At 56.5% G+C, this 55,089-nt stretch carries 59 protein-coding genes and 1 other RNA gene (2 of these 60 running past the window's edge); 27 read left to right on the top strand and 33 right to left on the bottom strand.

Annotation, left to right across the window (positions count from 1 at the left end; translation table 11 throughout):
• The 3 genes from ACRBB0_RS12255 to ftsY form a co-directional block, all read right to left on the bottom strand.
• On the bottom strand, positions 1–273 hold the 5' end (the start) of the coding sequence (locus tag ACRBB0_RS12255; RefSeq protein ID WP_431374720.1) for an inner membrane-spanning protein YciB. It extends 348 nt beyond the left edge of the window; the window shows 273 of its 621 coding nt (coding positions 1–273); the start codon lies at positions 271–273; the stop codon falls past the left edge of the window.
• Between the two features lie 36 nt (positions 274–309).
• Complete coding sequence (locus tag ACRBB0_RS12250; RefSeq protein ID WP_431374719.1) at positions 310–1,212, bottom strand: EamA family transporter; 903 nt, start codon at positions 1,210–1,212, stop codon at positions 310–312.
• 88 nt (positions 1,213–1,300) lie between these two features.
• A complete protein-coding gene (ftsY, locus tag ACRBB0_RS12245; RefSeq protein WP_431374718.1) occupies positions 1,301–2,548 on the bottom strand; it encodes a signal recognition particle-docking protein FtsY in 1,248 nt (415 codons plus the stop codon).
• 100 nt (positions 2,549–2,648) lie between these two features.
• Between ftsY and ACRBB0_RS12240 the strand changes: the two genes are divergently transcribed.
• Complete coding sequence (locus ACRBB0_RS12240; RefSeq protein WP_431374717.1) at positions 2,649–3,560, top strand: lytic transglycosylase domain-containing protein; 912 nt, start codon at positions 2,649–2,651, stop codon at positions 3,558–3,560.
• Here the strand turns inward: ACRBB0_RS12240 and ACRBB0_RS12235 are convergent.
• Both ACRBB0_RS12235 and ACRBB0_RS12230 read right to left on the bottom strand, forming a co-directional pair.
• A complete protein-coding gene (locus ACRBB0_RS12235; RefSeq protein WP_431374716.1) occupies positions 3,557–4,219 on the bottom strand; it encodes a lysoplasmalogenase family protein in 663 nt (220 codons plus the stop codon). The genes ACRBB0_RS12240 and ACRBB0_RS12235 overlap by 4 nt on opposite strands.
• The gene (locus ACRBB0_RS12230) at positions 4,219–5,904 is read right to left on the bottom strand and encodes an NAD(P)H-dependent oxidoreductase subunit E (protein WP_431374715.1); all 1,686 of its coding nucleotides are present in this window, start codon (positions 5,902–5,904) and stop codon (positions 4,219–4,221) included. The genes ACRBB0_RS12235 and ACRBB0_RS12230 overlap by 1 nt, the downstream gene beginning before the upstream one ends.
• A gap of 179 nt (positions 5,905–6,083) precedes the next feature.
• Here ACRBB0_RS12230 and ACRBB0_RS12225 point away from each other — a divergent pair, with 179 nt between their 5' ends.
• Positions 6,084–7,106 (top strand): alkane 1-monooxygenase, encoded by a 1,023-nt coding sequence (locus ACRBB0_RS12225; protein WP_431374714.1) that lies wholly within the window; start codon positions 6,084–6,086, stop codon positions 7,104–7,106.
• Positions 7,107–7,164: 58 nt separating this feature from the next.
• Complete coding sequence (locus tag ACRBB0_RS12220; protein WP_431374713.1) at positions 7,165–7,575, top strand: hypothetical protein; 411 nt, start codon at positions 7,165–7,167, stop codon at positions 7,573–7,575.
• A 31-nt stretch (positions 7,576–7,606) separates the two neighbouring features.
• On the opposite strand, the gene ACRBB0_RS12215 is transcribed toward ACRBB0_RS12220, so the two are convergent.
• Positions 7,607–8,455 carry a LysR family transcriptional regulator gene (locus ACRBB0_RS12215; protein WP_431374712.1) on the bottom strand — a complete coding sequence of 283 codons (849 nt, stop codon included), beginning with the start codon at positions 8,453–8,455 and terminating at the stop codon, positions 7,607–7,609.
• Between the two features lie 125 nt (positions 8,456–8,580).
• Here ACRBB0_RS12215 and ACRBB0_RS12210 point away from each other — a divergent pair, with 125 nt between their 5' ends.
• Together ACRBB0_RS12210 and ACRBB0_RS12205 are read left to right on the top strand one after the other, a co-directional pair.
• Positions 8,581–8,790 carry a DUF1127 domain-containing protein gene (locus ACRBB0_RS12210; RefSeq protein ID WP_431374711.1) on the top strand — a complete coding sequence of 70 codons (210 nt, stop codon included), beginning with the start codon at positions 8,581–8,583 and terminating at the stop codon, positions 8,788–8,790.
• Between the two features lie 111 nt (positions 8,791–8,901).
• Positions 8,902–9,684, top strand: a complete 783-nt coding sequence (locus ACRBB0_RS12205; RefSeq protein ID WP_431374710.1) for a Bax inhibitor-1/YccA family protein — start codon at positions 8,902–8,904, stop codon at positions 9,682–9,684.
• A 158-nt stretch (positions 9,685–9,842) separates the two neighbouring features.
• On the opposite strand, the gene ACRBB0_RS12200 is transcribed toward ACRBB0_RS12205, so the two are convergent.
• Together ACRBB0_RS12200 and rpmG are read right to left on the bottom strand one after the other, a co-directional pair.
• On the bottom strand, positions 9,843–10,316 hold the full coding sequence (locus tag ACRBB0_RS12200; protein WP_431374709.1) for a GNAT family N-acetyltransferase: 474 nt from the start codon (positions 10,314–10,316) through the stop codon (positions 9,843–9,845).
• Between the two features lie 138 nt (positions 10,317–10,454).
• Positions 10,455–10,622 (bottom strand): 50S ribosomal protein L33, encoded by a 168-nt coding sequence (gene rpmG, locus ACRBB0_RS12195; RefSeq protein WP_008233681.1) that lies wholly within the window; start codon positions 10,620–10,622, stop codon positions 10,455–10,457.
• Positions 10,623–10,807: 185 nt separating this feature from the next.
• On the opposite strand from rpmG, the gene ACRBB0_RS12190 reads away from it, so the two are divergent.
• The gene (locus ACRBB0_RS12190) at positions 10,808–11,164 is read left to right on the top strand and encodes a hypothetical protein (RefSeq protein ID WP_431374708.1); all 357 of its coding nucleotides are present in this window, start codon (positions 10,808–10,810) and stop codon (positions 11,162–11,164) included.
• 18 nt (positions 11,165–11,182) lie between these two features.
• Here the strand turns inward: ACRBB0_RS12190 and rnpB are convergent.
• The 13 genes from rnpB to ACRBB0_RS12125 form a co-directional block, all read right to left on the bottom strand.
• An RNA gene (rnpB, locus tag ACRBB0_RS12185) (RNase P RNA component class A) lies at positions 11,183–11,581 on the bottom strand.
• A 158-nt stretch (positions 11,582–11,739) separates the two neighbouring features.
• Complete coding sequence (locus tag ACRBB0_RS12180) at positions 11,740–12,450, bottom strand: alpha/beta fold hydrolase (RefSeq protein WP_431374707.1); 711 nt, start codon at positions 12,448–12,450, stop codon at positions 11,740–11,742.
• A gap of 180 nt (positions 12,451–12,630) precedes the next feature.
• A complete protein-coding gene (locus ACRBB0_RS12175) occupies positions 12,631–13,653 on the bottom strand; it encodes a LysM peptidoglycan-binding domain-containing protein (protein ID WP_431374706.1) in 1,023 nt (340 codons plus the stop codon).
• 16 nt (positions 13,654–13,669) lie between these two features.
• A complete protein-coding gene (locus ACRBB0_RS12170; protein ID WP_431374705.1) occupies positions 13,670–14,764 on the bottom strand; it encodes a LysM peptidoglycan-binding domain-containing protein in 1,095 nt (364 codons plus the stop codon).
• Positions 14,765–15,024: 260 nt separating this feature from the next.
• Complete coding sequence (locus ACRBB0_RS12165; protein WP_431374704.1) at positions 15,025–16,140, bottom strand: peptidoglycan-binding protein LysM; 1,116 nt, start codon at positions 16,138–16,140, stop codon at positions 15,025–15,027.
• 201 nt (positions 16,141–16,341) lie between these two features.
• Positions 16,342–16,989, bottom strand: a complete 648-nt coding sequence (locus tag ACRBB0_RS12160) for a class I SAM-dependent DNA methyltransferase (protein ID WP_431374703.1) — start codon at positions 16,987–16,989, stop codon at positions 16,342–16,344.
• Positions 16,959–17,912: an ester cyclase gene (locus ACRBB0_RS12155; protein ID WP_431374702.1), complete on the bottom strand. Its 954-nt coding sequence runs from the start codon at positions 17,910–17,912 to the stop codon at positions 16,959–16,961. Before ACRBB0_RS12155 ends, ACRBB0_RS12160 begins: the two co-directional genes overlap by 31 nt.
• A 69-nt stretch (positions 17,913–17,981) precedes the next feature.
• The gene (locus ACRBB0_RS12150; protein WP_431374815.1) at positions 17,982–18,593 is read right to left on the bottom strand and encodes a hypothetical protein; all 612 of its coding nucleotides are present in this window, start codon (positions 18,591–18,593) and stop codon (positions 17,982–17,984) included.
• 38 nt (positions 18,594–18,631) lie between these two features.
• Positions 18,632–19,060, bottom strand: coding sequence for a VOC family protein (locus tag ACRBB0_RS12145; RefSeq protein ID WP_431374814.1), 429 nt, complete (start codon positions 19,058–19,060; stop codon positions 18,632–18,634).
• Positions 19,060–20,028 carry an alpha/beta hydrolase gene (locus tag ACRBB0_RS12140; protein WP_431374701.1) on the bottom strand — a complete coding sequence of 323 codons (969 nt, stop codon included), beginning with the start codon at positions 20,026–20,028 and terminating at the stop codon, positions 19,060–19,062. Before ACRBB0_RS12140 ends, ACRBB0_RS12145 begins: the two co-directional genes overlap by 1 nt.
• Positions 20,029–20,165: 137 nt before the next feature.
• Positions 20,166–20,900 carry an alpha/beta hydrolase gene (locus tag ACRBB0_RS12135; RefSeq protein WP_431374700.1) on the bottom strand — a complete coding sequence of 245 codons (735 nt, stop codon included), beginning with the start codon at positions 20,898–20,900 and terminating at the stop codon, positions 20,166–20,168.
• A 122-nt stretch (positions 20,901–21,022) separates the two neighbouring features.
• The gene (locus tag ACRBB0_RS12130) at positions 21,023–21,691 is read right to left on the bottom strand and encodes a DNA-3-methyladenine glycosylase I (RefSeq protein ID WP_431374699.1); all 669 of its coding nucleotides are present in this window, start codon (positions 21,689–21,691) and stop codon (positions 21,023–21,025) included.
• The gene (locus ACRBB0_RS12125) at positions 21,666–22,073 is read right to left on the bottom strand and encodes a hypothetical protein (protein WP_431374698.1); all 408 of its coding nucleotides are present in this window, start codon (positions 22,071–22,073) and stop codon (positions 21,666–21,668) included. Before ACRBB0_RS12125 ends, ACRBB0_RS12130 begins: the two co-directional genes overlap by 26 nt.
• 204 nt (positions 22,074–22,277) lie before the next feature.
• Here ACRBB0_RS12125 and thrS point away from each other — a divergent pair, with 204 nt between their 5' ends.
• The 5 genes from thrS (at position 22,278) to ACRBB0_RS12100 (ending at position 27,200) form a co-directional block, all read left to right on the top strand.
• The gene (gene thrS / locus ACRBB0_RS12120; RefSeq protein WP_431374697.1) at positions 22,278–24,224 is read left to right on the top strand and encodes a threonine--tRNA ligase; all 1,947 of its coding nucleotides are present in this window, start codon (positions 22,278–22,280) and stop codon (positions 24,222–24,224) included.
• A 236-nt stretch (positions 24,225–24,460) separates the two neighbouring features.
• Positions 24,461–24,769 (top strand): BufA1 family periplasmic bufferin-type metallophore, encoded by a 309-nt coding sequence (locus ACRBB0_RS12115; protein WP_431374696.1) that lies wholly within the window; start codon positions 24,461–24,463, stop codon positions 24,767–24,769.
• 120 nt (positions 24,770–24,889) lie between these two features.
• Positions 24,890–25,738 (top strand): MNIO family bufferin maturase, encoded by an 849-nt coding sequence (bufB, locus tag ACRBB0_RS12110; RefSeq protein WP_431374695.1) that lies wholly within the window; start codon positions 24,890–24,892, stop codon positions 25,736–25,738.
• A gap of 136 nt (positions 25,739–25,874) precedes the next feature.
• Positions 25,875–26,615, top strand: a complete 741-nt coding sequence (locus ACRBB0_RS12105; RefSeq protein WP_431374694.1) for an HvfC/BufC family peptide modification chaperone — start codon at positions 25,875–25,877, stop codon at positions 26,613–26,615.
• A 12-nt stretch (positions 26,616–26,627) separates the two neighbouring features.
• Positions 26,628–27,200, top strand: coding sequence for a DoxX family protein (locus ACRBB0_RS12100; protein WP_431374693.1), 573 nt, complete (start codon positions 26,628–26,630; stop codon positions 27,198–27,200).
• A 17-nt stretch (positions 27,201–27,217) separates the two neighbouring features.
• On the opposite strand, the gene ACRBB0_RS12095 is transcribed toward ACRBB0_RS12100, so the two are convergent.
• Entirely contained in the window at positions 27,218–27,586 is a 369-nt protein-coding gene (locus ACRBB0_RS12095) for a hypothetical protein (protein ID WP_431374692.1), read from the bottom strand.
• The gene (locus ACRBB0_RS12090) at positions 27,579–27,896 is read right to left on the bottom strand and encodes an ArsC/Spx/MgsR family protein (RefSeq protein ID WP_431374691.1); all 318 of its coding nucleotides are present in this window, start codon (positions 27,894–27,896) and stop codon (positions 27,579–27,581) included. The genes ACRBB0_RS12095 and ACRBB0_RS12090 overlap by 8 nt, the downstream gene beginning before the upstream one ends.
• A 221-nt stretch (positions 27,897–28,117) precedes the next feature.
• Between ACRBB0_RS12090 and ACRBB0_RS12085 the strand changes: the two genes are divergently transcribed.
• The gene (locus tag ACRBB0_RS12085; RefSeq protein ID WP_431374690.1) at positions 28,118–28,324 is read left to right on the top strand and encodes a cold-shock protein; all 207 of its coding nucleotides are present in this window, start codon (positions 28,118–28,120) and stop codon (positions 28,322–28,324) included.
• Positions 28,325–28,505: 181 nt separating this feature from the next.
• Positions 28,506–28,811, top strand: a complete 306-nt coding sequence (locus ACRBB0_RS12080) for a hypothetical protein (RefSeq protein ID WP_431374689.1) — start codon at positions 28,506–28,508, stop codon at positions 28,809–28,811.
• Between the two features lie 24 nt (positions 28,812–28,835).
• Here the strand turns inward: ACRBB0_RS12080 and ACRBB0_RS12075 are convergent, their stop codons facing one another.
• Positions 28,836–29,741, bottom strand: coding sequence for a LysR family transcriptional regulator (locus ACRBB0_RS12075; RefSeq protein WP_431374688.1), 906 nt, complete (start codon positions 29,739–29,741; stop codon positions 28,836–28,838).
• Positions 29,742–29,867: 126 nt separating this feature from the next.
• Between ACRBB0_RS12075 and metF the strand changes: the two genes are divergently transcribed.
• Positions 29,868–30,731 (top strand): methylenetetrahydrofolate reductase [NAD(P)H], encoded by an 864-nt coding sequence (gene metF, locus ACRBB0_RS12070; RefSeq protein ID WP_431374687.1) that lies wholly within the window; start codon positions 29,868–29,870, stop codon positions 30,729–30,731.
• Positions 30,732–30,814: 83 nt separating this feature from the next.
• Here metF and ACRBB0_RS12065 read toward each other — a convergent pair whose 3' ends face one another.
• The 4 genes from ACRBB0_RS12065 to ACRBB0_RS12050 form a co-directional block, all read right to left on the bottom strand.
• Positions 30,815–31,726, bottom strand: a complete 912-nt coding sequence (locus ACRBB0_RS12065) for a 3-keto-5-aminohexanoate cleavage protein (protein ID WP_431374686.1) — start codon at positions 31,724–31,726, stop codon at positions 30,815–30,817.
• An 82-nt stretch (positions 31,727–31,808) separates the two neighbouring features.
• Positions 31,809–32,591, bottom strand: coding sequence for a carnitinyl-CoA dehydratase (locus ACRBB0_RS12060; RefSeq protein WP_431374685.1), 783 nt, complete (start codon positions 32,589–32,591; stop codon positions 31,809–31,811).
• On the bottom strand, positions 32,584–34,698 hold the full coding sequence (locus ACRBB0_RS12055; protein WP_431374684.1) for an acetate--CoA ligase family protein: 2,115 nt from the start codon (positions 34,696–34,698) through the stop codon (positions 32,584–32,586). The genes ACRBB0_RS12060 and ACRBB0_RS12055 overlap by 8 nt, the downstream gene beginning before the upstream one ends.
• Before the next feature lie 37 nt (positions 34,699–34,735).
• Positions 34,736–35,896 (bottom strand): acyl-CoA dehydrogenase family protein, encoded by a 1,161-nt coding sequence (locus ACRBB0_RS12050; RefSeq protein ID WP_431374683.1) that lies wholly within the window; start codon positions 35,894–35,896, stop codon positions 34,736–34,738.
• 12 nt (positions 35,897–35,908) lie between these two features.
• Between ACRBB0_RS12050 and ACRBB0_RS12045 the strand changes: the two genes are divergently transcribed.
• A complete protein-coding gene (locus ACRBB0_RS12045; RefSeq protein WP_431374682.1) occupies positions 35,909–36,922 on the top strand; it encodes a GlxA family transcriptional regulator in 1,014 nt (337 codons plus the stop codon).
• On the opposite strand, the gene ACRBB0_RS12040 is transcribed toward ACRBB0_RS12045, so the two are convergent.
• A complete protein-coding gene (locus ACRBB0_RS12040) occupies positions 36,919–37,578 on the bottom strand; it encodes a GntR family transcriptional regulator (RefSeq protein WP_431374681.1) in 660 nt (219 codons plus the stop codon). The two genes, ACRBB0_RS12045 and ACRBB0_RS12040, sit on opposite strands and share 4 nt — an antisense overlap.
• Positions 37,579–37,887: 309 nt before the next feature.
• Between ACRBB0_RS12040 and ACRBB0_RS12035 the strand changes: the two genes are divergently transcribed.
• The 7 genes from ACRBB0_RS12035 (at position 37,888) to ACRBB0_RS12005 (ending at position 45,801) form a co-directional block, all read left to right on the top strand.
• Positions 37,888–38,910 (top strand): TRAP transporter substrate-binding protein, encoded by a 1,023-nt coding sequence (locus tag ACRBB0_RS12035; protein WP_431374680.1) that lies wholly within the window; start codon positions 37,888–37,890, stop codon positions 38,908–38,910.
• A gap of 82 nt (positions 38,911–38,992) precedes the next feature.
• Complete coding sequence (locus ACRBB0_RS12030; RefSeq protein ID WP_431374679.1) at positions 38,993–39,814, top strand: TRAP transporter small permease subunit; 822 nt, start codon at positions 38,993–38,995, stop codon at positions 39,812–39,814.
• Positions 39,814–41,409: a TRAP transporter large permease gene (locus tag ACRBB0_RS12025; protein ID WP_431374678.1), complete on the top strand. Its 1,596-nt coding sequence runs from the start codon at positions 39,814–39,816 to the stop codon at positions 41,407–41,409. The genes ACRBB0_RS12030 and ACRBB0_RS12025 overlap by 1 nt, the downstream gene beginning before the upstream one ends.
• 65 nt (positions 41,410–41,474) lie before the next feature.
• Positions 41,475–42,965, top strand: a complete 1,491-nt coding sequence (locus tag ACRBB0_RS12020; protein WP_431374677.1) for a UxaA family hydrolase — start codon at positions 41,475–41,477, stop codon at positions 42,963–42,965.
• Positions 42,965–44,026, top strand: a complete 1,062-nt coding sequence (locus ACRBB0_RS12015; RefSeq protein WP_431374676.1) for a Gfo/Idh/MocA family protein — start codon at positions 42,965–42,967, stop codon at positions 44,024–44,026. Before ACRBB0_RS12020 ends, ACRBB0_RS12015 begins: the two co-directional genes overlap by 1 nt.
• Before the next feature lies 1 nt (position 44,027).
• Positions 44,028–44,915 (top strand): NAD(P)-dependent oxidoreductase, encoded by an 888-nt coding sequence (locus ACRBB0_RS12010; RefSeq protein WP_431374675.1) that lies wholly within the window; start codon positions 44,028–44,030, stop codon positions 44,913–44,915.
• A gap of 4 nt (positions 44,916–44,919) precedes the next feature.
• Entirely contained in the window at positions 44,920–45,801 is an 882-nt protein-coding gene (locus ACRBB0_RS12005; RefSeq protein WP_431374674.1) for a DMT family transporter, read from the top strand.
• Positions 45,802–45,856: 55 nt separating this feature from the next.
• Here ACRBB0_RS12005 and ACRBB0_RS12000 read toward each other — a convergent pair whose 3' ends face one another.
• Complete coding sequence (locus ACRBB0_RS12000; RefSeq protein ID WP_431374673.1) at positions 45,857–46,597, bottom strand: SDR family oxidoreductase; 741 nt, start codon at positions 46,595–46,597, stop codon at positions 45,857–45,859.
• 149 nt (positions 46,598–46,746) lie between these two features.
• Positions 46,747–48,528 carry an IlvD/Edd family dehydratase gene (locus tag ACRBB0_RS11995; RefSeq protein WP_431374672.1) on the bottom strand — a complete coding sequence of 594 codons (1,782 nt, stop codon included), beginning with the start codon at positions 48,526–48,528 and terminating at the stop codon, positions 46,747–46,749.
• Positions 48,529–48,700: 172 nt separating this feature from the next.
• Between ACRBB0_RS11995 and ACRBB0_RS11990 the strand changes: the two genes are divergently transcribed.
• From ACRBB0_RS11990 to ACRBB0_RS11970, 5 genes are all read left to right on the top strand, one after another.
• The gene (locus ACRBB0_RS11990; RefSeq protein ID WP_431374671.1) at positions 48,701–49,192 is read left to right on the top strand and encodes a hypothetical protein; all 492 of its coding nucleotides are present in this window, start codon (positions 48,701–48,703) and stop codon (positions 49,190–49,192) included.
• Positions 49,193–49,373: 181 nt separating this feature from the next.
• Positions 49,374–50,753 carry an FAD-binding oxidoreductase gene (locus ACRBB0_RS11985; protein ID WP_431374670.1) on the top strand — a complete coding sequence of 460 codons (1,380 nt, stop codon included), beginning with the start codon at positions 49,374–49,376 and terminating at the stop codon, positions 50,751–50,753.
• A gap of 21 nt (positions 50,754–50,774) precedes the next feature.
• A complete protein-coding gene (locus tag ACRBB0_RS11980; protein ID WP_431374669.1) occupies positions 50,775–51,695 on the top strand; it encodes a sugar kinase in 921 nt (306 codons plus the stop codon).
• Positions 51,692–52,657, top strand: a complete 966-nt coding sequence (denD, locus tag ACRBB0_RS11975; RefSeq protein ID WP_431374668.1) for a D-erythronate dehydrogenase — start codon at positions 51,692–51,694, stop codon at positions 52,655–52,657. The genes ACRBB0_RS11980 and denD overlap by 4 nt, the downstream gene beginning before the upstream one ends.
• Positions 52,658–52,668: 11 nt before the next feature.
• Positions 52,669–53,424 carry an SDR family NAD(P)-dependent oxidoreductase gene (locus ACRBB0_RS11970; RefSeq protein WP_431374667.1) on the top strand — a complete coding sequence of 252 codons (756 nt, stop codon included), beginning with the start codon at positions 52,669–52,671 and terminating at the stop codon, positions 53,422–53,424.
• 111 nt (positions 53,425–53,535) lie between these two features.
• Here the strand turns inward: ACRBB0_RS11970 and ACRBB0_RS11965 are convergent, their stop codons facing one another.
• Positions 53,536–54,771, bottom strand: coding sequence for an aromatic amino acid transaminase (locus ACRBB0_RS11965; RefSeq protein WP_431374666.1), 1,236 nt, complete (start codon positions 54,769–54,771; stop codon positions 53,536–53,538).
• Positions 54,713–55,089 carry the 3' portion of a hypothetical protein gene (locus ACRBB0_RS11960; protein ID WP_431374665.1) on the bottom strand. The gene runs 340 nt beyond the window's last position, so 377 of the gene's 717 nt are visible here — the last part of the coding sequence; its start codon lies beyond the right edge, outside the window — the gene reads right to left on this strand; its stop codon occupies positions 54,713–54,715. The genes ACRBB0_RS11965 and ACRBB0_RS11960 overlap by 59 nt, the downstream gene beginning before the upstream one ends.

The following is a 55,089-nucleotide window of genomic DNA, read 5'->3' as shown; positions in this document are numbered from 1 at the left end:
ATCATTGAACCAAACACTGAGACCGCCAAACACCACGATCAACACCGCCGTCACCACCTGCATCCGGCTCAGATGCCCGGTCAGTTTCCACAACAGCCCGGTAGAGATCAAAAACAGCGGGATAAACCCGGCTGTGACCACGATAAACCCTTGATATTCCGTGCCCCCAAAGGTGAAAATCTCATCCTTTAGTTTGAGATAGGCGATGAAAAACGCCACCAGCGGCCCGTATTCGAGGGCGGCTTTCAACATCGGATTCGGCTCTTTGGTCATAAATGGCGCTCCTTTACGCTTCTTCAGATAGGCGCTCTACCCGCCAAGCTCAACAACCACAGCGCCCAAAGCGATCAACGCCATCAAAGCGATGCGCCGTGGCCCCACTGTTTCGCGCAGCACCAACCAGCCGATCAATGCGGCAAAAACGGTGGAGGTCTCGCGCAAAACCGCCGCTTCTCCGACTTTGTCGAGCCGGGTCGCCATCATCACACAGCCAAAGCTCGCCATCGCGATCCCGGCGCCGACCACGCCGCGCAACATCAGAGGTGGCAAAGCCGGTCGCAGCGCCAAACGCCGCCAGTGGCGCACCGCGATCAGCGGCATCAAAACCCCATCAATAAAAAAGAACCACGCCAAAAACGTAAACGGATCCGCCGTGGCGCGAATGCCATAGGCATCAAATGTTGTGTAAATCGCCACAAACAGCCCGGTCGCCAAGGCCAACAACAACGCCGGGATCAGCGTGTCACGCTCGGTCTCCAAATACAGGTAATTATAGACCGCCAGCCCAAAAATCCCGACCAGCAGGATCGCAACACCAAACCATTGCAGCGGCGCAAAGCTTTCGCCAAAAACGATCGAGGCCCCAATAACCGTAAAAAGCGGCCCCATGCCACGCATCACCGGATAGACAACCGTAAAGGCTCCCCGCGCATATGACGCCACTTGAAGCAGTTTATAAATGCCATGGATGATAAAGACCCCGAGGAAAATCAGCCACATATGGGGTTCGGGCCAGGGCACGACAAACAGCGCAAAGGGCATGGCAATCAGCCCATACATCCCGTCAATCGCCCCGCGCGACAGCCACGGGTCGTGTCTCCCTTTTTGCAAGGCTCCGAAACAGGCATGCAAAAACGCGGCTGAAATTGCCAGAACAAGCGCCAATTGGTGCCCGGCCTCGGTGCCTTCAAGGGACAACAACCAAGCGCTCATGACGACAGCTCCCCAGCAAACAGATGCGACAAGCTCCGCGCTTCCTCGCGCCGCAGGCGCATCCAGAGTTTCGCAAGAGTGAGAAAAATCAGGATTGGTCGAGCCCGGTCAGGGCGGCGGCAAATTCCTCGGGATCAAACGGCGCGAGGTCGTCGATTTGTTCTCCCACGCCGATGGCGTGAATAGGCAAACCGAATTTATCGGCCAAAGACACAAGGACCCCCCCGCGCGCCGTCCCGTCGAGTTTGGTCATCACAAGGCCAGATACGTCAGAAATTTTGCGGAACACATCAACCTGTGTCACAGCGTTTTGCCCCGTTGTCGCATCCAGCACCAACAACGTGTTATGTGGCGCATCGGGGTCTTTCTTGCGGATAACGCGGACGATCTTTGCCAGCTCTTCCATCAAATCCTGACGGTTTTGCAATCGGCCCGCCGTGTCGATCATCAACAAATCGGCCCCATCTTCCTGTGCCTTGGTCATGGCATCAAAGGCTAGGCTGGCCGGGTCTGTGCCCTCGGGGGCGGTCAAGACGGGCACACCTGCGCGCTCGCCCCAGACCTGCAATTGTTCCACGGCGGCAGCGCGGAATGTGTCGCCCGCCGCGATCACCACTTTTTTGCCGGCCGCTCGGAATTGTGAGGCCAGTTTGCCAATGGTCGTTGTTTTGCCCGACCCGTTGACACCAACAACCAAAACCACCTGTGGTTTCGTGGGATACAAAGGCAAAGGTTTTGCCACCGGCTCCATAATCCGGGCCACTTCGCCCGCCAAAAGCCCTTTGATTTCAGTGACCGACAGGCGCTTACCCATACGGCCTTCGGCAATATTAGCAGAGACGCGCAGCGCTGTATCAACACCCATATCCGATTGGATCAACAGCTCTTCCAGGCTTTCGAGCATGTCGTCATCCAACACGCGGCGCACCTCGGTGTCCTCAGCGCCACGGCCCAGCAACCGGCCCAAAATACCGGGCCTAGAGACCTCTCCAGGGGCTGCGGCCACCACGTCTTCAAGAGGATCCGAGGAGCGGACGAGTTCCGGCGCCTCGTCAGAGCCGGCCTTGTCCTCCACCTCGGGCGTCAGGTCCGGCTGAACCTCTGGTTCACTTTCAGGCTGAACCTCTGGTTCAATCTCAGGCTGAACCTCACTCTCAGGCTCAGGCAAAACCTCTGGCTCAGGCACAGTCTCAACCGCCTGCGCGGCCACAGCCTCTTGAACATCAACCTCAGGGGCTGCCTCTTCGCCACCCTCTTGCACAATCGCATCGAGCCCCTCATCCAATTTGGACGAGGATTTGAACAACTTGTTTTTGAGCTTGCCGAAAAAGGACATGTCTGAGCCTGTGTATAACTGTTCCCCTCACCTAATACGCCACGCGCCGCAATAAAAGTCTCAGTTGACGCATGGCGCAGAAACCTCCTTATGTGACCCTATGATGTTACGCGCGTTTCTTTGTTATCTCGTTCTTGCCACGGAGCTAGCCACACCGGCGCAGGCCGACACCGATGAACCCGGCACGATGTGTTCGGACGGAGCCTTTGGGCAGGTGCACTGCATTCGGCCAAGCCATTTTGTCCATGACACCTGTCAGGCGATCGAGGCTTTTGCCAAGGACAGCAACCTTGATCCCGGCTTCTTTGCCCGTCTGATCTGGCAAGAGAGCCGCTTTGACCCCAATGCGCTCAGCCATGCCAATGCCCGCGGCATCGCGCAATTCATCCCGTCTACGGCAAAACTGCGGGGGTTGCGTGACCCGTACAACCCAGCCCAAGCACTTGAATATTCTGCGGAATATCTGGGGGATATGTCTGTTCGCTTTGGCAATCACGGATTGGCGGCAATTGGCTATAATGGCGGTGAACGCCGGGCCAAGGGCCTGATGGCTGGCACCGGAGGATTGGCCAAGGAAACAATAAACTACGTCAAAATCATCACCGGTTTCCCGGCCGAAGTATGGGCCCATACCCCGCCCAAAACCCACGATTATCGACTGCAAAAAGACAAGCCCTTTTTGCCCGCCTGTTATGAGCTGGCCCGCAAACGAAAACTGTCCAAATACCCTCCGCTGGTTCCGCCGGAACCCGCTGTGAAGAAATGGGGGGTGCAGATGGCGTTTGGCGTGACGAAAAAGCGCGCCTTGGAGCAATACAAGCTCCGATCGCGGCGCTGTAGCCGAGTCGTCAAAGGCGAAAAGCCCGATCTGATCTGGCAAAAAAGCCGCGCCAGCCCCAAAGGCGGGTACTTTATGGTCCGCATTGGGCGCAACAGCCGCAACAACGCCTGGGATTTCTGCAAGAAACTGAAATCAAACGGATGTATCTGTGCGGTGTTTCGCAACCGCTAAGCGCGTTGCAGCCAAATCAAGCCGATCATCAGCGCCGCTTGGGCCAAATAATACAGCCCCCAAATTGCAATCCCCTGCCCGCGCCAGTGCTTTTTCAAGAACTGTTCTTGCCCCAGAATCGCGTCGGAACCGATGAACAACAATGCGCCCAGCGTCGCCATGCTTCCCCCCGCACTGGCCGGCAAAAGCAGCGCCATCAGGCCCATCACCACAATAATCACCACATAGGCCCGCACCGGCACCGCCAAAGCGCCCGCATTGCGCGCATAGGCCCGGCCCAAGACACTCCCAAGGCCAAGTATCGCCAGCATCAACAAAACCCGAGGGTTCGTCGCCCCTAAAACCTGCGGCGTTACATGCGCTGCGAATAGGGCGACATAGGTCAGATGCGCCAGGCCAAAAGATACCATACCGATCAAAAAGGCCTTGTCGCCCGGACGCGACAGAGCCAGATCCCCCATCGCCGACAGCACCAAGGCGATGGCCACCCAAGGAAATCCCAACCAAGCCGCCCAAACTGCCAAGGCCCCCACCGCACAGGTCTTGGCCCCGCTGCGGTGCCAGGATGTGCCGCTCAAAAACGGGTAGGCAACGGCACTGACAACTGAAATAGCCGCCAACACCTGTTCGATTGGTTGCATGGCGGCCGGATCAGCCATCAAATCTCATCGGCGAAATGTTTGATCGTCAGACGAATCGGATTCGGAGCCGCCTGCCCCAGCCCGCAAATGGATGTATCGACCATCGCGCTGCTCAACTCTTCGAGAAGACCTTGATCCCAATGCTTGGCCTGCATGAGTTTGACCGCCTTTTCACAGCCCACCCGACACGGCGTACATTGACCACAGCTTTCGTCTTCAAAGAACCGCAACATATTCAGTGCGGCATCTCGGGCGCTGTCTTGGTCCGACAAGACCACAACCGCCGCCGAGCCAATAAACGTGCCATGCGGCTGCAACGTGTCAAAATCAAGCGCAATGTCGGCCATCGAGGCGGGTAACAAACCGGAAGACGGCCCGCCCGGCTGATAGGCCTTGAACACATGCCCGTCCAACATCCCGCCAGCGGCGTCGATCACGTCGGTGATCGTCGACCCGGCAGGCAGCAGATGCACGCCCGGCTGCTTCACGCGGCCCGAGACCGAATAACTGCGCAGGCCCACACGGCCATTCTTTTCAACCGAGTTGAGGCACTCTGGCCCGTCTCTGCAAATCTTGCTCACCCAATACAGGGTTTCAACGTTATGCACCAAAGTCGGGCGGCCAAAGATCCCCACCTGAGCAACAAAAGGCGGGCGGTGACGTGGGAGTCCGCGTTTGCCTTCGATGCTTTCGATCATCGCGCTTTCTTCACCACAAATATAGGCACCGGCCCCACGGCGCAGGTCAATATATCCCGGCTCAACAATGCCCGCTGCTTCCAGAGCCGCGATTTCACGCTGCAAAATCTCCAGAACCGCAGGGTATTCGTCACGCATATAGATGAAACATGTGTCCGCTTCGACAGCCCAGGCCGCGATCAGCATGCCCTCCAAAAACACATGTGGTGTGCGTTCAAGATAGTAGCGGTCTTTGAATGTGCCCGGCTCGCCTTCATCGCCATTCACCGCCAAATAGCGCGGCCCTTCATTGGCGCGCACAAAGCCCCATTTGGTCCCCGATGGGAATCCCGCACCGCCCAAACCACGCAGCCCGGCGGCCTTGACGCTGTCCTGAACAACCTGCCAGTCACCGCTCTCGCGCAAGCGCGTCAGTTCCTTGTAACCGCCAGCGGCCTGATAGGTGTCAAACCCTTCATACTCTGGAATTTTCGGGTGGGTTTCACCGGCTTTTATCGCCGCCAAAATCTTGTCTGGTGTTGCGAAGTCAACATGGTTGTGACCAAGTTCAACCGTGGGGGCGGTGTCGCAACGCCCCATGCAGGGCGCACGTACAACCCGCACCTGAGCTGGGTCCATCCCATCTTCCAAGGCCTGCTGCAACTGCTCCGATCCCGCCAGTTCACAAGACAGGCTATCACACACCCGAATCGTCAGAGCCGGAGGGGGCACCTCGCCTTCTTTGACCACATCGAAATGGGCGTAAAACGTCGCCACTTCGTAAACCTCAGCCTGCCCAACCCACAACAGCTCGGCCAAGGCACGCAGATGGGCGGCCGACAAATGACCGTATTCATCCTGAATCAGATGCAGGAACTCGATCAAAAGATCGCGCCGCATTGGCCGGTCGCCAATCAAGGCCCGAACCTGCGCCAAAGCATCCTCGTCAACCTGCCGCCCCTTGGGGGTGTGGCGGCCTTTGCCTTTGCCAGATTTCCAAACACCTTTGCGTTCATCAAGTGCCATACGCGTCTCCTAAACCTTGCGGCCAGTCTAGCCGCCCGCTTTGCCAAAGCGCAGATGAAAAACGACAGAAAGGCGCGTTTGTGCGCCGCTCTCATCGAGCATGTTTATCCGATAGTGACGCATGGTTCCTATAGAGGTAGGACAAGAGAAGCATGGGCGGAGAGGAACGGGGGGCCAGGATGGGTCGGTTTACCGCTGTAACTTTGGGATTGGTGGCGCTTTTGGCGCTTGCGATGGCGTTTGGCGGGCTCTGGGCGGCGCTGGCGCTGTTCTATATCACTGTGTTCACCTTCTTTATGGACAAGCTGACCGCCATGGCCGCCCCCGATACGCCGGGTGCCGAATTTCCTGCTGGCGATACTCTCTCGGCGGCCCTTGGGCTGCTGCATTTCCCGCTTTTGTTTGGCGGGGTATGGGCCATTGCCGCCTCTGGCTTGCCCGTCTTGGACCGAGTGTTGATTTTCCTGGCGCTGTCTTTGTTCTTGGGGCAGGTCAGCAATTCCAACGCCCATGAGCTGATCCACCGTTCTGCCCGCCCCCTGCACCGGCTCGGGGTTGCGGTTTATAGCTCTGTTTTGTTTGGCTTTCACGCCTCCGCGCATGTGCGCGTGCATCATATCCACGCCGCCACCCCCCACGATCCCAACTCGGCGCGCCTTGGACAAAACTTTTACCATTTTGCCGGACGCGCTTGGATCGGCGCACTGCGCCAAGGCTATCGCGCCGAGAAAAAATTTCGCCAAGGCAAAGGCGGCCACCCCTACGCGATCTATGCCGCCTATGCGGTGGCAGCACTTGCACTTGCCGCGCTGATCGCTGGCCCCGCCGGAATGCTCGCTCTCTTTGGCCTGTCGACTTACGCGCAACTCCAGCTGTTTCTCTCCGATTACGTCCAGCACTACGGGTTGCGCCGCCGCGAAATCAGCCCCGGCAAATGGGAACCCGTCGGCCCCCAGCACAGCTGGAACAGCCCACACGGCTTTTCATCGGCCCTGATGCTCAACGCGCCGCGCCATTCCGATCACCACGCTCACCCCAATCGCCCCTATCCCGGTTTGCAGCTTGATCGCATGACCATGCCGATCCTGCCGCAATCCCTCCCGGTCATGGCGGTTTTGGCGCTGGTCCCTCCGATCTGGCGCAGGGTCATGGATCACCGTGTTCGCCAATTCGCCCCCGCATCAGCGGCCCCCCGCCCATAGGCGGCTTTCCGGTATGCCTGACTTTCGACATGGTCGCGCTTCTGGCACAACAGGCCTCATGAAACAGATTCTTGCCCCCGTACTGAGTGCCCTTCTCCTCACCGCCACCGCCCTGCCCGCTCTGGCAGCCGAGGCGCTGTCGGCCACCGAATTCGAATCCTATGTCAAAGGGAAAACCCTGTATTTCGGCAAAGCCGGACAAGCCTATGGCGTCGAAGAATACCTGAACAATCGCCGCGTGCGCTGGTCCTTCCTCGATGGCAAATGCAAAGATGGCTATTGGTACGAAGAAGCCGGCCAAATCTGTTTTGTCTACGAAGACACGCCCGACCCGCAATGCTGGTCCTTTTTCAAAGAGGGCGAAGGCCTGCGCGCCGTGTTTCAAAATGACCCGTCAAGCACTGTCCTTTACGAAGCTCAGCAAGATGACGAGCCGATGATGTGTCTCGGTCCAGAAATCGGGGTGTGACCTGCGGGGGCCAAACGATGGCATGCTGTCCTTAGACCGCTGCCATCCCCTGACGCAAATACCCGCTCAAGGTATCCACCAACTGCTTTTTGCCGGTTCCGGCATATAGGTTGATCCGTTGCATTCCCAAATCAGGCAGGCTGTTGCTGCCGTCGATCTGATCCAGATACGTCGGCGCATGGCCTTCCAACTTCACCGTCACCGCCAAATCAGCGCTGACCGTGGCATCGACGGCCTTTTCGCTGTCGGAATCCACCGCCATTTCCCATTCCACCCCGGCCTCATCCAACCGCTTGAGCGTGTCTTCGCGAAACACACAGCGGCGGCAAAAGGCAACACGCAATGGGCGGGTTTTCCAAACTTGCCCACCCGGGGCCCCGATCCAGTTCAGCGGCACATGGGTCAGCGTTTCGCCCCCGGTGTCCACCCCGGTTTCGGTGGTCAGGATCACGTCAATCTCACCTTTTGAGAACTGATCCTTGAGCGTTTTGGTGAATGAGCTCACCAGCTGCACCTTGACCCGCGGATGGGTGCGGCCCATGCGCTGCAAGACCTCCGGGATGACCGGATATATAATATCCTCAGGCACCCCCAATAAGATGTCCCCCTCCCAATTCTGGTCGGTGAGCTTGGTATAGGCCTCATCATTCAGATCAACGATCTTTTGCGCATAAGTAAGCAATTGCGCCCCCGCCGGGGTCAGCGACACGCCCCGCCCGCTGCGATCAAGCAACTGCAGGTTCAGCGTCTCTTCAAGCCGTTTGAGCTGCATCGACACCGCCGATTGCGTCAGGTTCAAAAAACCCGCAGCGCGGGTCACACCGCCAGCATTGGCAACAGCCATAAAAGACCGAAGGGTCGTGATGTCCAAATTGCGCATAGATCACATTCCTTGATGGAAGACGTCAAAAACATTCGTTTCCCAAATCAATCATAGAGGCGCATATACATCAACAGAAAAGATGAAAACGCAATGACTCATCACAAACCTTGAAGGAGACCATCATGATCCGTGTTGCCACACGCTTTGCCCCCGCCATTTCACTGCGTCCCCTGACTGTCCTGCGCAGCTGGCTCTCGACAGCCCAACAGCGCAAGTCCTTGGCCTCCCTGGACGCTGCTGCGCTTAAGGATATTGGCGTCACAAAGACCCAAGCCCAATCCGAAGCGGCGCGCCCATTTTGGGATGCGCCCGACCATTGGACAAAAATATAACAATAAGTGTCAGGTTTAGGCGCGGATTTCCTTGAAAAACCGCGCCACATAGCCAATATCTAAACGTGAAACCGTGCATTTGCGCGGCAGGTTTTCGTTACGGAGGCTTTAATGGCTGAATTTGACACGGTCCGCTCCGCAGGCATTGGTGCCCGCGCAGCAGCGATCGACGCAGGGCTTCGCGCCCACATGAACAAAGTTTACAGCACCATGTCGATTGGCATGCTGATCACATTTGCGGCAGCTTGGGCGATTTCCAGCCTCGCAGTGACCAGCGATCCGTCGCAGGCGGCTGGTATGGTTCGCCAAGGCACATATCTCACCGATCTGGGCTACGCGATCTACGCTAGCCCGTTGAAATGGGTGATCATGTTCGCGCCGCTGGCCTTTATCTTCTTTGGCTTTGGCGCTGCGATGAACCGCCTGTCCGCCGCTGGCGTACAATTGGCGTTCTTTGCCTTTGCTGCTCTGATGGGTCTGTCGATTAGCTCGATCTTCCTGATGTACACTGGCTATTCGATCATTCAGGTCTTCCTGATCACCGCCATCGCCTTTGCGGGTCTATCGCTCTGGGGTTACACCACCAAGAAAGACATCTCCGGTTGGGGTTCTTTCTTGATCATGGGTGTGATTGGCATTCTGGTTGCCTCGATCGTCAACATCTTCCTGGGTTCCGGCATCATGCAGCTGGCGATTTCGGTTCTGGGTGTGCTGATCTTTGCGGGCCTTACCGCCTATGACACGCAAAACATCAAGAATGTTTACATCCAGCACGCTCAGCATGGCGATCAGGAATGGTTGGCCAAGGCAGCGATCAGCGGCGCGCTGAACCTGTACTTGGACTTCATCAACATGTTCATGTTCCTGCTCCAACTGCTTGGCAACCGCGAATAAGCGTTATCGCCAGACAATCAAGCCAAGGGCCGGTCATTGCGACCGGCCCTTTTGTTTTTGAGCGTTGCCACACGGGGTACGCGGCCCGGCGGATGACCTAAACGGCAGCACCGCTTGACTGCCCTCGTGCCCTATCCAACTCCATAGGTTGCAGCCTATCAAGCTGTCTCCAAACGATATTTTCGGAACAGCTCACCATTGTAATCGACGTCCCCGACAAACTCTGCCCCGATCCGGCGCAGCGCCGACAGATTGCGCCGTGAAGGGGGCAAGAGAAAGGTCACATAGGGAATATGCGGCTCGCTGCGTGCGACGGCGAGCGCCTGCCGCGCAATCCGAGGCCCGAGCCCAAAGCGCTCAGGGCGCAGAACAAGACCGAAATCCCAGTCGTCCCCCTCCCTCTGGAAACCGCCCCAGCCGACATAGTGATCATCCGCATAAAAGGCCCAATGGCCCAGGCCATCCCGCGCCCAGCAGGCTTCTTTGCTGGCGACAAACTGACGGGCCTGGGGCACGCCCCATTTTGAGGTGAGCAAAGGCATATGCTCCGCCAGTCGCGGATCATTCATATGAGTGAGAATTTCAGTCAGCGGCACCTGTGGCAACCGCGCAAAAGTCAAAGAAAGGGGCATCATCAGCTCCTGAGAAAGTCGAGAAAGACCGCGACCAACACCCTGCCCCTAACTAAGCACACCCTAAAACCATAACGCAACAACCGCGCCAAGGTCTCCCTTGCGCGGCTTGCAGTCTCGGTTGAACCGAAAGAAGGCTTACTTGATTTTGCCTTCTTTGTATTCAACATGCTTGCGCACAACCGGGTCGTACTTTTTGATGACCATTTTTTCGGTCATTGTACGGGCATTTTTCTTGGTCACGTAGAAGTGGCCGGTGCCTGCGGTCGAGTTCAGGCGGATCTTGATTGTGGTAGGCTTCGCCATGGGTCATCTCCTGCAACGCTGGGCGCTTGCCCACGTGAAAATCTTGAACCTGCCTTTTACTGGCCTCTCCCCCCGAGTCAACCGCTACCTGCCACAATTGTGTAGGAAATCGGTCATTGCACCGCATTGCCGCCGGATTTGCGCCAGCCTAACCTGAGATCAACGAAAATGCCCGAGGTGTCGCGATGTTCAACCGATCAAAAACCCTCATTTTGGCGCTTGCAATCGGTGCAGGCCCGGCCTTGGCCGAGGGGTTTACCCCCATCTCAACGATTGATTCATTTCAGGCGCTGGCCATCGGCAAAACCCTCTACTTGGGCGAGACAACGGCCACCGTCCACACCGGCGGCACCATGACTGTGGTGTTCAAAGGCAAAGAAATCAGCGGCACCTGGGAATGGCAAGACGGCTATTTCTGCCGCGTGCTCGCCAGTTATTCCACCAAGGCCGATTGCCAATTGTGGGAACACGATGGCCACGATTTTCGCATCACCCGCGACAAAGGGGCCGGTCAGGCCTTTGTCTATACCCAAGAGCCGTAACACAACAACAGGCCGAAAACGCGCGGAAGGCCTGTAAGCCGGATTCTGTCCCCCCTTGGGTTGCCCCTTGGGATCGACGACCATTCATCTGGGCCATGCGTTGCCACATGGCTCTTGCTGCCAACCCGAACCTCTCAGGCCAAAGCTGCCCTGCCCCGATATCCCCAAGGGGATCAGTCGAACGCGAGGTTCCTATTTGGCATTGCTCCGTGGTGGGGCTTGCCATGCGGGGGATGTTACCAGCCCCCCGGTGGGCTCTTACCCCACCGTTTCACCCTTACCTGCGTCGAAACACAGGCGGTTTGTTTTCTGTGGCGCTCTCCGTCAGATTGCTCTGCCCGGGCGTTACCCGGCACCGATGCTTTGTAGAGTCCGGACTTTCCTCACCCTTGCAGGTGCAGCCGTCCAGCCTTCCGCGCGTGCCCCGCTTACGGGCAGGCTCGGGCGGCGTCAATCCCCCATCGGCACCGCTTTGAGCGCGGTCCGAGGGATGCCCAGAGGCCGTTCAGAGGCCGATTTCCTTAATGAAATATGACCAAGTTGACAGCTGTCAACTTTTCCAAGTCTGACCTGCGTCAGCGCAATACAAGCGGCTCAGTCAGCCATCGTCGTAACGCCGCCCCAACCAAATCGGGCTGTTCAAGGGGCGGCAAATGGCCAGCCCCGTCAATCACCTGCAATTTGGCACCGGGGATCAGCTCGGCCATAAAATTGTGGCGCTTGATCGGCCAAATCGCATCATGCGCGCCGCACATCACCAGCGTCGGCACCGCAATTTTTCGCAATGTTGTCTGCTGGTCGCGGCGGCGCTGCATCGCCCGCGCTTGGCGAATATAACACTCAGGCCCAAGCCCCTGCGCCATATCGGTCAGCAACGCCAGAATCTCGGCCCGGTGCGGCCCCGGTGCCAAATCCGCTAGCTTCACTTCGTCGGCCATCACCTCGTCGAGCTTGCCGGTCTTGACCCGAATAATCTGCGGGTCACGCGCCGCGGCTTGCTGGGGCGTGTCGGCCAAGGGCGTGGTGTCCATCAAGGCCAGACGCGACACCCGGTCCGGTGCCCGGCGACTGATTTCAAGCGCCACGATGCCGCCCATTCCCAACCCGGCCAGAGCAAATCGTTTGGGCATAACATCAAGCAATCCCGAAGCGATTTCTTCAATCCGCTCGCCTTGGGTCACTGGCGCGCACATCACCGCGTGGTCGCGGGACAGATCGGCAATCAACGGTCCAAACAGCCGTGCATCGCACATCATTGCGGGCAAAAACACCACAGGTTCACGCATCGCAGGTCAATTCCTTTTGCCGAAACGAGAAGGGGTTGAGCCGCCTCGCCGCGCGGTTTTACCAAGTGAGGGCACAGTATCAAACTCCTCACCAATGGAAAGATGACAAAAACAAACGAGGCGCATTTCTACGCCTCGTTTCAACGATTTGCCACGTTTCTGGTCAGATGTCAGGTCAGATTATTGACCCAACTTGTCCCAGAAATGCTTGAGGTGCTTATTCACCACCTGATTGTAGCGATCCGATTGGCGCAACTTGGCCAGCCCCGCGTTAAACCGATACATCATCGTCGTGCCACGCCAATGGCGCTTTGAGATGATCATATGCATGGTTTGCACTGACAAGGGGCGTGACATCGGCTCAATCTCGCCGCGCAGCCCCATCTTGTCGACCATATGCGCGCCGTTAAAGACATTGGCAGACACCGCATCAACTTCGCCCGCCATCAGGGCTTCAAAACAGCCCTTGAACTCATTGCGGCGCTCCAACTTGATCTTGTTGTTGGTCAGCCACAAACGGTCAGGGCTATCGAGATCATGCACAAACTGACCAGCGGCCCGGCAGATGGTTTTGCCGTGAATGTCGCTGTCTTGTTCCCACTTGAACTCTTTGCCTTTGCGCACCCAAAGCAGCACCAAAATCTCGATCACAGGATCAGAGAAATGGAAATTGGCGCAGCGTGGTTCGTCTGGTGTGGCCTCGCAATTGGGCTTGAACCACGGGAACCCCATGTCAAAGGTCTTCTCGTCCAGCAATGGAAACAGCTGTTTTGACCAGTCTTCCTGAAACGTCACCGAGTATTTCACCGGGTTTGGCGTTTCTTCCATCACCGCATGCACCAGTTCGGTGGCCATGCCCTGCCCCAGCCAATTCAAGTCAGCAAATGGCGGGCGCCCTGTGCCGGTCAACAGTTTGATTTCAGCCTCGTCCTCGGGAACATGGAACGGCGTAACCTCAGCCTTGATGGTCTCCTGCCCCGGGACACAAGGGATCGTCAGAACATCACCGGGATTGATCTGAAAGACGCTGGATTGCAACATCTGCTGGTTTGCATAGTAGATCAGCGTCCATTTCTCCGGATCGCCAAAGCGTTTTTCCGCGATGCTGAACACGGTTTCCCCCGGCTTAACCGTATAGCTTTCGGCCGGGCATTCCTGCGCAGCTGCCCCAATCGGCAGCAGCAACGCAGCAAGAGTTGTCAATAGACGCTGCATCCGATCAGAACTCGGCCCAGATACGGGTCATATGTTCGTCGATGATACGTTGATAGGTTCCATTCTCTTTGATCATGGCCAAGCCTTTCTCAAATTCCGCCAATAGTTCCGGGCCGTTAGGGTGGGATTTGTGAACAACCATATGGTTGCCGTCCACCGAAATCGGCTGTCCTTTTGCGACTACAATCTGATCTTGTAGCCCCAATTCTTTGATCTTCTTACGCCCGCTAAATTCGTTGAGCACCGCGCCATCCACCTTGCCGGCCGCCAACAGCTCAAAACAATCCGATGGGCTGTCGCCTGTATGCAGAGTGATGTGGTCGTTTTTCAACCAGTTGCGGCCATGCTGTTCAAAGATAAAAGTCGAATACCCTTTGGGCCGACACAGGGTTTTGCCCGCCAGATCTGCGTCAGTGTTAAAGGCAATCGGGTTCTCCTTGTTCACAAAGAGCAGCATCAAAACTTCGAACATCGACTCCGAGAACCTCAGATTCGCGCAGCGATAGGTCTCTGGATCAGATTCACAATCGGGTTTGAACCACGGAAAACCAATGTCCAGCAAGGCGTTAGACAATAGCGGTTCGTGGTGCGACGACCAATCGTTGACCCAATGAACCGCATAGCCCTGAGCGGGTTGCGCGGCTTTCATCGCCTCTTCGACCACATCGGCCAGAATGCCACCCTTGGGCAATCCGCGATCCGTAAACGGTGCGAAATCGTCACCGGTCAGGATGTTGATCTTCTTGCGCGTGGCCGCGTGGCCGGGCGCGACCACCAAAGGCGCTACCGGGGCAGCCGCCGCTGCCTTGATGGTTTCAATCGACGTGCCGCCCTTGAGCCCGGTTGGCAAACCGTTGATGCACGACATCCGCAACGTCATGCCAACACGGATGTTGTTCGGATTTGACCCGATCTTATCGCTGTTGTTGCCCTGGATCGACGTCCAAAGCCCAACATTTTTGTACAGCTTATCCGCGATCAGCGACAGGCTGTCACCGCGTTTCACCGTGTATTCACCACCGCAAGTTTCCTGCGCCGACGCCGACATCGTACCCGCAACTATTGCAGAGGCGGCAAGTGCGCCCAGACGTTTTAACATAGGTATATTCCCCAAAATCCCGTTAACAAATGGTCGCCCATGTTGTGGGAAGGGTCAACGGTCTGCCTAGGGATTGTAGCTTGGCCTATATGTATCAAGGGTTTCAGCCCTGTTCCTAGGTTAAATTTCATCGCCATATCGGGAAATTGGAATACTTATTTGACAGTTATCCACAGAATCGGATGGGGATGCAGGGGCCGGTCGGCCCCCGCCAAGTGCCTGTTTCTGAGCCCGTGTAAAAGCCCGTTTTAGAGCCCGTATTAAAGACCGGCCCAGATGCTCGACATGTGCTTGTCGATCACGCTGAGATATTCGCCGCCATCCCGCATATCGCGTAGTCCGGCGTTGAATTTGGCAATGATCTCTTGCGCCCGTGGGTTGGATTTATGCGCAACAGCATGCAGCCCTTCGATCGCCAGCGGACGGCTGAGCTGCAATGCAACCTGATCGTCTACGCCCATGTCTTTGGAGACAATGCGCCCAGTGAATTCGTTCATCGCCACCGCATCCGTGGTGCCATCAATCAAACGCGCAAAACAATCCTCGGCGGTTTGCGGCGTCTGAAGCCGTGCCCCGACCCGTGTCAAAAAGCCTGCGCCCTGCCCTCTTCGCGTCGTCGCTTCATAGCCCAAGGGCGAGCAGACACGCATCCCCTTGAGGTCCGCTTCGGAGCGATATGTCACCGAGCTGCCCTTTTTGGTAAAGAGCACCACCAGCATTTCAAACATAGGCTCGGAATAGACGTAATCGGTGCAGAGGGCGGTCGTCGAGCCGGGTTGGCAATCGGGCTTGCGCCACGGGAAGGCCAAATCCACCATGCCTTCTGACAGCATAGGATCAAGATGGACCGAGCGATCATTGACCCAGTAAAACTTATGTTTTCCAAAGGCATGAGACGACACGACCACCCGGTTGACGAGATCAGTGATCAGACCGGAATTGAGCTGGAGCCGATTGGTGAAGGGACGGAAATCATCGCCGGCCAGTAGTTTCAGATCGACGTCTTGCTCGCGACGCTGAGCAGCGCGCTGCCTGTCGCGCAAACTGTCAACGGATGTCGCCGAGGCTGCAGCCGGTGCCGCCAGAGCCGCGGTTTTCAGGGGTTTGCCCCCCTTGAGCCCACGCGGCAAACCGTCAAGGCACGGGATGCGATATTCATGCCCGACCCGAATGCTGTCGGGGCTGGTGATTTTGTCGATATTGTTGCGGTAAATCACCGTCCATTGGCTGACATCTTTGTACAAATAGTCAGCGATCAACGACAGCGAATCTCCACCTTTGACTTTGTAAACGCCGCCGCAAGTTTCTTCCGCTTGCGCCGTCCCCATACTGGCAGCCCACAGCGTAGCCGCCAGCGCAAATGCGCTCTTTTTCATAACTCTCTCCCTGCTCGACAGGATCATCTCCCCCAGATCCCGGCACGGATACCGTCGCGTATGTTGTGGTTCGGGTCAACAGTGCCACAATAGATGGTTGATTGATCTAGCAGTTTCAAAGGCTTCGTTTACGTCCAAGCCGCGCTATTCCGACGCAACGGAAGAGTTATCCACAGAATCACTGCGCTCAAAACGTCACATTCAAATTGTCGCACCCAAGGCATTGGCGCGGGCCAAAAGCAGCGTGAAGCCACGACACTCGGGGTCTTCGCGGACAAAGGCTTCGACGCAACAGCCGTTTTGCTCTAGCAAGTCGCGGTACGCGGTTTCGCTCAAGGAGGCATGAAACACCTCATCGTGCCCCACATGCCCCGTTGCTTCTCCCTCGCCCGGACCAACGGTCAAAAGCAGCCGCCCACCAGGGGCCAGATGCTTGGCGATTTTGGGCAAGGCAGTGCGTTGTTCATCGCGGGTCAGGTGAAAGAAACTCCCCCAGCCGATGATCGCGTCGAACCGATCCGGCAAGGACAGGTCGCGCATATCCGAAAACACCGTTTTGGCCCCTGGAATACGGGCCGCAAAGAGTGTCAGCATATCACGAGAAAAATCGCTTCCGGTGACGTCAAAGGCCTGATCATGGAGCCAAACGCCAATCGGATCACCGGCCCCACAGCCCAGATCAAGCACCTTACCGCCACGGGCTACGTCTTGAACAACACGCTCTAACCATTTGTGTTCAAAAAGGGATTTGTCGCGTTTTTGATCATAATCAGGGGCCTGGCGGTCATAAATCGCCTGGGTCGCCGCCGCCAGTTTGGCTAGCCGCTCTTGCTCACGATTTGTAGCCATATCGCCGCCTCGTCATATAGCGTCCATTCCCGGCGCAGCCCCCAAGGGCCAAATTCTGCATGGCTGATCCCCATCACATGAACCTCCGCTCCGGTCGGTTTGCCAAAGGCCCCCCAACCGTCATGACGCCCGCTCAAAGACCACCGTACAGCGGCACGCGGCGGCATCAAGGTCTCTTCCATGCCGATTTTATGATGGATCTCAAACTGTGCTGAGGGGAAGGCCGCGCGCAACCCAAGCCAGAAAGTATCGGCTTCGGTCCAGCCATGAACATCGCGCCCGCCCGGATAGTTCATTTGGCAGGCTTCGTCATATTGTTCAGGAATAACAGACAGTTCACCCTGCATTATCTGATCAAGAATGGTGGCAAACGCCTCTCCCCATTGGTTGGAGTTTCCTCCTCCGGTATAGGGGCCCACTTCGTCAAGGGCGGTGTGGAACGGCTCGGACGCAAGGGGCAATTGGCTGCGCGCCCACTCCTGCGGATCAAGTGCAAGCGCTTGCAAGATCGCGCCGCTATCAGTCACCCGCCATTCATCACAAATCCGATTGGCCTTGGCATAGCGATCGGCAATTTCACGAAACTGAATGCGCGTACCACTGGCGGGGCCATAGGACCCGGTGCCGCGATGGCTGGCGGTGGACAACAACCGCTGAGAGCCAAGCATGCCAATTTGCGGGCTGCCGGACCACACCAGATCTTCGCTCATCATCGACCGGTCAGGAAAGGCCACAAGGCTCTCCATAGCGAGATCGGCGACCGCCTGCACACCAAACCCAATGCCACGCGGGGTGCGGATGATCACATCAGGATGGTAATATTCCTGCATCCGCGACATCAGCCCACGCTTTTCCCAAATCTCTCGGGTAGTGGTCAGGATATAGTCGGGAAAATCCTTGAATTTTTGATCGAAACCCTTCATCGGGACGCGCCTCGTAGTTAACCTATCTTCCTTGCTGAACAATCAAGGTTAATGGCGCGTTTAGATTGACTAATTTGGGTAAGAAATTCCGCGAAAGGGCGGAAAATCGCTATATCTTGCGCGCCGCTGTTGCTTGGACTCAACAGGCGCGTCCCCAGCGCGGAGCAAACATCCACGCGGGGCAATGTAACTGTCGATGCGCTTTTGCGGCTTTGGTCGCCAGACCAGATTGAAGGCGCAAAGCTTGGGAAAAAACCAGATTTCGGAATAGTCGATGTGATCATGAAGCCACCACGCAAGGTCACGCCAATCTCGGCCTTGCGCATAGCGATCCACGAACCACGGGATCACAACGGAGGCTCCGGCGACTTCGGTTTCGGGTAAATCCCAGATGTGACATTCCATCGGATTGTCGTTGCGCGCGCAATTCAGCTTGTTGGCATTTCCAAATCCATTGAGCCGCGCAGACCGATACCCTGACCGGATAAAAACGCGACCAAAGGTATCTTGCAACGGATCGAGCAAGGTGGTCGCCAAGGCCCTCCCCCGCTCAAGCGTCAGATCAGGATTGTCCGGTATATTGCTGATTTCATGAAAATTTCCGATCTCAGACATCAGAAATTCGCGCATCCAAAAATGCTTGGACAGGCGCTGCCGTCCCAAAGTCTCAAGGCTCCACATGGAGGCGGGACGGCGCATTTAAACGCCACACCTTAAGCTCAATATCCCGACCAACGAAACGCTCCATCTTCGGCCCGCAGCGGGGAAAACGGGTTATAGGCGATTTCCCAAATATGCCCGTCCGGGTCTGAGAAATAGCCGTGATACCCGCCCCAAAACACGTCCTGAGGCGGTTTGAGAACCTTGCCACCCGCAGCTTCGACCCGTGCGAGCAACGCATCAACATCTTCTTTGGCGCGCAGGTTTTGGCCCAGCGTCATCGCGCCATGCCCCAGATCTTGGGGGCTGAGGCCGATGTCCGCCGCCAAGGCCGCTTTGGGATAGAGGCCGATCGCCTGACCAAGCAAGTCAAAGACCACGATATTGTCTGGGGTTTGCACCCTGTGCCAGCCCAGCGCGTCGTAGAATTTGGCCGTCTTTTCAACGTCAGTCACCGCCAATGTAATCAGGCTGATACGCTGTTCCATCATTGTGTCTCCTGCGCCCAGGTGATGATTATTTCCGCCTGCGGCTGTGTTTGGGTCGGCGACATGATCCGCCCCGCAATCACATGCCGTCCGGGGTCACCATCTGGCCCGGTGTCGACCGAATGAAGGGTCACAGGCCCGCCCCAGTTTGACGCGATCTCGCGGGTGACGGAATGATCAATCACCTGATCGAGGTCGTCAAAGATAAAAAGCGCTGGCTGAGTGGCTTGGTTATGCGCCAACGCACGGGCAGCTTGGACACTGGCGGCCATGGGCAGCAAAGCGGAGGTTGGATATTGCGTCGTCCAAAATCTGGCGTGATCGTCGTTTGTGGGGGTGAAATTGCGGTCCGCCCCCGCGACCAGCGGCAGCCACCAGCGCGCAGCCGGCCAGGTGAGAAGCTGCGAGGCGGGTGCTTTGACCCGGAAATTTGGGGAAATCATCACCACTGCAGACACCGGTTTGCCAAAGTCCTGATGAAGGGCCAAAGCCGCCAGCGTCGCGCCGGTGGAGGTGCCGATGACCAAAACCTTTTTGCCGATCCGATCCGCAATGGCCAGGGCCTCAGCCACATCGTGCATCCACCCCTCAACGCTGGCCTCTGCCATCGCGTCGCCGGTCCGACCATGCCCTTGCAGGCGGGTGAAAACCAAATTGGCCCCAAGCCCCTGCGCCACAAGGTCCGGCAAGGGGCGAACCTCTTGGGAGGTTGCAGAAAACCCGTGAATGTAGACAACCGCCCAGTCGGTTTTGGTCTCAGGTTCGGCGGCCCAGATCACCTGTTTGGCGACCCCATCGGTGATGTCGTCAAAGCGTGCCTCTTGGGCAGACAACCATGGATCAATTCCATTGTTCAGATTTGAGGCGTCAAACTGCACGTCCGTGACAACAGGCTCGCGTGGCCCAAACATCCAAAGCCCGCCAACCGCGCAGATCATCAGCGAAAGCCCCCAGAATAACAATTTCACAATCGCCCCCTTTGCCCGTTCAGACCACGCTAAGCCAGTGGTCCTGCACAGGATCATGGGGGCAAGAAATGGCCCTGCCAAGATGTTCCCTACGTCACAGGCTCTGGCAGCTAAGCGGGCTTGATCGAACCGAGGGTTTAGGCGATCTCAGACAGAACGCGTTCGATCAAATCGAGGCATTGTGGCGTTGAGAAGCGATGATCCGCATCTTTGACAAAGGTCAGACGCATATCGTCGCTTTTGATGTGATCCAGCAGTTTTAGCGCGGTTTCACGGGCCACAGCCTCATCCGCAGTGCCTTGAAGCAAGCGCACGGGCCAGGGCATATTCAAGGGGGTGCGCAGCACAAGATGCTCACGACCGTCGCTGATCAGCTTTTTGGTCACCCAATAAGGATCTTCGTACAAAGAAGGCATCTCAAGATGGCCTTCTTCCATGACCTGGCGCCGTTCGACAGCATTGAACCCAGCCCAAAATTCTTCTTCGGTGAAATCAGGCGCGGCGGCAATTCCGACAAAACCAACGGTCTGCGACAACCGTTTGGACAAAATACAGGCAATCCAACCGCCCATAGAGGAGCCAACCAAAACCAGAGGTCCTGTAATCACTTCTTTGATGATCAAAGCAGCATCAGCCGCCCAATCGCCGATGCAGCCCTCTTCGAAGGAACCGCCAGATTTGCCGTGGCCGGAATAATCTAACCTGAGAAACGCACGACCGGTCGATTCAGCCCATTGTTCCAGATGAACAGCTTTGCTGCCCTCCATGTCAGAGCGATAACCGGGTAGGAAGACAATGCAAGGCCCGTCTCCTTCGGTATAGGCGTAGGCCAAAGGCCCACGCGGTCCGTCGAGATAAGAAACCTCTGCCATCCAATTCTCCGCTGTTCCTGCCTAACAATAGCGACGTAATACAAAATCCCAACTGAATTGTAGTTGTATTTATAGACAAGCTACGAACACAACCTTAACCGACACAAATTTTTCGGTTTGCGCTACCCAATACTTTGAGCAAGCACCCGGCTTATCAGTGTCAGAGATTGTCCGCTTTGCATTTTCCACGTATTAAATGCCTTTTGCACGGCGGCTTTGGCCTTTTTTGATGTTGGCGCTTTTTCAATCACCCCCTCGGCGATCAGGCGTGACACAACGTCTTTGGACAAAATAAAGCTCTCTTTGCCCATGCTGCGCAACATATACGATCCGGTGCTTCCCCCCAAACGCGACCCGTTCGCTTGCAGCCAATCCAACAGGCTCTGGAAATCATCCGCGGGCCAATCACCGATCCTGCGCCCAAATGACCCGGCGTCTTTGGCGACATCCTGTATAAAGGCGGCGTTTTCCTGAATAGCGCGGACTTTGGGAGGGCTGCGCACAATGCGTTTGTCTTCGATCAGCTCATAAAACCAATCTTCGGGCATAAAGGCGACGCGGGCCACATCGAACCCGTGAAAGGCCTCTTCGATATCTGACCATTTGTTTTCGACCACTTTCCAGCTGATCCCAGCCTGAAAAATCCCCCGCGCCATAGTCGACAGCCAGCGATCATCAGGGATCGCGGCAAGCTCATCCGCTGACTTCGGCGATGTGATATCCGCCAGCACAGCCTCGCGCCCGCCTTTGCGCTCGGCCGCGATATCAAGGATTTCGTCGAATGTGCGCATACTCGCCTCCTGATTGGTCCGACATAGAGTGACGGTTTCTCGTGGCAATCAAAAGCGAAAAAGCTAAACTATCAGCCATTTGATGATTGGTCCGAAGATGTCTGCCCATGACGAAAATCAATTGCTGAACCTTATCATGGCCGACGGGTCGCGGCATTTTTTCGGAGTACCCAACGCATATTCCTGTAAATGGTTGAGACGCAGCATTTCCCAGCTTGAACAGACCCAACAGGGGGAGTTCATTCAGGACATCGTCGAATGCTGGTTTGACTTCAGCTACAAAGGTCGCCCCTATTGTGTCCATGAGACATTTGGCGAGTTTTGGTTCTTTGCAAACGAAACTGACACGCCCGAAGACGACCTCAGAGAAATTCAGCACCATGTCCTGTCATCCATAATGGCACAAAGCCAATCCCGCCCCCCTTGGACATCATATCTTCACCGTTTTGGTGCATGGCTGACACGAACGTTTCTACGACGCTGATCACCGCTTGACACAGGGCGGGCACAGGCGCAAAACCGCGCCGAACCATATACCCGCAACCGGGCGCTTCGTGGGCGCCAAACTGACGAGGAGAGCCAACAGATGGCCCAAATCTCTCTCACATTTCCTGACGGCAACGCACGTGATTACGATGCAGGAGTCACCCCTGCCGAGGTCGCAGCATCCATTTCCAAATCGCTGAGCAAAAAAGCCATTTCCGCCACCGTTGATGGTGAGCATTGGGATATGGCCTGGCCGATCCATAACAACGCATCCATTGCGCTGCACACCATGCAGGACGAAGAACAAGCGCTCGAGCTGATCCGGCACGACTTTGCGCATGTGATGGCGCGCGCTGTTCAGGCGATTTGGCCTGACACCAAAGTCACCATCGGCCCGGTGACCGAACATGGCTGGTTCTATGACTTTGATCGCCAAGAGCCGTTTACCCCGGAAGATCTTGGCGTCATCGAGAAGAAGATGAAAGAGATCATCAATGCCCGCGATGAAGTGCGCACTGAAATCTGGGACCGTGACGTTGCGCGCAAATTCTACGAAGATGCGGGCGAAGGCTATAAGGTTGAGCTGGTCGATCGTATCCCCGAAGGCGCGGATATTCGCATGTATTGGCATGGCGACTGGCAAGACCTGTGCCGTGGTCCGCACCTGCAGCACACCGGCCAATTGCCCGGCGATTCCTTTAAACTGATGGGCGTTTCGGGCGCGCATTGGTTTGGCGATACCTCGCGCCCGATGTTGCAACGCATCACCGGCATTGGCTTTCGCAACCGCAAGGAACTGCAGGCGCATCTGAACTTTCTCGAAGAGGCCGCCAAACGCGATCACCGCAAATTGGGCCGCGAGATGGACCTGTTCCACATGCAACCCGAAGCCCCCGGTCAGGTGTTTTGGCACCCCAATGGCTGGACCATCTACACCCTGCTTCAGGACTACATGCGCCGCCGCCAACATGCGGGCGGCTATGTTGAAGTGAACACACCTCAGGTGGTTGATCGCAAATTGTGGGAAGCCTCGGGCCATTGGGAAAAATACCAAGACAATATGTTTATTGTCGAAGTGGACGAAGAACATGCGCGCGAAAAGGCGGTCAACGCCCTCAAGCCGATGAACTGCCCCTGCCATGTTGAGATTTTCAAACAGGGTTTGAAATCCTATCGTGATTTGCCTTTGCGCATGGCCGAATTTGGCTCCTGCGCACGTTATGAGCCCTCGGGGGCCTTGCATGGGATCATGCGGGTTCGTGGTTTTGCCCAGGACGACGCCCATATCTTTTCGACCGAAGAACAGATCGAAGCGGAATGCGCCGAATTCATCCGGTTTCTCAGCGCCATCTATAAAGACCTCGGATTTGCCGACTATAAGGTCAAATTCTCGGATCGGCCGGAAACCCGCGCCGGAGAAGATGAAGTTTGGGACAAGGCCGAAACCGCGCTGTTGCATGCGACCCGCGCCGCTGGTGTTGAGCCTGAGCTGAACCCCGGCGAAGGCGCGTTTTACGGACCCAAGCTTGAATTTGTGCTGACCGATGCGATTGGCCGTGATTGGCAATGTGGGACATTCCAGGTTGATTTCGTTCTGCCTGAGCGGCTCGACGCGACATATGTCGGGGCAGATGGTGACAAACATCGCCCCGTTATGTTGCACCGCGCCTGTTTGGGGTCGTTTGAGCGTTTCATCGGTATTCTGATCGAAGAGCATTCCGGCCGTTTGCCGTTCTGGATTGCCCCACGTCAGGTGGTTGTCGCCTCGATCACATCCGAAGCAGATGACTATGTGCATGAAGTTGTGGCCGAGCTTAAGGCCGCGGGCATTCGCGCCGAAGCCGACATTCGCAATGAGAAGATCAACTACAAGGTCCGCGAGCATTCGGTTGGCAAAGTGCCGGTCATTTTGGCCGTGGGTCATCGCGAAGTCGAAGAGCGGACCGTCACCGTGCGCCGCCTTGGTCAGAAGCAAACTTCGGTTACAAGCCTGACAGAAATCGTGAGCGAGTTGTCAAAAGCCTCAACTCCGCCCGATCTTCTGTAACATTTGACAGGTTTTTCCGTCACAAAAGGCCCCGATTTGTTTCGGGGCCTTATTCGTTCGGGCCTAGTTTCAGGAAAAATACGCATTTCGCCCTCACGTAATGCGCACGGCTCCTAACGCCCCCGTGATGCACGCGCCCGTGATTGGCGAAATTGGGTCTGATTGGTCCAATCTGTTTTCACCGGACGGCAACAGCGTCGCTCGGAACCAGTTTTTGAAACCAGAGGAAATCACCAATGTCCAACACCATCAAAACCGTTGCTCTCGTTAGCGCCGTTGCAGCTTCTTTCGCCGCCCACGCAACCACTGCAGCCGCTGATGGCGCCAAGGAAAAGTGCTTCGGCGTTTCGCTGGCCGGTAAAAATGACTGCGCCGCAGGCCCAGGCACAACATGCGCCGGTACATCCAAAGTTGACTATCAGGGCAACGCCTGGACCCTTGTTAAAGCCGGGACATGCGCCGACATCGAACTGCCTGCCATGGCAGACGGCACAGCACGTATGGGGTCGCTCGAAGAGCTGGATCGCGACCTGCCAATGTCCTAAATCTCTGGTTGGGGCGGGATTTCCCGCCCCTTACCATCCCTAAAGGTTCCCAAACCTACCCCTTCTGCCCCGCAAACATCCCCGCCGCACATATCCCTGCCCAACGTCGCTGAGGCCACAATGTTCGATCATGTAAATGCCCTGCCACCCCGTCCCGGAGTTGGCTACAAACCCCAGCATTTTTCGGATATTTTGGACAATCCCGCCCCGGTCGCTTGGCTCGAAATTCACGCGGAAAACTATATGGGGCTTGGCGGGCGTCCCCTGGCGCAACTGCGTGCGCTCTCAGAAAAATTCCCGATTTCCGTGCATGGTGTCGGTCTGTCGATCGGCGGTGAAACCCGCCTTGATCCCGACCATCTTGCGCGGCTCAAACACCTGGTTGATTGGCTCAACCCAGCAAGTTTTTCAGAACATCTGGCGTGGTCGACCCATGACAGCCATTTTCTAAACGATCTGCTCCCCCTGCCCTATACGCAAGGCACAGTTGATCGGGTCTGTGATCACATTGACGAACTCCAAGAAGCGATTGGCCGGCCCATGCTGCTGGAAAACCCATCCTCGTATTTGGCGTTTGAGCAAAGCACTCTGAGTGAAACCGATTTTCTACGCGAAGTGGCCCGCCGTACGGGCTGTGGATTGCTGCTTGATGTGAACAACGTCTTTGTGTCGGCCACCAATCTTGGCTATTCTCCGCAGGGGTACATCAAAGACTATCCGCTTGACCACGTTGGGGAAATTCATCTCGGCGGTCACGATGAGGACCATGATGAACATGGTGCCCCGCTGCTGATTGACAGCCATGGTCGCGAAATTGCCGATCCCGTTTGGGCATTGCTGGATATTACGCTGGCAGCCTCTGGTCCAAAACCGTTGCTGATCGAATGGGACACGGATGTGCCCGACTGGCCTGTGCTTGCAGCCGAGGCCAATCGCGCCGAACAGGCTTTGGCAAAGGTTACCGTATAAAAGCTTCGATCAAGGGCTAGGGCATGGGCGAGAGCATGGGCTCGGCAATAGTTTGGAACCGACAACAGGCATGATGCGTTCGAGGCCAATTTGACCTTGGCCGTGTTACGCCAAAAGACACACAAAGGGCGGCGCGATGAGCACACAAACAGACTTCAGAGCCGCTTTGCTTGATGCGGCACAACCGGTTCCCGAGGGGCTCTTGGATGGCCAAGGCCGCCCTGCTGGACGCCGTTTCGCGGTGTATCGCAACAATGTTGCGGTGTCCTTGGCCGAAGCCTTGGAGACCGCGTTTCCAGCAGTGGCCAAGCTGATCGGAGCCGAAAACTTTGGAACGGCGGCAGGGATGTTCTTGCGCCAAACCCAACCGGCTTCGCCTTTGATGATGCACTATGGTGCTGGATTTCCTGAGTTTTTGGCCTCATTGGAGCCGCTGAAATCAATTGGATATCTGGCCGATGTGGCCCGGCTCGAAATCGCGCTGCGCCACAGCTACCACGAAGCCGATGCCCCGCCTCTCGACCCAAGCCGATTGCAAACGCTCAGCGAAGACGACCTCATGTCAGCGCGTTTGGTTTTGGCTCCGTCGGTGCGCATGCTTCGGTCGCGTTGGCCGGTTTTGGCGGTCTATCATTTTACGATGACAGAGGGCAGCCCAAAGCCCGAAGCCACAGCCCAAGACGTTCTCATATGTCGCCCCGACTATGACCCGACCCCGGTGTTGCTACCGCCGGGCGGGGCCGATTTTGTGGACGCTTTAGACCGGAAACGCCCCTTTGGTGAGGCGCTTGCCGCCGCTGGCGAGGGGTTTGATCTTGGGCCGACATTGTCCGTGCTGCTGTCTGGTGGCGCCTTGACTGACATTATTTTGACTTAAGGAGCCATTGCTATGGACCGTCTCATTTCTCTTCATTCTGGGGTTTTTGGCTGGGTCGAACGCGTGTTCGACGGTGTTTTGCCGCTCCTGTCGCGTCTGGCTTTTGCCGGTGTTTTGTTGGTCTATTTCTGGAAATCAGCTGTGACCAAGCTTGGCGACGGAGTCTTTGGAATCCTGTCGCCGTCAACCGGGGCCTATGCACAGATTTTCCCCAAACAGCTCGAGGCGGTGGGTTACGACAGTTCGCAGCTTGGGGTGTTTCATTGGGCTGTGGTGACCGCAGGGACATGGGCTGAATTCATTCTGCCGCTGTTGATCGTCATTGGTCTGTTCACCCGTCTGTCCGCCCTTGGGATGATCGGGTTCGTTGTGGTGCAAAGCCTGACCGACCTTTATGGGCATGGCGGCATTGAGCATGTGGAAACGCTGGGCGCTTGGTTCGACGGCGCGCCTGATTCTGTCATCCTGGACCAACGCGCCTTTTGGATGATGGTTCTGATCACCTTAGTCGTCAAAGGCGCTGGCGCATTGTCCTTGGACCGGGTCCTGCAAATGAAATTTGCAGGACAGACCGCCACCGCCTGACAATCCTGACGGTTAGGTCAAAAATGCGCCTTTGGCTCGTCGGGTTTCCCGGCGGCCAGGGCCAAAACCCCACCAAGACCCGCAAAGGCAATCGGGAACATGGTGAACACGTTGAAGCCAAACGCGTAATACATACCGCCCGCTGACAACAACAAAAGCACACCGCCCCAAAGAGCCCGCGCCTTGGCCATAGCCCCACCCGCGATGGCCAACATCGGTGACAAGACCGAAAAGACCCGAACCAATTCAGGGTTTTTGAAGGTGCCCAGCACCTCGCCTACTTCGGAATATTCCCGCACGATTTCGGTATATCCAAACCCGAAAAAGCCGACGATCATGCCGAAAACACCGGCGATTATTCCCAATGTCAGTGCCGCGTTACGCATTTAAAAGAGCCCCTTGAACAGATCGGTCCCACCCCAGCCACATATCATCCTCGGCAACGATCAAGGGCCGTTTCATCAAGGTTGGATGGGCGACAATCAAATCCAGCGGTGCGCCAGATCGTTCAGAGTCAGGCAGGTTGCGCCATGTGGTTGAGCGTGTATTGAGCAATTTTTCGCCGAAGCGCTCATAGGCCGCGTTTAGAACGTCACGCGGGACTCCGTCTTCCCTAACGTCAACAAAATCTACCTGATCCAAGGCATTACGTGCCTTTCTGCATGTATCACACGTCTTTAAGCCAAATAAGATCATGGTCACTCCTGTGCTTATTTTCTTCACATATGCGCCTGACGCCTGAAATACGAGGGAGTTTTTCTTGCTTTTTTCACGCAACCGGCGAAGCTAATTGGCGTAGCTGTCGATGATCACGCGGGCCGGACTATTTCCCGTCCCGTTTGAAAGGCGACTGTGAAACGCGGGGTCTGGCGCTTTGCCAGATCAATAAAACAGACTTGGAAAGGAGCACGGGGATCATGCCGACAGGCACCGTGAAATGGTTTAACACCACTAAAGGCTACGGCTTTATTGCGCCCGACGATGGCGGCAAAGACGTTTTTGTACATATCTCAGCAGTCGAACGCTCGGGGCTTACCGGCTTGGCTGATGATCAAAAAGTTCAGTTTGAATTGCGCGAAAACCGTGATGGTCGCGTGATGGCGTCGGACCTCGAACTCGTCTGAACGTTTTAAATGATGATGCGATAGGTAACGGGCTGTGCGCGGCCCGTTCTTTTTGTAAGTTTTGTCGGTCTGGGCACCGGCAGTTGGTCGCATTTGAAGCAATTGCGAGATGGTATTTCAGACAGAATTTTGCGGTGCTGTGTTAATCATATGTCCACACAGGCAACTTGTGAGGCATGTTATGAAAGACCATATCATACGAATCGGCATTGCGTTTGCGATCTGCGCCGTGATTGTTGGCGGCGCTCAAACCCTGCCTGCTTTGACAGAACCCACGCACTCTGTTGCTGAGATCATGAAATCCTCCAGGCAAAACAACTTCCGACCGATGCATTACTGTAACTCAGCTTTGAGCGGTGTAGATTGCAATTGCTTTGCCCAAAAAGCGGCTCAGGTTCTGGTGGACAAACGGACGCGGATTTGGGGTTGGGAATACACAAACAAGCTTGATCTGGCGATTGATCAGGGACGCAAAGCCTGTTCCTAGGGGCTGGGGGGCAAGCTGGGAGAGTTACGCCTGTTGAAGGCGCAGCGCTTCTTGTCCGGCACTCTGGATCAGCTCTTGCATATAGGGTTTTTCCAAATCGTCGCTCCGCGTCGCCGCATAGAGGCTGCGTGTCACACCGTCTTTGGTCAGCGGCCTGGTGACATAATCGGAACTGTATTTCACCTCGCGCACCACCCAATCAGGCAACACCGATATTCCGCGATTTGACGCAACCAGCAACAAAATCACAGCCGTTAATTCAACCTGCCGAATAGACGCTGGTTCAACCTTGGCAGGCGTCAAAAGCTGGCTAAAAATGTCGAGCCGGGCGCGATCAACCGGGTATGTAATCAGGGTCTGACCGCGAAAATCCTCGGCTTCGATAAAGGGTTTGTCGGCAAGAGGATGGCTTGAAGCGGCCACAAAAACCGGGCTGTAATCAAAGAGCGGTGTAAAAGTGACGCCCGGAATGTCTTCTGGATCCGAAGAAATCACCACATCGACCTCCTCTTTGAGCAATGCAGGGAGCGCATCAAATGCAAGACCGGGACGGATATCAACATCCACATCCGGCCAGCTTTTGCGGAACCCTTCGAGCACCGGAAACAGCCATTCGAAACAGGCATGGCATTCAATCGCGATATGCAAACGCCCCGAACTTCCGGCGCGTAGCCCCATGAATTCTTCTTGCAGAGCTTCGATTTGGGGCAAAATTTGATTGGCCAATCGCAAAAATCGCATCCCCGCCGCCGAGAGTTTCAACGGCTTGGAGCGACGCACAAACAGCTCAACCCCGGCTTGATCCTCAAGGCCTTTGATCTGATGGCTCAACGCAGATTGAGTAATATTGAGCTGATCTGCTGCCTTCGCGAGGCCACCACATTCATGTATGGCTTTGACCGTGCGCAGGTGGCGAAACTCGATATGCATATTTGCCTCATGTTTGTGATGAGAATTATGAATTTGCTTCACCAATGCCAAAATGCGACAAGCAACGCAAGTAAAGCGACCTCCGCCCGCCCTCGTGGCACCTAAAACAAGCACAGGACCAATTCCATGCGCCCGCAAATTTCCTTTGAGTTCTTTCCGCCCCGAAATGTTGAAGGCACCTTTCGGCTCTGGGATGCTGTTCAGGTTCTTTCGCCTTTGGACCCGCGTTTTGTGTCGGTGACGTATGGGGCCGGTGGCACAACCCGCGACCTGACCCGCGATGTTGTCGCGACCCTGCACAAGCATTCGGGCCTGCCAACGGCCGCGCATTTGACCTGTGTCGATGCCACCCGCGCCGAAACATTGGAAATTGCCCAAGGTTTTGCCGCTGCTGGTGTGTCTGATATCGTGGCGCTGCGCGGCGATCCTCCCAAAGGGGCCGACAAATTTGAGCCACACACCGATGGTTTCGCCAATTCGGTTGAGCTGATCGAAGCGCTCGCCGACACCGGTGATTTCAACATTCGCGTTGGGGCCTACCCTGATATTCACCCCGAAGCCGCCAATGCGCAGGCCGATATTGACTGGCTCAAGCGTAAATTGGATGCGGGCGCGTCCGAAGCTCTGACGCAGTTCTTCTTTGAGGCCGACACGTTCCTGCGCTTTCGCGATGCCTGCGCCAAGGCGGGTATCGACAAACAGATCATTCCCGGCATTTTGCCGATCGAAAACTGGAAAGGCGCACGCAATTTCGCCAAGCGCTGTGGCACGCATATTCCGGCATGGGTTGATGATGCCTTTGTCAAAGCCGCGCGGGATGGCCGCGAAGACCTTTTGGCAACTGCGATCTGCACAGAGCTGTGTAGCGAATTGTTGGATGAAGGCGTTGAAAACCTTCATTTCTACACGCTCAACCGCCCTGAACTAACCCGCGACGTTTGCTTTGCTCTGGGGGTCACGCCAAAGACGAAACTGGAAAATGTCGCCTGATCTAGGCGATGCCTTATGATTTAAAGCTGAACTGAATTGACGCCCCGGTCCATCAACCGGGGCGTTTGCCGTTTGAACCAGACTTAGACCGGTGCCCGCTTGGTTAGCCCAAGCTTTTCGCGCACCTCAGCGGGGCCAATCACCCTGGCCCCCATCCCTTCGATGACACCGCGCGCGCGCGTGACCAATTGGGCATTGGTCGCCAAAACCCCTTTTTCGAGCCATAGGTTATCTTCCAACCCAACCCGGACATTGCCGCCCGCCAAAACAGCCGCCGCCGCATAAGCCATTTGATTGCGCCCCAAGGCAAAGGCGCTAAAGGTCCAATCGTCCGGTACATTATTGACCATCGCCATAAAGGTGTTGAGATCATCCGGCGCGCCCCATGGAACCCCCATACAAAGCTGCACCAAGGCCGGGCTGTCAAGCACACCCTCTTTCACCAGCTCTTTGGCGAACCACAAATGCCCGGTGTCAAAGGCCTCGATCTCGGGCTTGACCCCCATGTCGGTCATCATCTTGCCCATCGCCCGCAACATGCCCGGCGTATTGGTCATGACATAATCGGCTTCGGCAAAGTTCATCGTGCCGCAATCCAACGTGCAAATCTCGGGCCGACACTCTGCAATATGCGCCACGCGCTCTTCCGCTCCGATCATGTCGGTTCCGGCTGCATTCACCGGAAGCGGCGCATTGGTGGGGCCAAAGACAATGTCACCGCCCATACCCGCCGTCAGGTTGAGCACAACATCAGTATCCGACTCGCGCACCCGATCCGTCAGCTCGCGATACAGCTTCAAATCACGCGACGGGGTGCCCGTTTCGGGGTCGCGCACATGGCAATGCACAATCGCCGCCCCGGCTTTCGCGGCCGCAATTGCACTGTCAGCGATCTGCTGGGGCGAGCGCGGAACATGTGGGCTGCGGTCTTGCGTCCCCCCCGACCCGGTCAATGCGGCGGTGATGAAAACATCTTTGTTCATGGTCAAAGGCATAACGACCTCCCTTTTTTCAATATCGCAACGCGCTGTGGGATGGTGGGTGGGGCGACGCTTGCAAAGCGAGCGGCAAACACCATCACCGCCCCTTCCAAACCGGATCGCGCTTCTCGGCAAAAGCCCTGGCCCCTTCCAGCTGATCCTCAGAGCGATACAGTGTTTCAACTGTTTCAAACTGCGATTTGGTGATCTTGTTCAGCGCGTCTTGAAATTTCATATCCTCGGCTTCGCGCACAACCTCTTTGATCGCCGCAAAGACCAAGGGGGGACCAGAGGCCAATCCATCGGCCATCTCACGCGCTTTGGCCATCAGATCGTCAGCCGGGAAAATCTGGTTGATCATCCCCCAACGCGCGGCTTCCTCAGCATCAAGCCAACGCCCGGTAAACAACATCTCCATGGCAATATGATACGGGATCCGTTTGGGAAGCTTGATGCTCGCCGCATCCGCTACTGTTCCAGACCGGATTTCCGGCAAGGCAAAACTGGCATGATCCGCAGCCAAAATAATATCGCCAGACAGCGCCAATTCCAGCCCACCACCACAGCAAATCCCGTTCACAGCCATAATCACCGGCTTGTTCAAGCCGCGCAGCTCTTGCAGACCGCCAAAACCGCCAACCCCGTAATCGCCGTCAACCGCATCGCCATCGGCAGCCGCCTTTAAATCCCAGCCGGGGCAGAAAAATTTCTCGCCCGCCGCTGTGACCAGCGCGACCCGCATGTCGGGGTCGTCGCGAAACTCGGTGAACACCTCGCCCATGATCCGACTTGTGGCCAAATCAATGGCATTGGCTTTGGGACGGTTCAACGTCACCTCAAACACGTGCCCACGCCGCTCAACATGAATCGGGCTATCCATCCATTTTCTCCAATCTGATCAAAGCATCCACCGCAACGGCCCGCTCAGGCCCGCATAACACGGGGTTGATTTCCACCTCAGCCACCGCCTCAGCATGGGCCATAACAAAATCTTGCACAGCCAAGACCGCCGCCACAATCGCCGTCTCCCGCGCAGCCTGTGCGCCCCGGTATCCAGCGATCAGCGGGGCCAGCCGCAGTTGTCCCAGCCCCGCCAAAATGTCAGCCTCACTCACCGGCAGCAGCATCGACACGCTGTCTTGCAAGACCTCGGTCAAAACCCCGCCGGCCCCCAAGGTCAAAACAAAGCCATGCGCCGGATCACACAGAACCCCGATCAACAACTCAACAACAGCCTCCGGGATCATCTGCTCAACCAAATAGCCCTCGGCCTGCATGTTTTGTGCCGCCGACGCCACGTCTTCGGCGCGCTCCAACGCCAAACACACAGCCCCAGCATCGGTCTTATGGGCAATTCCCTCCCCTTTGAGAGCAACAGGAAACCCTAACTTCACGGCCGCTTGCGCAGCGTCTTGTGCCGATGACACCCGCTTTAGCACCGGAACATCAAGCCCGAATCGCGCCAGCGCCCGCTTTGCAGCGCCTTCGGGCACCACGCGCGGCCCGTCCTCTGGTTCATACAGGTCTGGGAAAACTGTTTCTGGCGATGCGGGCCGCGCCCGATCCTGCGCAAACGGCAACAATACGGGTGCCGCTGTTTCACGCGCCGCACGCGCAGTGCCAAGCCAAACCGCGACGTCCAACGCGTCCAGCCCCTCAGTGACCCCACTTAGTGGCACAACACCTTTTGACATCAAGTCCTGCGCCATCTGCTCGGGCATCGTCTCTGGCAAACTTGCCAATACGGCCATTGGCTTACCTGTCCGTTTCGAGGTTTCCACAACCGCTTGCGTGACAATGTCCCACTCTTGGACAGCGCAACGATCTGGCCGGGGTACGTCCAGAACAACGATGCCAAGAGCCAAATCACTTTGCGCCATCATCCCCGAAAAGCATCGCAAAAGCGCATCGTGATCGCCCCAAATATAGGTGTGGTAATCCAATGGGTTCGCCAAGGCGACCTTGCCCCCCAACGCGTCTCGCAGGGCACCAGTTTGCACCGATGTCAGCGCGGGAAACCTTAGGTTGGTGCCCAAAACGCTATCGGCCATCAGGCTCGCTTCGCCCCCCGAACAGGACATTGACGCAATCCCACCATGGGGCAGCGGCCCGATGGTATGCAGGAGCTTCAAAACCTCCAACAGGGACGCCAAAGATGTGACTTGGGCGATTCCGAGCCGGTCCAAAAGCGCACGCGCGCCCGCATCCGATCCCGCCAAAGAGGCGGTATGCGAAATCGCCGCTGCGCTGGCCTGCTCTGACGCGCCGACTTTGATGGCAACGATGCTCTTGCCCAGTTCACGCGCCTTGGCGGCCAAAGCTTCGAAACCGCGAATGTCGGAGATGCCTTCGATATGCAGCCCCAATGCTGTCACCCGCTCATCCTCCAACACCGCCATGCCAAATTCGGCCAGATCGGTCTGGGCTTGATTTCCCACCGTGCCAAGATAGGCAATCGGCAAGCCGCGCCTTTGCATGGTCAGGTTCAAAGCAATGTTTGAGCTTTGGGTCAGGATCGCCACGCCGCTCTTGACGCGGGTCATACCATGCTGGTCCGGCCACAGCGCCGCTCCATCTAACGCGTTGATAAAGCCATAACAATTTGGACCGAGCAACCGCATTTCACCCGCACAGTCCAACAGCGCCTTTTGCAAGTCCGGCCCATCTGCAAGCTCGGCCTGTGCCTCTTGAAACCCGGATGCGAAACAGACCGCACCGCCCGCGCCGCGCCGGGCAAGATGCCGGATGGCCTCGACAGTCACCTCACGATTGACGCCGACAAATGCTGCGTCCGGTGTGGCGGGAAGGTCTTCGATTGACTTGAAAGTCGGCAAACCGCCGAGCGTGTCCCGCTTGGGATGTACCGGCCAAATCTCGCCTTCAAAGCCAATTTTGCGACTTTCACGAATGACATTCTCGCACCAGCTGCCGCCGCCGATCACGGCCATGCTGCGCGGCTGCAGCAGGCGTTTCAGGTTATCCGTCATAAACGCCGCCCCCTATCCCGCGCCCCTCAGGCACGGTTCACGCCCCCAACGGGCGAAACAGATCGCGACTGATGATGTGACGCTGGATTTCCGACGTTCCATCCCAGATTCGCTCAACCCGCGCGTCGCGCCAAAAGCGTTCAATCGGGAAGTCATCCATCAGCCCCATACCGCCGAAAATTTGCAAGGTCGTGTCGGTGACCCGCGCCAACATCTCGGATGCATACAATTTTGCAGAGGCGATTTCGCGGTTTGCCGGTAATCCTTGGTCCAAACGCCAAGCCCCTGATAACGTGAGCCAATCAGCAGCATCGATTTCAGTAATCATATCCGCAACCTGAAAACTGACGCCCTGAAACTTGGCAATCGCCTGGCCAAATTGTTTGCGCTCGGCGGCATAGGCAACCGCATGATCAAAACACCGGCGGGCCCGGCCGACACAAAAGGCCGCAACGGTCAGGCGCGTGGCATATAGCCATTCATTCATCACCTCAAAACCACCATCAACCTGCCCCAAAACCTGTGCGTCAGGCAGGCGGCAATCATCAAAGGTCAGAATGTAATTTTTGTAACCTTTATGACTAACGGACTGGTACCCGTCGCGCACCTCAAACCCTGGATGCCCGCGATCAACCAGAAAACAGGTGATGCGTTTCTTGGGCCCCTTGGGGGTATCGTCGACACCGGTCGCGATGAAAACAATAAAGAAATCAGCGTGTTCCGCACCAGAGATAAAGTGTTTTGAGCCGTTGATCACCCAATCGCCACCGTCCCGCTGCGCCTGACATTTCATGCCTCGGACATCCGAGCCAGCGTCTGGTTCGGTCATTGCCAGCGCGTCCATGCGCTCTCCTCGCACCGCAGGAAGCAGATACTTTTCACGCTGCTCGGCGTTGCAGGCCATCAAGATATTTTGCGGACGACCAAAGAAATGCGTCAACGCCATCGAGCCACGCCCGAGCTCCCGCTCAACCAATGTGAAATCCACATGGCTCAGGCCCGCGCCGCCAACCTCTTGGGGGAAATTGCAGGCGTAGAAGCCGAGATCAAGGCACTTTTGTTTGATCTCCATGCCCAGTTCATGGGGCACTTGGCCGGTCCGCTCCACCTCGGCTTCATGCGGATAAATCTCATTCTCCACAAAACTGCGGACGGTTGAGACGATCATTTCTTGCTCTTCCGACAGACCAAAATGCATGGGGCGCTCCTCGTGTTGCCCCCAAAAGGTAACTTTGGCTCGCCTGTTTTTATCCTGCGTGATACGGCGGTGATCATGCACAAGTCGAATCTTGCTCCCAAAACGCGCCAAGTTGGGGTGCTTCTTTTCCCTGACTTCTCCAATCACGCGCTTGCTAATGCCGTCGAACCGCTGCGCGCCGCCAATTTTTTGGCGCGCCAAACCCTGTATGAGTGGCAGTTTTTGGGGATCACCAAGGAGGTCGTGAACTCCTCAAGCGCCTTGCCGGTGACGCCCGATGGAACCCTGTCGCAACATCCGGGCGGTGATTTGTTGATTGTGATGCCAAGCTATGGGTTTCAGGATCAGGGATCGCCGCAGACTTTGCGGGCTTTGCGGGCCGCCAAATCGCGCTTTGACCAAATCGCCGGGCTTGATATGGGATCGTGGCTGTTGGCGCAGGCAGGGCTTTTGGATGGGCAGCGGGCAACAATCCATTGGGATGAATTCGTGCAATTTTCCGAACGGTTCCCAGAGGTCGACGTTACAGAAGATCGTTATATTGCAACAGGTTCTATCCTGTCTTGTGGCGGGGCAAGCACAACAATGGAATTGATGCTGGATCTCATCGGACAACATCATGGCACCATGTTGCGCCTTGAGGTGGCCGCGCTCTTTATGCATGGCGAACGCGACCCAACCGAAATCGTGCCGCTACGCATGGGCGACAATCAGGTGGTTCAGGCGGCGGTGGCCATCATGCGGCGCACCACCGAAGCCCCGCTTCCGCTTGACGCAATCGCCAAACGATTGGGGTTGGGATTGCGGGCGATGGAAAAGCATTTTCTAAGCGCAACAGGGCAAAACCCGCGCAGTGTTTACCTGTCGTTGCGGCTTGGAGTGGCGCGGCGCATGGTCGAACAGACCCGGCTGTCGGTGACCGAAATTGCGACCCGTTGCGGATACGAGGACCCAAGCGCTTTGACACGTGCTTTTAAGCGCGAGTTTGGCATGACGCCGCGCGACATACGCAAGGGGCTAGCCTAGACGGTTTCGTCTTCAACCTCTTGATAAAACTGTCTGATCTGTTGTTTTAGGATGCTCAGATGGTTGCGCAGCTCGGCCTGAAACGCCGCCGCATCGCGGGCCCGGAGCGCGGCCATGATCGCCTGATGTTGCGCAAATACCCGATCTTGGTTACGCCCGGCCCGCGACCCCAAAAACCGCGCCCGCCAGAGCCGCGACAACAAGGATCGGTGGGTTTCAGCCAGCGGAATGTTGTGCGAGGCACGCACAATCGAGACGTGAAATTCCATGTCGATTTCAAACAGGTCAATTTCGTCAATCGATTCGGCTTCGGCCTCCATTCGCGCTTGGATGGCCGCGATCTGTTCGATCTCTTCGTCGCTCGCCTTGGCGCAGGCCAATTCGCCCGATAGCAACTCAAGTGCGCGCACCAAATCCATGCAATCCGAGATTTCTTTCCAGGATGGATCGGCGACAATCGGGCTGCGTGACGGCCGTAAAACCACCAGACCTTCGTTGGCCAATTGACGGATCGCTTCGCGCATCGGGGTTCGGCTCACCCCCATTTCAGCAGCGTTGTCGCGTTCCTTGATCGGAGACCCCGGAGCCAGATCGCCACGCAGAATCGCACGTCTCAGACGGTTGGAAATATGCTCAAATCGGTTTTCTTCGGCCATTGTTCCCCTGCCCCACTCAGCCCCAGTTCTGGCCCCGCTCTGGCCCTGTTCTGGCCCCCGCTCAGCCTCACACTTAGGCCCCCGCTCAGGTCCTTGCTCAAGTCCTTACTCAGGCCATTTTGGCTTCAGCCCTTGTTCTGAGCTTCGGTCCAAAAGTCGAGTGCAAAATTTGGTATACCAAAATCTGTTGATTGTCGACCACGCTTTCGCTAGCGTGAGGCGCAGATGGTATACCATCTAATCAAAGGGCAGTTTATTTTGCCTTAAAAACAAAGGTGACTGGAGGAGAGTCGCCTCGGGGAGGAAAGAATGACACTTAAGAAAACGATTCTAAATACGGTTGCGGCCACCGCATTGACCGTAGCAGGCGGCGCGGCCATGGCGGCTGATGTGACCTTGCGGATCCAAACACATTACGCGCCAGAAACCGTATCTGGTCAGCTCGCTCAGCAATTCGCCGACGATGTTGAACTGATGTCGAACGGCTCAATTGATATCGAGATGTTCTTCTCGTCTTCGGTTGTGGCGTCGGTTGAAACCTTTGACGCGGCGGCCAACGGCATTCTGGACTGCGACATGACTGGTGGCGGTTATCAGACCGGTAAAAACCCCGCGTTCCAGTTTGTGGGCGACATCATGGGTGGCTACGACACGCCCTACCAACAGCTGAGCTGGCTGTATCACGGTGGCGGTTACGACGCGGCACAAGAACTCTATAACGGCTTTGGCATGCAGCTTGTGGGCTGGTGGGTTTACGGTCAGGAATCACTGGCATCATCCAAGCCAATCGACGGCCCTGCCGCCTTCAAAGACTGGAAATTCCGTTCGCCTCCCGGCATGGAAACCAAAATCTTTGAAAAGCTGGGCGCCAAGCCGATCGTGATGGATTTCACCGAAATCTTTACCGCGCTTGAAACCGGCATCATCGACGGTGCGGATGCGTCTGGCCTCGCAAACAACGTTGGTCTGGGTCTCTATGATCTGGTCAAGCACGCCAACTATCCCGGCTTCCACTCCATGCCTTCGGATCACCTGGCCTGTAACAAGATGGTTTGGGATGGTCTGAGCGACAGCCATCGCGCCATCATGGACACCGCGATGCAAAAGCTGGCGCTGCAAACTGCGCTGACCTTTGAAAAGAAAAACGCCGAAGCCGCGGCTCAGCTGCGCGCCGATGGTGTGACGCTTCACGCGTGGTCTGATGAAGACCTGCAGTCTTTCCGTGACGCTGCTCAGGCCACATGGCCCGAATTTGCCACCACAGACGAAGCGAAAGCGCTGGTTGCCAGCCACCTTGGTTACTTGACCCAGCTTGGTCTCGTTTCCGAATAAGCCCTTGGGCTGACTGACTGCCCGGCGCGAAGCCCACCTTCGCGCCGGGATCAGTTTTCCTGTCATTCAAGGAAACACACTTATGTCCTCACCTTCTGTCTGGCTCGGCTCTGCCCGCCAGCCCGTGCGATTACTGATGATCGGATTTGGTGCCGCCACCGCCCTGCTGGTTGGCGGCCTTGCTTTCTCAAATGCCTTTTTGGGAAGCGAAATCGGCATGCATCAGATGTTGCGTCCCGAAGGCCGGTTGATCGTTTATATCACGCTCGCCGCCGTTCTTGGTGCCGTGTTCTTTGCCTCGGTCTATCTGTCCGACACGGTTGGCGCCATTGAATCTGAACCCTCGGGCTTCTTTGACATTGTCTCATTGATCTGTGCGCGCCTCTCTATGATTGCCCTGCCCTTGATCGTGGTCGTGATGTTTTACGAAGTCATCTCGCGCTATGTCTTTGCCTCAGGCACGCTTTGGGCCAATGAATTGTCGCTTTGGCTTGCTGGCTTTTTGTTTTTGTTGGCAGGGCTTTACGCCATGCAGCAACGCAGCCACATCCGCATCTATATCATCTATGATATGATGCCGCGATGGATGCAAAAACTGTCTGATTGCATTTCGGTCTTTTTGATCTGGGTCTTTACGATCTGCCTGTTCTGGGGCGGATACAACGAGGCCAAGGCAAAATTCCTGCGGATGGAAACCTTTGGCACGGCCTGGGATCCGCCCATTCCTGCAACCATCAAGCCTGCGATCATTTTCATGATCATTCTTGTGGCCATCCAAGCCTTGTCAAATCTGATTTCAGATTGGAACAAAGCCCCTGAACATCACTCTCCTGCGGATGAAATTGACGAGACAGAAATCGAAAATATTCGCCGTACGTTAGACTTATCCGAGGAGGATAAATAATGGTTGATGTAGGCACACTCAGCCTAATCATTCTGCTCGGCATGTTTGCATTGCTGGCAATCGGCATGCCGCTTGGCTTTGCCTCAGCGTTTCTGGCGGTGGCGACTCTGCTGCTGAAATTTGGGCCTGACCTGATGTTTGGCCGCTTTGGCATGGGGCCGTTTAACGTGCTTGGGCAGGCGGTTTACCGACAGATGACCAATTACGTCCTCATATCGGTGCCGCTCTTCATATTTATGGCCGCGCTACTGGAACGCTCCGGTATCGCGCGGGATATGTATAGCTCGCTCAACGTTTGGATGAGCCGGATGCGTGGCGGTATTGCGATTGTGACCTCTATCATGGCGGTCATCATGGCGGCGATGTCGGGCATTATCGGCGGCGAAGTGGTTCTGCTCGGCCTCATCGCTCTGCCCCAGATGCTACGTCTTGGGTACAACCAGAACCTTGCCATCGGAACGATCTGCGCCAGCGGCTCATTGGGAACAATGATCCCGCCCTCAATCGTCCTGATCTTTTACGGGTTGGTGACGGAGACCTCGATCAAGGCGCTGTTCACAGCCTCCTTCTTGCCCGGGTTTATGTTGGCGTCTTTCTTTATCGTCTACATCATCATCCGCACACAGATGGACCCCGATCAGGCCCCCTTGCCACCCGAAGAACCGGGTGCCCCGGCAGGGCGTGAAAAGGGTTTGATGTTCCTTGGCTTCCTCGCACGGTTTGGCATGTGGGTCACCGGCGCTATCTTTCTGCGTGCTCTGTTCTTTACCGTCACAGGTGAAAACAAGATCACCGAAGGCGTCGATCCGATCCCGCTTGGCATGGTGTCAAACATCCCATGGATCATAGGCGCATTTGTGCTCTGTGCCGCGGTGGTCTTTGTCATTGTGGGGCGTGAGCGCACTGCTACGGGCTGGGAAATGGGCAAAGGCCTGATCGCGCCCACCGTGGTGATCGGCGTTGTTTTGGGGAGCATCTATGGTGGCATCACCGGAATCACCGAGGCCGCAGGCATGGGTGTTGTTGCGGTGTTTGTCATCGGGTTGATCCGGCGTGAAATGACGTTCGATATTGTTTGGGACGCGGTGATGCGGACCATCAAATCGACCGGCACCATTATTTGGGTCACCATTGGTGCGGCGGCTCTTGCGGCGGCTTATACTTTGGCTGGCGGACCGACCTTTGTGGCCAATATGATCGTTGGGGCAGACATGCCGACAATGGGAATTATTTTGGTGATGATGGTGGTGTTTTTGATCATGGGGATGTTCATGGACTGGGTTGGCATTGTGTTGCTGATCATGCCTGTGTTCCTGCCCATCGTTGTCAAATTGCCCCCCGAAGAGATTGGTTTCCTGGGCTCGGTTGATCCCAAATTTATCCCGATCTGGTTCGGTGTGGTCTTCTGTATGAACATGCAGGTGTCCTTCTTGTCGCCTCCCTTTGGTCCTGCGGCTTTCTATCTAAAATCCGTTGCTCCGGCGCATATTTCCCTGACGGACATCTTCAAAGGGTTCCTGCCCTTCATTGCGCTGCAATTGATGGCCCTCTCGGTTCTGCTGATCTGGCCTCCCATTGTGACGATATTCCTGTAAACTCAAAGAACGCGGCCAAAACACTGGCCGCGTTCTTTCCCAAGATTTGAGAATTTGAGACCTAAATGACGACCACTCGACTTTCCCCCGATGACAATGTTGCCACGGCATTGACCCCCCTGAAACCGGGTGAGCATGGCGCGGTTGAGCCAATCCCGCGCGGTCACAAGCTGGCACTGCGTGATATTGCTGCTGGGGAAAAAGTACAAAAATACGCTCAAACCATCGGCTTTGCCTCCGAAGACATCGTTGCAGGCGCCCATGTCCACACCCACAATCTCGCCTTTCGCACGGTCGAGGCGACCTATGAATTTGCCACCAACCTGCGCCCCGTAACCCCGGCTGAAACCCAAGACACATTTATGGGCTATCGCCGCGACACCGGCCGGGTGGGCACCCGCAATTATATTGCCGTGCTGACATCGGTGAACTGTTCGGCCACCGCCGCGCGCATGATTGCCCAAGCCTTTACACCCGAAATTATGGCCCAATACCCCAATGTCGATGGTGTCGTGGCCTTTGTGCATGGCACAGGATGCGGAATGGGCGGCGATGGCACCGGCTTTGAAGCCTTGCAGCGGGTGATGTGGGGATACGCCCGCAACCCCAATATCGGCGCGGTTTTGATGGCCGGATTGGGCTGCGAGATGAACCAGATTGATTGGCTGGTCGAGGCCTATGGCCTCAAACCCGGCCCGTTTTTCCAATCCATGAACATTCAGGATGTCGGAGGATTGCGCAAAACCGTTGATATGGGCATCGCCAAAATCAACGCCATGCTGCCCTTGGTCAATGAGGCCACACGCACCCCCTGCCCCGCATCCGAATTGATGGTTGGGTTGCAATGTGGCGGATCTGATGCGTGGTCGGGCATTTCTGCCAACCCTGCGGTGGGGCATGCCTGCGATCTGTTGGTGGCCCAAGGCGGCACCGGAGTTCTGGCCGAAACCCCCGAGATTTACGGTGCCGAACATTTGCTCACCGCGCGCGCAGTAGACGAGACCGTCGGCGGCAAACTGATCGAGCTGATCGACTGGTGGGAAGATTACACCACCCGCAACAAGGGCAGTATGGACAACAATCCATCGCCCGGAAATAAAAAGGGCGGCCTGACCACGATCCTAGAAAAATCACTGGGCGCTGCGGCCAAGGGGGGCACCTCGCCTTTGACTGGCGTCTATAAATACGCCGAAGAGGTGACAGCCAAAGGGTTCACTTTTATGGACAGCCCCGGCTATGACCCCGCCTCGGTCACCGGGCAAATTGCGTCGGGCTGCAACCTTGTGTGCTTTACCACCGGGCGCGGATCGGCCTTTGGATCCAAGCCGTCCCCCTGTATGAAAGTCGCCACCAACAGCCAGATGTATGACCGCCTGACCGACGATATGGATGTCGATGCAGGCAAGATTTTGACCGGCGCGGCCACGATCGAAGAGGTCGGGCGCGAGATTTATGAAATGTGGCTTCGGATGGCCAGCGGCGAGGCCACGAAATCCGAGGCGCAGGGCCTTGGCGATTTCGAATTCGTGCCGTGGCAGATCGGCGCGGTGATGTAATGGTTCGTGTTCCCATTTGTGTCATTGGTGCCGGGCAAATTGGGATGCGCCACATCGGCATCGCACAATCGCTGCCCGATGTAGAGCTGGTCGGGGTTGTTGAACCCGATGCTTACCGCCGTGCGGATTTGGATGCGCGTGGATTGCCGATGTTTGCCACGGTCGAAGATTTACCCTCCGAGACCAAGGCCGCCATCGTTTCCACACCGACCCCCGCCCATTTTCGTGCTGTGCGCGCGGCGCTTGAACGTGGCTTTGCCGTCTTGGTCGAAAAGCCGATTGGGGCTTCGTTGGATGAGGCCAAGGGGTTGATTAACTTGGCGGCCTCTTTGGGGCTACCCTTGTTCACCGGGCACCATCGCCGCTGTCATCCTTTTAGTATCGCGGCGCGGGACATGCTTCCCAAAATCGGGCAACCTATTGCGTTGCAAGGGTTTTGGTCACTGCGCAAACACGACACCTATTTCGATCTGCCGTGGCGTTGTGCCCCCGGCGGCGGCCCCTTGATGACCAATCTCAGCCATGAGATTGACCTGCTGCGCTTTCTCTTTGGCAATATCACCGAGGTCTCGGCGATGCTGTCCAATGCGTCACGTCAGCTCCAGGTCGAAGACACCGCGACGTTAAATATCCGGTTTGCCTCGGGGGCTTTGGGATCCTTCATGATCTCGGATTCCGGTGCCTCACCTTGGGCCTTTGAAGCGGCCTGCGGTGAAAACCCGGAACTGGCCCAGTCCGGGCAGGATTATATCCGTGCAACCGGAACCAAAGGCGCGATTGAGTTTCCATCGCTCACCCTCTGGCAAGGCAGCGACGGACAAGCGGTGAACTGGAACCACGCGATGACGCGCACCCATGGGCCCGATTTCACCGAGGTCGACCCTTTACGCGAACAAATGCGGCGCTTTGCAGCGGTTGTTGACGGGGGACAGGATGAGTTGCTGTGCTCTGCCAATGACGGGCTTGCAGCGCTGGAAATTGTATTGGCTGCAACGCTGTCAGGCCAGACCGGGATGCCGGTCCGGGCCGGCGGCGTTCCTGGCGATTATATAGGAGCTTGAGATGAGCAAAGAACATATTGGATTTATTGGCCTCGGTCTGATGGGCCGTGCCATGGTGGAATGCCTGCAAAAGGCCGGTTACCCGGTGACGGTTTTGGGCAACCGAGATCGCACCGGTGTCGAAGAGGCCGTCGCACGCGGCGGGTCCGAAGCGGCGAATGCCCGCGACGTGGCCAAAGCCTCGGATATCGTCATGTTGTGCATGGGCACCTCTGAACAGGTCGAAGGCCGGGTTTACGGCGATGACGGGGTGTTGGCCGGGGTGAAAGAGGGTCAGATCGTCATTGATTTTGGCACCTCCTTGCCGGGTTCGACGCTCAAGATTGGCGGCGACATGGAGGCCAAGGGCGCGATCTATATGGACGCTCCGATTGGCCGTACCCCTGCACATGCGGTCGATGGATTGCTGAACCTGATGTGTTCGGGCGACAAGGCAGCGTTTGATCGTGCAAAACCGGTGCTGGATGTGTTGGGCGAAAACGTGTTCCATCTGGGCAAGCTGGGAAGCGGGCATACGATCAAATTGATCAATAACTTTTTTGCTCAAAACGTGGCAATGGGCATGGCAGAGGCCTTTGTCACTGCGGATGCGGCTGGCATTGACCGGCAGGCTCTTTATGAAGTGATGGCCGCCGGGCCGCTGCGCTCGGGCATGATGGATTTCATCCGCAACTACGCGGTTGATGGCAAATGTGATTTGGCGTTTTCGGTGAACAATGCTGGCAAAGATGTTGGCTATTTCCGGGAAATGTCGGCAGAACTGGGGTTGAACAGCCGCATGTCTGCATGCGTCAGCGGGACCCTGAACGAAGCCCGCGACGCAGGTGAAGGCGAAATGATGGTGCCCGAAATGGTCGACTGGATGACCCGCAACTTGCCCAAAGGCTAACTTTATGAACACCGCCGCCCCGCGCGAAGAGCGCACCCCAGTGGGGATTTTGCTCATGGCTTTGGCGGTGGTGTTCTTTACCTGTATTGATACGACAGCAAAGTGGCTGATCCTGGCTGGGCTACCCGCGTTACAGGTGGTGTTTGCGCGCTATCTTGGCCATTTTATCTTTGCTTTGGTGTTTTTCACCGCCCGTCAGGGGACGGCGGCTTTTCGGACCCAATCCCCCGGACAACAGGCGTTGCGCTCGGTCTTCTTGATGACCAGCACGATCTGCAACTTTATTGCGCTACAATATTTACCGATCACCGTCACCACGACGATTATGTTCGCCGGGCCGATTGTGATCACCTTGTTGGCGATCCCACTGCTGGGGGAACAGGTCGGTATTCGGCGTATTCTGGCCGTCTGTGTAGGGTTTATCGGGGTCATAGTGGTCATGCGGCCTTGGGGGACCGGGTTTCATCCAGCGATGTTGTTGAACGTGGTCGCGCTCACGCTGGCATCGCTGTATTTCATCATGACACGGCGCATGGCTGGCAAGGAAAGCAATTCGTCGCAACAGCTATGGGCCAGCGGATTGGCCACATTGGTGTTGCTGCCGGTGGTTTTGCCATTGTGGACATGGCCCGAGGGCAGCGTTTGGATCGGGTTTTGTATCATTGGCCCCTTTGGGGCATTTGCCCACATCAGCGCGACTACCGCCCATCGCTTGGCCGATGCCTCGATCCTTGCGCCGGTGATCTATATCCAGATTTTTCTGGCGGCGTTGGCCGGTGTGTTGGTGTTCAACACCTGGCCAACCATTTGGACCTTGGCAGGCGGTCTCATCATCGTTGCGTCGGGCCTTTATATTTGGCACCGCGAACGGGTCAAAACCGTCTGAATTCGTCCCGAGGATGCCCCCGGAACCACAGCAGACTTACCCGCGTCCAATATACTTACCCGCGTCCAATATAAGGCATCGCCGATGCCATCACGGTCATGAACTGAACATTGGCCTCGAGGGGCAGGTTGGCCATATGCAACACCGAGCTGGCCACATGGGCCACATCCATCACTGGCTCAACCGCAATTGACCCGTCGGCCTGTGGCACACCTTGGGTCATGGCCTGCGCCATATCCGTCAGAGCGTTGCCAATATCAATTTGCCCGCAGGCAATGTTAAACGCCCGTCCATCCAAGGAAATTGTCCGGGTCAAACCGGTAATCGCATGTTTGGAGGTGCTATACGGGGCCGAGCCCCAACGCGGCACATAGGCCGACACCGATCCATTGTTGATGATGCGCCCCCCCTGTGGATCCTGGGCCCGCATCCGCGCAAATGCGGCCCGCGCACAGATGAACGACCCGGTGACATTGATGTCCATACAGCTGCGAAAGTCATCAACGCTGACTTCGTCAATTGGCGCGCCTTTGACGCTGACACCGGCATTATTAAAGAGCGCATCAATACGCCCCCATTCCGCCAGCGCCCCGTCAAACGCCGCATCAACCTGGGCCTCATCAACGACGTCACATGGCAGCGGAAGCGCTGATCCGGCATAGCGATCCGCCAGAGATTCAAGCGGCTCAGGTGAACGGCCCACCAATCCAACGCGCCATCCCGCGTCCAAAAATGCCTCTGCACAAGCTTTGCCGATGCCACGCCCGGCCCCTGTGATAATAATGCTCTTGCTCATGTTGCTTCGCCCTGATTTGTCTTGATCCAAATATCCCGCGGGAGTCGCCTCTGGCACTGCCTAGGCATCGCTGAGACACAAGGGCCAACGCCCCCTCCCCCACGTCTTTAAAACGCCCCCGCTTTGCGACGGAGGCGTTAGAGATGTTGTTAGTGGTTATCGCGCGCCAACGTGCGGCCGATCTTTTGATAGGCTGTTGCCAACTCAAGGCACCCCCCTTCAGCCAATTGCCCGACATGTTTGCGGTAAATCTCTTGCCACGGCGTCTGGTGCTCAAGCTCTGGGGCCTCCCAGGCGTCAATCCGTGCCTGCCATTCCGCATCCTCGACCAGCGCGTTCAAAGTCGACTGGTTCAAATCCAGGCGCACCATGTCGCCGGTTTTGAGATAGGCCAGACCGCCGCCAACCACCGATTCAGGCGAGGCATTCAAGATGGACGGGCTTTCGGATGTCCCAGATTGGCGGCCATCGCCAACTGTTGGCAGGTGGTTGATACCGCCTTTGATCAGTTCGTCCGGCGGCTGCATATTCACCACTTCGGCCGAACCGGGATAGCCAACACAGCCGACACCGCGAATAAACAGAATGCAGTTTTCGTCAATCTCGAGCGCCGGGTCGTTCAGACGGTCATGGTAATCTTCGGGGCCTTCAAACACGATAGCGCGGGCTTCGTGGACACCTTCTTTGCCGGGATGTGACAAAAACCGCTGTTGGAAATCCGCCGAAATCACCGAGGTTTTCATCAATGCGCTGTCAAACAGGTTGCCTGACAGAACCTTGAACCCTGAATTTTCGCGCATCGGAGCGTCATAGGTTTTGATCACATCAAGATCGACACTTTCAACGCCGTCCAATGTCTCGCCCATGGTCTTGCCCGAGGCGGTCATTGCGCCCTCATGCAAACGACCAGCCTTTTTCAGCTCGCCCATGATCGCAGGAACACCACCAGCGCGGTAGAATCCTTCGCCCAGATATTCGCCAGCTGGCTGCACATTGGCCAACAAAGGCACGTCAAAACCAATTGTTTCCCAATCCTTGACGTTCAGCTCAACACCGACATGGCGCGCAACGGCCTGCAAATGCGGAGGAGCATTGGTCGACCCCCCAATCGCCGCATTGGTGACGATGGCGTTTTCAAAGGCTTCACGGGTCATGATGTCAGACGGCTTGAGGTCATCCAACACCATCTGAACAATACGTTTTCCGGTCAGGAAGGCCATCTCCATCCGCTCCCGGAATGGTGCAGGAATGGCCGAGCTTCCGGTCAGCGTCATGCCCAGCGCTTCGGCCATGGCGTTCATGGTTGAGGCTGTGCCCATGGTGTTGCAATGGCCCATCGACGGGGCCGAAGCACAGGCGCGCTCCATAAATTCTTCGTAATCAATTTTGCCTTCTGCCAACAACCGGCGACCTTCCCAGATCACGGTGCCAGACCCCGCGCGTTTGCCTTTGAACCAACCATCCAACATCGGGCCGCCATTGAGCGCAATCGCGGGGAGGTCAACCGTCGCCGCCCCCATCAGCATCGCCGGGGTGGTTTTATCGCAGCCAGTTGTCAGCACGACACCGTCAATCGGATAGCCGTGCAGCACCTCGACCAAGGTCAAATAAGACAGGTTGCGATCAAGCGCCGCCGTCGGGCGTTTGCCGGTTTCCTGGATCGGGTGAACCGGAAATTCCATAGGAATACCACCGGCTTCGCGGATGCCGGCCTTGATCCGATCCATCAAGAAAACGTGGATTTTATTGCATGGCGCGAGGTCGCTGCCGGTTTGGGCGATACCGATAATTGGGCGCTCACTTTGCAACTCTTCGCGGGTGAAGGTCGCGTTTTGATAGCGCTCAAGATACAGCGCGGTCATTCCCGGATTGTTTGGATTATCGAACCATTCTTGTGAACGGAAACGCTTGTTGGCGCGTGTATCGGACATGTTTTCTCTCCCCTTTGGCGACGGCTGCGCAGGATCGCGACACGGTCAAAATTCGATCCGCGATTCGATACTGGCAAGCTCCGTGGCTTGCGGTAGCATTTCAACTTGGTATACCAAATGCAAGGGAGTGTCGCCGAATAGGGCGGCAGGGAGGGATTTCATGAGACAAAACATGAAGAGATATCACACTGCTGCCTTGGTCGCGCTCGCACTTGCAGGCCAGGATGTAGCGGCAGAGATTGACGTTCACAAGGTCGACTTGGCAGCTGTGGATGGCTGTATTGCGAATGCGATGACCTTGGAACAATCGCCGCTAAGCTGCATCGATGCGGCCCATACGCCGTGCCTTGAAATTTCGGCTGAGACCCCAAACGTCACCACGCTGTGTTTCAAGCAAGCGCAGGATCAGTGGTCGCATGGCATCGCCCGTCATATGGAGGTCTTGTCTCAGGAAGCCCCCAAGGAAATTGTCGCGATTGCCCGGATCGAGGTGAAATACGACCTGCTGGCTAGCCTGTTGCAATGTGATCGAATGGATGAATTGGCCGCCTTGCGCGGCACCGCCAATGAAGAGCGGCTCAAACAAAAGACACGCTGTCGTGCGACGGCAAGCGGATTGGCCTTTGCCCGGATGGTTTGGCGGTCACCGATGCGGCAAGAATAGACTGCGCCCTGCTCTGGTGCCTGATCTAAGTATTTGGCCTGAGCATCCATGCAAGGTATCTGGCCCAAGTATCTGGCGTATGGCGGCGGAAAAATGGTATACCAAATTCAGGATCACCTTGACCCGAGGGCTTCAAACATAGAACTCCCCCATACCGAAAACACGTAAATAGGATGCCAGAATGCCCCATGACACCGCGATTGCCGAACTGAAAACACTGTTGGGAGATCGGCTTGTGAGCACGCAGGCGGATCGTGATCATCATGGCCAAAACGAAAGCTATCATCCGAAGATTATCCCCGATGCCATTGCCTATCCGACCTCGACCGAGGAAGTGTCGCAGATCGTGAAAATCTGCGCGGCGCATAATTGCCCGGTCACGGCCTATGGCGCAGCGAGTTCGCTTGAAGGGCAGCATCTGGCGCTTGAGGGCGGCATCAGCCTTGACACAAGCAAGATGGCCAAGCTGTTGAAAGTGAACGACGAAGACCTGAACGTGGTGGTGCAACCCGGTCTCAACCGGATTGAACTGAACGAAGAATTACGCGCCACTGGGTTGTTCTTTCCGCTGGATCCAGGGGCGAATGCCTCGCTTGGTGGCATGGCGGCGACACGGGCCTCGGGCACGACAGCTGTCCGATACGGCACCATGGCCGATTGTGTGCTGGCGCTCGAAGCGGTAATGGCCGACGGCACGATCATTCGCACCGGATCACAGGCGCGCAAATCCTCGACTGGATATGATCTCACCCACCTGCTGATCGGGTCCGAAGGCACCTTGGGTATCATCACCGAACTGACCCTGAAGTTGCAAGGCATTCCCGAGGCGGCCTCGGCTGCAACCTGTCGGTTCGACAGTGTTGAGGATGCGGTCAACTGCGTGATCCTGACCATTCAAAGCGGCCTTCCCATGGCGCGGATTGAGCTGATTGACGAAGCGATGGTGCGTGGCTTTAATCTATATAGTGACGCTGGTCTGCCCGAAAAACCGCACTTGTTCGTCGAGTTCAACGGCACCCCGAACGCTGTCGCCGAACAAGCCGCGAGCTTTGGTGAAATCGCCGAAGAGTTCGGAGCAACCGGGTTTGAACGCGCCGAACGCACCGAAGACCGCACCAAGCTTTGGAACATGCGCCACAATGCTCATCACGCCAACAGAGCGCTGGCCCCAACCAAAGAGATCATCACCACCGACGTGTGTGTTCCGATCTCAAAACTTGCTGAAGCCATTGTTGAAGCGCAGGAAAAGTCCCGCGAAATGGGTCTGAGCTGTGCCATTGTTGGCCATGTCGGCGACGGCAACTATCATTGCGGACTGAATGTGGATGCCAGCGACGCCGAAGAAATGAGCCGCGCCAAGGCCTTTGTCGGCTTGCTCAATGACAGTGCTTTGCGCCTTGGCGGAACCGTGAGCGGAGAGCATGGCATCGGCATGGGCAAAACAGCCTATATGCATGCCGAACACGGCGACGCGCTTGCATTTATGCGTGCCATTAAGACGGCTCTTGATCCGCAAGGCATTCTAAATCCGGGCAAAATCCTGCCTGCCCTCAACCACTAAACACGACGGAAAAGAACAGTTATGAATCGCTTTTTATGCCTCGGAGAATGCATGGTTGAATTGGCCCCAACCGGGGATGGCCTTTATCATATGGGCTATGCCGGGGACACGTTCAACTGTGCGTGGTATGCGCGGCAATTGCTTGGCGATGAATGGACGGTGCAATATGGCACGGTGGTTGGGCAAGATGCGGCATCCGATGGGATGCTGGATTATATGCAAACACACGGTGTCGATACATCGACGGTGCGGCGGGTGTCGCACCGGACTGTTGGGCTCTATTCGATCCAGCTCAAGGAGGGCGAGCGTAGCTTTTCCTATTGGCGCGGAGAGGCCGCGGCGCGGCTCTTGGCCGATGACGAGGATTGGCTGGACAGCATCTTGGCGGGTCGCCAGGTGATCCAGTTTTCCGGCATCACATTGGCGATTTTGCCACCAGAAAAACGACAGGTTTTGGCCCGCGCCTTGACCAAAGCCCGCAAAGGCGGGGCGCTGGTGGCGTTTGACACCAACCTGCGCCCCAAGTTGTGGGAAAGCGCACAGGCCATGCGCGAGGGATTGGTGCTTGGGGCATCGGTCTCTGACGTGGTCTTGCCAAGCTTTGACGAAGAAGAAGCCTGTTTTGGCGATAAAACCCAAGCCGATACAGTTGCGCGATATCGCGATGTAGGGGCCAAAATTATAGCCGTCAAAAATGGCGCAGACGCATGCCATGTTTGGGCCGACGGCGATGGTGAAACAGAGGTACAGCCCGCCAAAGTGGAGACTGTTGTCGACAGCACGGCCGCTGGTGACAGTTTTGCCGGCGGTTTTCTTGCGTCTTTGGTTCAGGGCGCAACGGCGGCCGAGGCCACCAAAAACGCGTCGCAATTAGCGGCGCAGGTCATTCAACGACGGGGCGCGCTTGCACCCGATATTTTTGTCAAAGGACATGCGAAATGAAAGTACTTATTCTCGGTGGCGGTGGTTTCTTGGGCCGTAAACTGGCCTTATCCTTGGCAGATCGGCAAGAATTGCGCGGGTCGAAAATCGATCAAATGGTCTTGGCTGATATTGTTGATCCCAAGCCAATTGATGCGCCCTTTGAGATGGAGTACCAGCGCTGCGATATTTCCGATCCGGCATCTGTGGCGACATGTGTTGATGCTGAAATTGATGTGATTTATCTGCTGGCGGCTGTCGTTTCGGCCCATGCCGAACAGGATCTGGATTCAGGGATACAGGCCAATATTATGGGCGTTCTCAATGTTTTGGAACGCTGTAGAGAGCTTGAAACCTGCCCTGTTGTTGTCTTTACATCCTCAATTGCAGTGTTTGGCGGCGACACGCCCCAGCCGTTTAACGATTACAGCCTGCCCAATCCACAAACCAGCTATGGCGCGCAAAAGATGATCGGTGAATACCTGATCACGGATTATTCGCGCCGCGGGTTGATTGACGGGCGCGGGTTTCGCTTGCCCACCATCACAGTGCGCCCCGGTAAACCGAACCGCGCGGCCTCTAGCTTTATGTCCGGCATTTTCCGTGAGCCACTGAACGGCGAAACGGCCAACTGCCCGGTGGAACCGGATTTCAAACAGCTCTATCTCAGCCCGCGAAAATGCGTTGAGAACTTGGTCAAAGGGGCCGAATTAGACGCTGTTGATCTGGGCCAAAATCGGTGTTTGACGATGCCAGGCAAGACCTGGACGATTGCGGAAATGATCGAGGCCATGACCCAAGTCGCCGGTCCTGCCGCTGCCACCCGGATCACCTGGAACAAGCAGCCGGAAATCGACGGCATCCTTAAGGGCTGGCACATGGATATTCACCCCGAGCGTGGCCTGGCATTGGGGCTTGAGGCGGATGAGAGTTTCGAGGACAACATCCGTATCTATCTCGAAGACGACGCCCCAAAATCCTAAAGGATCATACCATGTCCCAATTCGCCCAATACCCGTGCCTGCAAGGGAAAACCGTGTTTATCACCGGCGGTGCGTCGGGCATTGGTGCTGAACTCGTCACCGCCTTTGCCGCACAAGGGGCCAGGGTCGGTTTCGTCGATAAGGATGTTGCTGGTGGCGAAGCTTTGGCGGCAAAAACCGATGGCGACGTCGCCTTTGAGGCCTGTGATCTGCGCGATATTGACAGTCTGAAAGCGGCCTTTTCCCGGCTGTCGGATAGGATTGGCAATGCGCAGGTGCTGGTCAACAATGCAGCACGCGATGACCGCCATGATTGGGCCGAGGTGACACCGGAATACTGGGACGAGCGTCAGCAAACCAACCTGCGCCACATGTTCTTTGCCATGCAGGCCGTGGCACCTGCAATGATCGAAGCCGGCACCGGGTCGATAATCAATATGGGGTCAAATTCGTGGTGGGAAGCGGTGGGGAATTTCCCGGCCTATGCCACTGCCAAGGCGGCTGTACATGGTCTGTCGCGAACCATGGCGCGCGATTTGGGTGACAGCCGGATCAGGGTCAACACCGTCGTGCCCGGTTGGATTATGACGGACCGGCAAAAAGAGCTTTGGGTGACGCCCGAAGGTCTTGCCGATCATCTGAAAAACCAATGTTTGCCCGATCCGATTGAGCCGGTTTACGTCGCGCGTATGGCGCTGTTCTTGGCGTCCGACGACGCGGCCATGTGTACGGGTGGAAACTTCTTTGTTGACGGTGGGTCGGTTTAACCGCCCTCTTCGGCGAAAGGGGTGGGGCATCCGGTTTGGGTGCCCGCTTTTCTGCCCAGCTTTTCTGACCAGCTTGTCTGGACCATTACTCTGGTCCGTTACTGTGGCCCGTTACTGTGGCCCGGTTATCACGGACATCGCTCTGATCAGTTTCTCGATGTCATTTGGTCCAAGGCGCGCCACGTTCACGCGGCCGCCTTTCACCACATGAATGCCGTGATCCCGCGTGAGTTCGGTTTCCTGCGCGTCGCTCAGCGGTAAAAGTGAGAACATGCCGGATTGATTGGCGATATAGGCAAGTGTGTTTGTGCCAAACATCGCCTGTTCCGTGGCAACGATTTGTTGCCGCACTTCGGCCACACGCCGTCGCATCTGCCCCAGTTCATCCAGCCAGATACGTTTCAAGCCCGCGTTCTGAAAGATCGTTCGCACAACCGATGGCCCGTGATCGGGTGCATGGGACGCACCAGAACGCACGATGGCAGAGACTGCGCGTTGCATACGCTCCCTGTCGCTTGGGCGGGTTTTCACCAGCAGCGCCCCGGCACGGTCTCGATAGATCCCAAAGGATTTGGACAACGTGACACAGACGATGCATTCGCTGAACCGCGCGGCGATTTTGCGGGCCATTTCGCAATCGTCGTCCCAGCTTTGCGCGAACCCGAGATAAGCCAGATCAATCCAAGGAATGATCCCGCGCGCCGCCAGCACATCCAAGAGAAGATCAAACTGCTCGGCGCTCATCTCAGCCCCGGTGGGGTTGTGGCAGACACCCTGCATCAGAAACACATCGTCCGACTTGGCAGATTTCAAACCATCCATCATCTGATCAAAGGTCATCTTGCGACCGATTGCATCATAATATGGCACATGGGCGAACCGGGCCTGGGCCGCTGTCAGGATTGGGACGTAATTGCCGTAGGTTGGCGTTTGCAGCCAAACGGTCGGGGGTTTGGGTATCTGGGCCAGCAGGTCGGCCATGACCCGCAAAGCAACCGCGCCCCCCGCAGTCTGAGCCGCCACCCAACTGTCATCATACGTCGCGCCAAAAATCTCCTGCCCCAACAGGCGGCAATATTCTGCGTCACCGGTCAGAGCGAGATAGGATTTGCTGGCCTGAGTGTCGACCAACCGCTGTTCCGCCAATTTCACAGCTTGCAGCACAGGTGTTTGCCCCTGTGCGTCTTGATAGATGCCCACAGTCAGGTTGAGCTTATCCGCCCGTGGGTCCTGGGCGAAATAATCGGCACCGATCATGATGGGATCAACGGGGTAGTCTTCGACCTGTTCAAACATGGCCAATTCCTTTTCCGGCGGTACGGTGCCCTCGGCTTGGGGGATGACCACGCGGCAGCCCCCTTGTTTCATCGCAAAATTGACCGCATGGTGCGCGGCTTTCGGCAGGCAAACGTGGGCGTGACACTCTTCTGGCGCGACTCGTCATCCCATCATCAGGGCGGCCAATAATGGGGCCATATTTCCGACCATATGTGCCGCACCAAGCGCAGCTTGCCATGTCCCGGCGTTGGCCGCGTCCATCGTCACGGCTCGGGCCAAGGGGTATCCTAGCCCGGACATTCTCTTTCGTTTTCAGGAAAAAGCACGCCGGGTTACCGCCCCCAATTACCATGAGAGCGCCCTGGTGATCTTGACCTGCAGCAATCA

It is taken from the genome of Pelagimonas sp., from assembly GCF_050633425.1.
GTDB lineage: Bacteria > Pseudomonadota > Alphaproteobacteria > Rhodobacterales > Rhodobacteraceae > Pelagimonas.
This window is presented reverse-complemented; position numbering and strand designations above follow the sequence as displayed.

Excerpts from the sequence above, each read along its gene's own strand:
- ACRBB0_RS12155 (WP_431374702.1), bottom strand. The coding sequence starts at position 17,912 with ATGAAGGGTTTCGATCAAAAATTCAAGGATTTTCCCGACTATATCCTG.
- ACRBB0_RS12215 (WP_431374712.1), bottom strand. The coding sequence starts at position 8,455 with ATGCGCAATTTGGACATCACGACCCTTCGGTCTTTTATGGCTGTTGCC.
- ACRBB0_RS12180 (WP_431374707.1), bottom strand. The coding sequence starts at position 12,450 with ATGCGTGAACCTGTGGTGTTTTTGCCCGCAATGATGTGCGATGCACGG.
- ACRBB0_RS11970 (WP_431374667.1), top strand. The coding sequence starts at position 52,669 with ATGTCCCAATTCGCCCAATACCCGTGCCTGCAAGGGAAAACCGTGTTT.
- ACRBB0_RS12095 (WP_431374692.1), bottom strand. The coding sequence starts at position 27,586 with ATGCGTAACGCGGCACTGACATTGGGAATAATCGCCGGTGTTTTCGGC.
- ACRBB0_RS12130 (WP_431374699.1), bottom strand. The coding sequence starts at position 21,691 with ATGCGCACATTCGACGAAATCCTTGATATCGCGGCCGAGCGCAAAGGC.
- ACRBB0_RS12060 (WP_431374685.1), bottom strand. The coding sequence starts at position 32,591 with ATGGATAGCCCGATTCATGTTGAGCGGCGTGGGCACGTGTTTGAGGTG.
- ACRBB0_RS12065 (WP_431374686.1), bottom strand. The coding sequence starts at position 31,726 with ATGCCTTTGACCATGAACAAAGATGTTTTCATCACCGCCGCATTGACC.
- ACRBB0_RS12000 (WP_431374673.1), bottom strand. The coding sequence starts at position 46,597 with ATGAGCAAGAGCATTATTATCACAGGGGCCGGGCGTGGCATCGGCAAA.
- ACRBB0_RS11980 (WP_431374669.1), top strand. The coding sequence starts at position 50,775 with ATGAATCGCTTTTTATGCCTCGGAGAATGCATGGTTGAATTGGCCCCA.
- ACRBB0_RS12100 (WP_431374693.1), top strand. The coding sequence starts at position 26,628 with ATGGACCGTCTCATTTCTCTTCATTCTGGGGTTTTTGGCTGGGTCGAA.
- ACRBB0_RS12250 (WP_431374719.1), bottom strand. The coding sequence starts at position 1,212 with ATGAGCGCTTGGTTGTTGTCCCTTGAAGGCACCGAGGCCGGGCACCAA.
- ACRBB0_RS11985 (WP_431374670.1), top strand. The coding sequence starts at position 49,374 with ATGCCCCATGACACCGCGATTGCCGAACTGAAAACACTGTTGGGAGAT.
- ACRBB0_RS12050 (WP_431374683.1), bottom strand. The coding sequence starts at position 35,896 with ATGCATTTTGGTCTGTCGGAAGAGCAAGAAATGATCGTCTCAACCGTC.
- ACRBB0_RS12240 (WP_431374717.1), top strand. The coding sequence starts at position 2,649 with ATGATGTTACGCGCGTTTCTTTGTTATCTCGTTCTTGCCACGGAGCTA.
- ACRBB0_RS12005 (WP_431374674.1), top strand. The coding sequence starts at position 44,920 with ATGAACACCGCCGCCCCGCGCGAAGAGCGCACCCCAGTGGGGATTTTG.
- thrS (WP_431374697.1), top strand. The coding sequence starts at position 22,278 with ATGGCCCAAATCTCTCTCACATTTCCTGACGGCAACGCACGTGATTAC.
- ACRBB0_RS12090 (WP_431374691.1), bottom strand. The coding sequence starts at position 27,896 with ATGATCTTATTTGGCTTAAAGACGTGTGATACATGCAGAAAGGCACGT.
- ACRBB0_RS12075 (WP_431374688.1), bottom strand. The coding sequence starts at position 29,741 with ATGCATATCGAGTTTCGCCACCTGCGCACGGTCAAAGCCATACATGAA.
- ACRBB0_RS12080 (WP_431374689.1), top strand. The coding sequence starts at position 28,506 with ATGAAAGACCATATCATACGAATCGGCATTGCGTTTGCGATCTGCGCC.
- ACRBB0_RS12170 (WP_431374705.1), bottom strand. The coding sequence starts at position 14,764 with ATGTTAAAACGTCTGGGCGCACTTGCCGCCTCTGCAATAGTTGCGGGT.
- ftsY (WP_431374718.1), bottom strand. The coding sequence starts at position 2,548 with ATGTCCTTTTTCGGCAAGCTCAAAAACAAGTTGTTCAAATCCTCGTCC.
- ACRBB0_RS12125 (WP_431374698.1), bottom strand. The coding sequence starts at position 22,073 with ATGGTGCTGAATTTCTCTGAGGTCGTCTTCGGGCGTGTCAGTTTCGTT.
- metF (WP_431374687.1), top strand. The coding sequence starts at position 29,868 with ATGCGCCCGCAAATTTCCTTTGAGTTCTTTCCGCCCCGAAATGTTGAA.
- ACRBB0_RS12145 (WP_431374814.1), bottom strand. The coding sequence starts at position 19,060 with ATGGAACAGCGTATCAGCCTGATTACATTGGCGGTGACTGACGTTGAA.
- denD (WP_431374668.1), top strand. The coding sequence starts at position 51,692 with ATGAAAGTACTTATTCTCGGTGGCGGTGGTTTCTTGGGCCGTAAACTG.
- ACRBB0_RS12040 (WP_431374681.1), bottom strand. The coding sequence starts at position 37,578 with ATGGCCGAAGAAAACCGATTTGAGCATATTTCCAACCGTCTGAGACGT.
- ACRBB0_RS12055 (WP_431374684.1), bottom strand. The coding sequence starts at position 34,698 with ATGACGGATAACCTGAAACGCCTGCTGCAGCCGCGCAGCATGGCCGTG.
- ACRBB0_RS12225 (WP_431374714.1), top strand. The coding sequence starts at position 6,084 with ATGGGTCGGTTTACCGCTGTAACTTTGGGATTGGTGGCGCTTTTGGCG.
- ACRBB0_RS12160 (WP_431374703.1), bottom strand. The coding sequence starts at position 16,989 with ATGGCTACAAATCGTGAGCAAGAGCGGCTAGCCAAACTGGCGGCGGCG.
- ACRBB0_RS12015 (WP_431374676.1), top strand. The coding sequence starts at position 42,965 with ATGGTTCGTGTTCCCATTTGTGTCATTGGTGCCGGGCAAATTGGGATG.
- ACRBB0_RS12085 (WP_431374690.1), top strand. The coding sequence starts at position 28,118 with ATGCCGACAGGCACCGTGAAATGGTTTAACACCACTAAAGGCTACGGC.
- ACRBB0_RS12150 (WP_431374815.1), bottom strand. The coding sequence starts at position 18,593 with ATGTGGAGCCTTGAGACTTTGGGACGGCAGCGCCTGTCCAAGCATTTT.
- ACRBB0_RS11990 (WP_431374671.1), top strand. The coding sequence starts at position 48,701 with ATGAAGAGATATCACACTGCTGCCTTGGTCGCGCTCGCACTTGCAGGC.
- ACRBB0_RS12165 (WP_431374704.1), bottom strand. The coding sequence starts at position 16,140 with ATGAAAAAGAGCGCATTTGCGCTGGCGGCTACGCTGTGGGCTGCCAGT.
- ACRBB0_RS11995 (WP_431374672.1), bottom strand. The coding sequence starts at position 48,528 with ATGTCCGATACACGCGCCAACAAGCGTTTCCGTTCACAAGAATGGTTC.
- ACRBB0_RS12210 (WP_431374711.1), top strand. The coding sequence starts at position 8,581 with ATGATCCGTGTTGCCACACGCTTTGCCCCCGCCATTTCACTGCGTCCC.
- ACRBB0_RS12230 (WP_431374715.1), bottom strand. The coding sequence starts at position 5,904 with ATGGCACTTGATGAACGCAAAGGTGTTTGGAAATCTGGCAAAGGCAAA.
- ACRBB0_RS12115 (WP_431374696.1), top strand. The coding sequence starts at position 24,461 with ATGTCCAACACCATCAAAACCGTTGCTCTCGTTAGCGCCGTTGCAGCT.
- ACRBB0_RS12035 (WP_431374680.1), top strand. The coding sequence starts at position 37,888 with ATGACACTTAAGAAAACGATTCTAAATACGGTTGCGGCCACCGCATTG.
- rpmG (WP_008233681.1), bottom strand. The coding sequence starts at position 10,622 with ATGGCGAAGCCTACCACAATCAAGATCCGCCTGAACTCGACCGCAGGC.
- ACRBB0_RS12020 (WP_431374677.1), top strand. The coding sequence starts at position 41,475 with ATGACGACCACTCGACTTTCCCCCGATGACAATGTTGCCACGGCATTG.
- ACRBB0_RS12200 (WP_431374709.1), bottom strand. The coding sequence starts at position 10,316 with ATGCCCCTTTCTTTGACTTTTGCGCGGTTGCCACAGGTGCCGCTGACT.
- ACRBB0_RS12220 (WP_431374713.1), top strand. The coding sequence starts at position 7,165 with ATGAAACAGATTCTTGCCCCCGTACTGAGTGCCCTTCTCCTCACCGCC.
- ACRBB0_RS12235 (WP_431374716.1), bottom strand. The coding sequence starts at position 4,219 with ATGGCTGATCCGGCCGCCATGCAACCAATCGAACAGGTGTTGGCGGCT.
- bufB (WP_431374695.1), top strand. The coding sequence starts at position 24,890 with ATGTTCGATCATGTAAATGCCCTGCCACCCCGTCCCGGAGTTGGCTAC.
- ACRBB0_RS12190 (WP_431374708.1), top strand. The coding sequence starts at position 10,808 with ATGTTCAACCGATCAAAAACCCTCATTTTGGCGCTTGCAATCGGTGCA.
- ACRBB0_RS12025 (WP_431374678.1), top strand. The coding sequence starts at position 39,814 with ATGGTTGATGTAGGCACACTCAGCCTAATCATTCTGCTCGGCATGTTT.
- ACRBB0_RS12105 (WP_431374694.1), top strand. The coding sequence starts at position 25,875 with ATGAGCACACAAACAGACTTCAGAGCCGCTTTGCTTGATGCGGCACAA.
- ACRBB0_RS12205 (WP_431374710.1), top strand. The coding sequence starts at position 8,902 with ATGGCTGAATTTGACACGGTCCGCTCCGCAGGCATTGGTGCCCGCGCA.
- ACRBB0_RS12135 (WP_431374700.1), bottom strand. The coding sequence starts at position 20,900 with ATGGCAGAGGTTTCTTATCTCGACGGACCGCGTGGGCCTTTGGCCTAC.
- ACRBB0_RS12030 (WP_431374679.1), top strand. The coding sequence starts at position 38,993 with ATGTCCTCACCTTCTGTCTGGCTCGGCTCTGCCCGCCAGCCCGTGCGA.
- ACRBB0_RS12010 (WP_431374675.1), top strand. The coding sequence starts at position 44,028 with ATGAGCAAAGAACATATTGGATTTATTGGCCTCGGTCTGATGGGCCGT.